Origin of the sequence: Pseudomonas sp. CFII68 (genome assembly GCF_000416195.1) — a bacterium.
GTDB classification, from domain to species: domain Bacteria; phylum Pseudomonadota; class Gammaproteobacteria; order Pseudomonadales; family Pseudomonadaceae; genus Aquipseudomonas; species Aquipseudomonas kilonensis.
In genome coordinates this window covers 54,312-111,173 of sequence record NZ_ATLN01000092.1, presented here as the reverse complement: position 1 = coordinate 111,173, position 56,862 = coordinate 54,312, and the positions used below count along the sequence as shown (strand labels likewise).

The window sequence follows — 56,862 nt, the reverse complement described above, 5'->3', positions numbered from 1 at the left end:
GACTCGTGCTCGGAGAATATTTCATCCTCATCCACCCCGAAAAAAGCGCATATCTTGCGAAGGGTGAACAGTGAGGGAGTCGCCTGCGCCCCCAAGTATTTGTTGAACTGCTGGCGGTTGATATCGAGGGAGCGGCACACCATCGCCACCGATTTATAGTACCCGCAGAGAAGGCGCAAGTTTTGACTGAAGTCTTGCGTCGACTGGGGTGAATTGGAACTCGCCATTTAAAAGTATTCCTAACGCTACCATGGACAACACGTTGGACTAACTGTCGCTTGGATCAGGGTTTCAGAAGCTTGGCATTCATTGCCAATCCGTGATTCACGCGAGCATTGAGCCCGACCATAGCGCCTGGGCGGGGGAATGTTCAACAAATACACACCCCGGCGTTTATAGAGTTGCAAAGATCTCAATGGTTGTAAGTACGCTCGTTGTGCTCGGTCAGATCCAACACCATCCATTAGCGCGCAAACCGGTCACCGCATTGATCACCTTGAGGACGACCCAACTGATGACAAAGCAGTAGACCGTCGTCAGCAACACGCCTTTGATTTGCGCCACGACCTGAGCCCCCATGGTCACGCCTTCGACCAAACCTCCCACCGACGGCACGCAGAACACCCCGCACAGCAGACAGGCCAAGCCTCGGGAACGTACGCCGTGTCACCAAGGCGCCAGCTTCAGTCTCTCCGGCATCTTGCGTATCTGACCGTCTCCGTGACTTCGTGCAATCGGATCCCCATCCTCGTCGAAGGCCTGCACGGCCAGTTCCGCCGCCACCGGGTCCACGTCGACTCGGCAGAAATTGTCATCCTGGGTGAAGCCCCACGCCCTGTAGTGCATGATGCCCTGGGCCGGACTGATGGCAAAGCCATCCTGGGTATTCGCAGCGCGTGAATTGTGGACGTAGCCAGCGGGGTCGCCATCGGCGAAAGCAAACGGCCAATAAAATGCGGAGGAGACGATGGAATAAGCCTTGAGCGCCGCAGCGGGGGCCGAGAACTCCAGTTGCGCCACGCTGGAGCAATGGATGTCGCCGGAGAGGAAGATCACGTTCTGCACGTTCCCGTCCACCATTGTTTGCAGAATCCGCCGGCGTGTGTTGGGAAAGCACGGCCAGGAGTCATCCTTCTCCTTGTGTTCATCGCTGAGCAAGGTGTCCACCCCGTTTGGCAGGAAGACGCTGGAAGATACGATGAACTTCGGCACGTTGCCGCGGGTTTGCTGCATGTGCGTCAGCCACGCGCATACCCGATCCAACTGGCTCGGTTCGTTGGGATCAAGAGAGGGCCGACCCAGTAAGTGATTGTCGGCCAGCCCCGGCAGGTCGGCGAGAAAGCGCTGGGTGCGGGTGTCCAGTACAAAGAACGGATAGCCGGCGCAAACGAAGTCGTAAAACAGGTTCAGGGTGCCCATGCGCTTGAGCGAGGCTGGCACCCCGTACGCCGGATCATTTACATAGCTGTCGGTGAAACGCGGCCCGTGACTCCACTGGTAACTCATGTAGGCACCAATGGCCAGGTTGAAGAGCATCCTTTTACCATTGCTCTGGTGCAGGCGATCCTGCGACCAGTTATCCTCGATTTCATGGTCATCCAGGATCATGTAGGTTGGCACGCGACTCAACAGCTTACGCATGTTCCGGGACCCGAACGCAATGTGGTAGCGCTCCTGAAACTCCGCGTAGGTATCCGCCAGGCCGATTGGCACCAGGCGATTGAACATGTCCGCATAGATCTGATCCCCGGCCATGAGTGACAGGTTGACCGGCCTTGCCTCGTGCTGCTTGAGCATGGGGCGAAAGATGCGGTCGGCTTCCTTGCGCTTCCATAGCAAACCTGGATAACGGCACGAGCCCAGCAGAAAACTGAGTGGGGATGCGGCTTGTCCTGGCGCTGGCTGTGTGGTGAACGTAGCCTCGGCAAACGCTTCGCCCAAACCATTTTCGAGATTCAACTTGTCGGCCCATACGGACGCGTCTGGGAGCTTGGACGCAATCTCCTCGCTGGTTACATTGCTGTCATTGGGATACGCGTCATCCTGATTCAGCGACGCCATGCGCACGGTGTAGGTGGTGGCGGGATTGAGCGTGTAAGGCTGCAGTTTTTTTTCCTCTGCCGCATCTTTCCAGAGGGACTTGTCTACGCCCAGATTCAACGTGCCGGTACGGTCGTATTCGCGGGGCAGGCGAAAATAGAAGATATCGCCCGGCTTTACCTTGCCGTTTTTTCCTACGACACCTAGCACGCCAATGGAGCGGACCTCTTCATCGAGTTCTTTTCGATCGAGGCAATCCGAGGCGGCAATCCACAGCCGGCACGAACGATAGGTAGTGTGTCCCACGATGGGACCGAGTGCGGGCGCGCGAAGCGTACTCATGTAGGGGCATCCTTCCAGGCTGGTTTATGCAACGGTTTCCGTCCACGTCCGAGCGAACCATTGCGAAGCAAGTGCAGAGGGGCATCGAGGACCGAGTTCAGTACCTGATTTCTTGTTTGAGATTGAAAAACACCTCCTTTGGGTGGTCTGGAGGAACAAAGTCCCTGCCTTACGCGGCAGCAAGCCGGGCCGGCCGTTCTGTTGCCGTAAGCAATCGCGTCGGGCGCGTAGCGCTGCATGATCACTGGAACATCGAGCAAGTGGTCATAATGCGCATGGTCAATCAGGAGGACTTTTACGTTCTTCACGTCCGGCAGGTAATCGGCGATACGCTGCTCATTCGCGCGAACAAAGATGGGGACGTTCGGATTGCTGAAGGACGGTGCGAGTAACAGGCCGTTGCCGTGCCAGTTGAGTAGCCAGCCGCCTACGCCGAGGTAGGTGATCTTCGGCTCGGTCAGATTGTGTTCGTTGGCGGTGGGCTCTTTACCACAGTCCTCCCGTGGAGAGCGATCTTCGGCGCAACCCACCAGGCCGGGAGTGAGGTCCTTGGCGCAGCCCGCCAGACACAGCAGCATCAGTGCAATGACCAGACGCATCGCCATCCTCCCTGACATCCCGAACATCAGTGCAGCCATTACACGCTAGTTTATTTTCCGCGGCACCGCTATATCGCGCTGGCTTCTAAAAAGAAATAACGCAATCGATTGAAATAGCGTTATTGCAGAACTCTGGAAAACGCCACAAAGGAGACTAAATTAGTTGACACCCCACCAACAACTGAAACTAGACACCCAAATGACCTAGTGCTAACGTCAGCATTAACCGACCCATTCGGCGCCATAAAGACTTATAGTCTATGAGCGACTCTTGTTCGCGGCATAAAAATAACGAACAGTGTTACGCTCGTGCAACAGTCTATAATCTTGTTTTCATTTCAGAGGGGATCGCAAAACATGCCTATTGTGCTCCCTAAAACCGATCATCTCGCAAACTCGGTCAAGCGAGCCAAGCTTCTGTTGGCATTCGCTACACAAGCCGGAATTCCGATTGCCGACGCTGACTTGAAAGCAGTAATTGGCGCAGAGCAGGCGCTCGATAAGGGGGAATTGACGCTTGACCAAGAAGCGGCATTTTGGACGTCGCTGTCGAAGTTGGCCGTCGCCGTGCGGCCAGTGACCATCGCCAGCCTTCAAGACACGGGGCTGGTTACCGGAAGTTCATTGATCGGTCTGTTTACCAATCGGGCCAGCAAATATGTCGCGTGGGGGTCGATGGCCACCTTATTGATAATACTCTGCGCACAAATTCAGGCGGTACAGCTTTCCTCGCGCATTCAAGGCCTTGATGATCTGGTCGCGAAGAACAAGACCTCCATTGATACCGTGTTGAAACTCTGGGTGGAAAGTCAAAATGCGACACTGGTTATAAAATCACTGGACCCTACAACCAACGTTCCCGTTACAACTGAAGCCAAGGCAAAACAAATCGCCGCCTACTCTGTCTTTGTAGCAGCCTATGAGCAAAATCGCGCAATACAGTCGGAACGCGCTTCCGCCGCCAACTTGCTGAATTTCTCCAGGACATTCTGGATGGTTACATTCTTTGATGAGCCGCCCATTACAACAAGGTCTTCTCCCAAAGATATTGCCCCTCCTATGGAGTCTTCCGAGCGCCCCACATTGTCACTAGGCGAGTCTGTTGATGAATATCGTCCTCGCCAACAGGCCCAAAACCAATACGATATTCTCTATCGCCTGCTCCTGCCAGCGTTGTACGGCTTGCTGGGTAGCTGCGTGTTTGTGTTGCGCTCCGTCAGTTCACAACTGGAGACCTTCACGTTCACCTGGACACGGCGCCTGCTTGGATCAGCGCGATTGGCCCTCGGACCGATCCTGGGCGTCGCGTCTCTGGTGTTGATCGCCCCTTCGAAGACGGACGCCTTGGGCAACTTACCTCAGATTGGGATCGCGCTGATTGCCGGGTACTCGGTAGACTTGGTATTGAATTTCATGGATAGGATCACGGCTGCTTTCGGGCATCCATCTTCAACACAATCGCCATCAGGCAAGCCTTAGGCTCTATACGCAAAAAGATATCGCAAACATCGCATGGAACAAGCCAGTTAAACCATGGCGGCATAGCTTTTCGCGAGCCTGTCGAAGCGCGTCATGATCCTGCGGTTCTCTTTCAGCCAGCCAAACATACGTTCGATGATATGGCATTGTCGGTACTTGGGCCGATCAAACAGTCTTGACAGGTCGGGTCTGGGTTTGCGCTTCATCGAGCGCAGCGGGATGGCGAGTTGCGTTCGATACTGATCGCAATATCGACGCAGTGCTTCAATGCCGTAACCCTCGTCGGTAAGCAACCCATTGCAGCGTTTGCGTGGGCGGCAACGTTATCTTGAGGGAATGCTTACATTATCCAGCAGTTGGGCATTACTGATATACATTTATCCCATTAGCAAAAACACATCCTGACTTTCAGAATTGGGCGATACAGTATATCGACACGACTGTCTCAGATGACGACCTGAACAGCATTACATTAAACCCCAATACATGCATTCATAATGCAGCGATGGAAAACATTGCAGGATTGTTCGGCAGAGTGCTACTAATACTTTGCTGGAGTCCGCACGAACGCGACGATAATTCTGGTAGGTTGCATGCCTATATCGGCCGCAATGCGTCACACGACAGAGATTCGCAGGCAACGGGGTCGACTACACATGAGTTAAAACATGAAAAATCAAGATAAAACCATTCGCAAGCTTGCCACGCAACGAGTTGCCAGTATATTTAACACCCCTATAGATACCTTTAATGAAAGTTCAGTATTTGGACGCGACCTCAAAGCCACTCGCCCTCCTGGTTTATTCAGAAAAAATGAATACGATGTAATCGAAGGTGACATACTGGACGTATGCACCAGAGAAAAATACAAATCGATAATTGCTGGAAAATTAACAATTTACACCGTCGGTGATTATTGCAACCATATGATTGAATGCTACAAAGCAAACCCGAAGGACGTAGTTAAAACTTTAAAAGCAGATTCCCTAGATCCTGACCTAGGTTGAGATTCGAGAGGCCACGATAGACGAGAAACGACTCACACCTCAGCACATAAATTTCAGACAAAAAAAAAGCCACTCATCTGAGTGGCTTTTTTTCTGAATCTTGGAGCGGGAAACGAGACTCGAACTCGCGACCCCGACCTTGGCAAGGTCGTGCTCTACCAACTGAGCTATTCCCGCGTCTTGGTGTGGCGCATTCTATAGATTCAGATTACGCCGTCAACCCCTTGATTCAAAAAAGTTTTATTTCGGCTCTACATCCGTCCGCAGATGCGGCCAGGCGGCGCGTAGGTATTGGACCATCGACCACAGCGTCAGGCCGGCGGAAACCAGCAACAGCGCATAGCCCAACAGCACCCAGAAACTGAAGTCCGAAGGGTTGGCCAGCAGGATCACCAGCGCCAGCATCTGCGCGGCGGTTTTCCATTTGCCGAGGTTCGACACGGCGACCTGGGCGCGGGCGCCCAGCTCGGCCATCCACTCACGCAGCGCCGAGACGACAATTTCGCGGCCGATGATCACCGCCGCTGGCAAGGTGAGCCAGAGGTTGCCGTGTTCCTGTACCAGCAGCACCAAGGCCACTGCGACCATCAGCTTGTCGGCCACCGGGTCGAGGAAGGCACCGAACGGCGTGCTCTGCTCCAGGCGTCGCGCCAGGTAACCATCCAGCCAGTCCGTCGCGGCGGCGAAGGCAAAGACCGAGGCGGAGGCCACGTAGCTCCAGTGGTACGGCAAATAGAACAGCAAAATGAAGATCGGAATGAGCAGGACGCGTAGAACGGTAATCAGATTTGGGATATTCATCGGCACAACTGGCTACAAGGTTGACGGGCATTCTACTCGCTGTGCAGGTTTGCATAAATCGACTCAGCGAGCTTTTTACTGATACCGGGTGCTTTGGCTATCTCCTCGATGCTGGCACGAGACAGTTCCTGCAATCCACCAAAATGTTTCAACAAGTCGCGACGGCGCGTCGGGCCGACGCCTGCCACACCTTCCAGTGTAGACGTACGGCGCGTCTTGCCACGGCGGGCACGGTGTCCGGTGATGGCGAAACGGTGGGCTTCGTCACGGATCTGCTGGATCAGGTGCAACGCTGGCGAATCGCCCTTGAGGGTGAACTCATGGGCAGCGTCGTTCAGGTACAAGGTCTCGAAGCCGGCCTTGCGCGTCGCGCCCTTGGCCACGCCCAGCAGGATCAGGTCGGGGACCATCAGCTCATTGAGCACATCGCGGGCCATGGACAATTGGCCCTTGCCGCCGTCCACTAGCAAGATGTCCGGCAACTTGCCCTCCCCGTCCTTCAGCTTGCCGAAGCGGCGCATCAATGCCTGGTGCATGGCCGCGTAGTCATCACCAGGCGTGACACCTTCGATGTTGTAACGGCGGTAATCGGACTTGATCGGGCCTTCCGGGCCGAACACCACGCAGGACGCCACCGTTGCCTCGCCACTGGAATGGCTGATGTCGTAGCACTCCAGCCGCTGCGGCGGCTCGTCCAGGTTAAGGACATCGGCCAGGGCATCGAACCGCGCCGCCACGTGCTGACGGTTGGCCAGGCGCGCGCCCAGGGCCTGTTCGGCGTTGGTCACGGCCAGTTGCTGCCAACGGGCACGGGTGCCACGAACGCGGTGGCTGATGGTCAGTTCACGACCGCGAAGCTTGTCGATGGCTTCGATCAGGGCCGGGAAATCCTCGTGGACCACGTTGACGATCAACTCGGCAGGCAAGTCGCGTTCCGGACTGCTGATGTAGTACTGGCCCAGAAACGCCGCCATGACCTCGGCCACGTCCTCCTCGATACCCACTTGGGGAAAGAAGTTCTTGCTACCCAGCACACGACCGCCCCGCACGCTGATCAAATGCACGCAGGCGCCGCCCGGATTGATGAACGCGGCGATCACATCGACATCACCGCTGCCCCCTTCCATGCTTTGCTGGTCCTGCACGCGGCGCAGCAGGCCAATCTGGTCGCGCAGCTCGGCAGCCCGTTCGAACTCAAGGTTGACCGCCGCGTCTTCCATGGCTGCCGACAGTTCATCGGTCAGCGCATTGCTGCGGCCTTCCAGGAACATCACCGAGTGACGCACGTCTTCGGCATAGACCTGCGGCTCGACGAATCCCACGCAAGGCGCCTTGCAGCGCTTGATCTGGTATTGCAGGCAGGGCCGGGTGCGGTTCTTGTAGTAGCTGTCTTCACACTGGCGAACGAAAAAGGTCTTCTGCAGCAGGCTGAGGCTCTCACGAATCGCCCCGGCGCTGGGATAAGGACCGAAATAGCGACCCTTGGCCTTTTTGGCACCCCGATGAATGCTCAGGCGCGGAAAGGCCCCGTCGGACAGAAACACATACGGGTAGGATTTGTCGTCGCGCAACAGGATGTTGTACGGCGGGCGCCATTCCTTGATCAGCGTCTGCTCGAGCAGCAGCGCCTCGGTTTCATTGGCGGTGATCGTCGTTTCGATTTGCGCGATGCGCCCCACCAGGGCGGCAGTCTTCGGGGCGAGGCCGGTCTTGCGAAAGTAACTGGCCAGGCGCTTCTTGAGGTTCTTGGCCTTGCCGACATACAGCAGGCGTGCGTCGCCGTCGAACATGCGGTACACGCCGGGGCGACCGCTGCAAGTGGACAGGAACGCGCTTGGATCAAACAAATCAGTCATTTTCAGGCGCTGGCATCGACCATGCCGTGGCGCACCGCCAACAGTGTCAATTCGACGTCACTGCTGATCGAAAGCTTCTCGAAGATACGATAGCGGTAGGTGTTGACGGTTTTTGGCGACAGGCACAGCTTGTCGGAGATGATCTGCACCTTCTGGCAACCGACAATCATCAGGGCAATCTGGATTTCCCGCTCCGACAGCGCATCGAAGGGAGAATCGTTGGTTGGCTGGAACGACTTGATCGCCAATTGCTGGGCGATTTGCGGGCTGATGTAGCGTTGCCCGGCAAAAACCAGACGAATGGCCTGGACCATCTCGTTCAAGCCAGCACCCTTGGTGAGGTAGCCCGCCGCGCCCGCCTGCAACAGCCGGGTGGGAAACGGATCCTCTTCGCACACGGTCACCGCGACCACCTTGATGTCCGGGTGACTGCGCAGCAGCTTGCGCGTGGCCTCAAGGCCGCCGATGCCAGGCATCTTGACGTCCATCAACACCACGTCGGGCTTCAATTCACGCGCCTTGATCAGGGATTCTTCCCCGGATTCAGCTTGGCCAACTACCTGCAGGCCGTCTATGTCAGCCAGCATTCGTGTAATGCCCGTACGGACGAGATCATGGTCATCGACCACTAACACCCTAATCAAGCAGACACCTCACGATTTGGTCTTATTTGGGTTGCACAACACCTTAGCAAAAAGCGTCCGGCAGACCTAGCGCAAAGGGACAGATAAAAGTTACAACACGTCTTTATTGAGATAACGCGCGAGGCTTCAAGCACCGGCGTCTCGCTGCATCCTCAGGAAACACTCGTCCTCGCCCACGACGTGCAGGCCCATGCGTTCGTACAACGCCCTGGCCGGATTATCCTTGAACACCGTCAGGCGCAGCGCCGGGCGACGCTCCACCCCCACCAGGCCCCAAACCTGTCCGATCGTCCAGGTCCCGGCGCCCTGCCCGCGAAACGACGCGTCGATCTGCAGCTCCCGGATATACAACGCCCGGGCGTCACGACTGAGACTGACAAAACCCAGCGCCTGGCCGGCACGACTGATTATCCAGTTCTGACGAATGATCCAGGCCAGATCGAATGCTTCGTCCTGCCAGAGCAAATCATGCCTGAGGTAGTAAGGAAGCATGTTGTCGCAGGTCAGCTGCCGGGCGAAGTCGATGTCCTCGCTCGTTGCGGCACGCCACTCGAAGCTCATGAATACCTCATTAAAGCACTGCCACCGGCACGACTTGCCCGGCCCAGCCGTTGGCGTCGCGACGAGCGATCACTAACAACTCGCCCGTACCCGACGCCGCCGCGAGCAGCGCACCGTCCGAGCCCCAGATGGCGCTGCGGCCAGCCGACTCCCAACCGCCAGTAGCGCCGCCATGATTAGCCATCAGCACAGTCATGGCATGCTGCCGGGCATAGCCTTGCAACAACGTCGTATCGGGCACGTAGCCACCTTCGGTAATCAACACGCCTGCTGCATACAGCGTAGCGCCCTGCCCGGCTGCCGCGGCAGCATGGCTGGCGTGGGAGAAATCGGCACACACCGCCAGCGCGATGCGGTCCTGCCCCATCGTCAGCATCGAGCCGCCATGCCCCGGGGCGAAGGCGACTTCTTCCCCCGGATGCAGATGCTGCTTGCTGTACACCCCGAGGGAGCCATCGGCACCGAGGACCAACGCGCCGATCAACACCGGAGCGTCGGCCGACAGTCGAATGGGCATGCCCACCACCGCTGTCAGGCCAAGCTCGCGGGCCAAGTCGCGCAGCGGTTGCAATACGCCATCCTCCGGCAGGATGGCCAGATCCGCCGCCAGGCCGCGCTCGTAGCCGGTGAGCGACAGCTCAGGAAACACTAGCAACTGCACGCCCTGCTCAGCGGCCGCCTGCATGAAATGCTGATGACGCAGAAGGTTGGCGTGAACGTCCCCCGCGATGGAGATCGACTGGGCGGCGGCGAAGGCTGGAGCGGTCATGAGTCATCCTTGGGAGGCGCTGCAAACCTGAAGTTTGTCATAAAGCCCAGCGGACTCAAGCCGGGGTGAACCATTGCATGCCCTCGATAGAATTTTCTGATTGAACCGGCGCCCCGTCCTCAAGTAAGCTCAGGGCCATTCATCGGAGACAGACCATGTTCAACGCCCTCTCACCGCTTCAAACCGCCAGCGCCCCGCGCTCGGTTGCGGCTGCCCGGGCGAACAGCGTTCAAACTCCGGTCAGCTTTTATTTTGGGTATTGGTTTAGCCACTGGCGCGCCTGATACCCAACCGGCGCCCACTTTAAACGGGTCGCCTTCCAGAGTTTTCCAAACCCCCGGTCGGCCTCCCGACCGGGGGTTTTGTTTTTTCAGGCCCCACACATTTGCAGCACCAGACAACTTGAGGATTGAGCCATGAACTACGCCACTTATTACCGTTACGACAGTTTTTCCGCCTGGCGATTTACCAGCCACCGCTCGGGACAGCCTGCCGCCTCCGATCGGTCACCTACCGGTGGCAAGCCTCAATTGCGGGCCAATCCGGCCAATTGTCGAACACCCCACTAGGACCGGCGCGCGGGAATGAACCCGCTGCCCGTCCAGGAAGCCAAATCATGAATTCGTCCGTCTCCGCTTTGCCGCTGTCCACGCTCAACCCTGCCAACGAAGCCCTGACCCTGCGTCTGCCGAGCTCGTTGCAACTCAAGCACCAATTGCCGCTCAGCACCGCGTTGAGCCATCAAGTGAGCGCCCATCGCCAGGCCATCCGCGCGATCCTCGAGGGTGAGGACTCCCGCCTGCTGGTCATCGTTGGCCCCTGCTCGATCCACGACCCGAAATCCGCCCTCGAATACGCCGCCAACCTGGCTCGCGTGGCCCATGAAGTGAGCGACAGCATGCTGCTGGTCATGCGCGCCTACGTGGAAAAGCCCCGCACGACCGTAGGCTGGAAAGGCCTGGCCTACGATCCTGGCCTGGATGGCAGCGATGACATGGCTGCCGGCCTGACCCTGTCCCGGGAACTGATGCGCGAAATATTGCAACTGGGCTTGCCCGTCGCCACCGAACTGTTGCAACCCATGGCCGCCAGCTACTTCGATGACCTGCTCAGTTGGGTCGCCATCGGTGCACGCACCACCGAATCGCAGATCCATCGGGAAATGGCCAGCGGCCTGGGCATGCCCGTGGGGTTCAAGAACGGCACGGACGGCGGGGTCGGCATTGCCTGCGATGCCATGCGCTCTGCCGCCCATCCCCATCGGCATTTCGGCGTGGATAGCCAGGGGCATCCAGCGATCATCCAGACGCCGGGCAACCCCGACACCCACCTGGTGCTACGCGGCGGCCATCGCGGGCCGAACTACGACCAGCAGAGCGTCACGCAGATACACCACGACCTGACCCGCCTCAAGATACCGGCCAGGATCATGGTGGACTGCAGCCACGCCAACAGCGGCAAAGACCCGCTGCGCCAACCGCAGGTGTTCAACGACGTGCTGGAACAACGGCTGCAAGGGAACCGCGCCCTGATCGGCATGATGCTCGAAAGCCATCTGTTCGAAGGCTGCCAACCGCTGAGCCCATCGATGCGCTACGGCGTCTCGGTCACCGACGGTTGCCTGGGCTGGGAGTCCACCGAGCTATTGCTGCGCGAAGCCCATCGCAAGCTGCGATTGCCAGCCTGAGGTCCGAATGCGCCCTCTTCTGGGATAAATACTGTGGCTTGTCTGGATCATTGTGGTGAGCACTTGCTCCCGTTGGGCTGCGCTGTAGGAGCTGTCGAGTGAAACGAGGCTGCGATCTTTCCATTGCCAATTGAGTCTGGAGCGAAAGATCAAAAGATCGCAGCCTCGCTTCGCTCGACAGCTCCTACAGCGACCAGCGGGAGCAGGCTCTCTCGCCACAGATCTATCGCCCCTCCCAAGTGAACAGCATTATCTTCTCTGGGAGCGCCTCGCTCAGCCTGGCGCACTGGAACGAACCTGGACCGTCACCCACTCGGAACGCTGGCTGACGTCATCCAGGCGCTCGACCTGATAGAACACGTCCACCGACCTGTCGCCTTGATCCTGCCAATACACCGCAGGAATCACAAAAGCGAGCGGTTGGCCCGCCGTGGCCTCGGTGATTTCGCGTTCAAGGACATAAGACGAGTTTCCGTTGCACTGCAACCAGACCAACTCGCCCGCCTCAAGCCCGGGATCATCGACGACAATCGTCACCCCCTCTTGCAAATCGTCGACATCCAGCCACCCGTCGTTCATCTCCCGGATCCTGGGCGCCTTCAACGCAGGACGCAGCAGAGGACCGATGTGCACCGACAAGGGCTCGGCACGGCGCACCGAATGTCCGCGCCTGACGACATAGGCCAAGGCCAGGTTGTGCCCTACATGGGGAGCGATCAGCGAATGATCGACCCAGAGCGATACCTCACGACCGACAGCATGGGCTTCTATCTCCAGCACATCGCGCCAAAGCGCGTTGGAGTCCTTGCTGGCCGTCAGGATCAACCGATCGCCGACCGCCATCCTGGCGTAGGGCCGAATCATCACCCACGTTCCGTCAGGTACCCGACTCGGATCAAGGCTGCCACCGACCGCATCGTTGGCAATGGCAGGCAGCAGTTGCGGTGATACATCGCCGATGTCCAGTTGCAGATGTTGCGAAACCAGGGTGGCCGGCAACTGTTTGCCCGTCACCTGGTAGGAGAGCTCCAGCGAGCCACCGTCCAACTCGGCGATATGCGGTTCGCGCACGACGAACACGACGTCTCGCCCTACTTGCCGCTCCGTGACGAACCCGGCCACTTCATGTCGGTAAGGCTCTCCCTCGTTGTTGAGCCCATGCCAACGCAGCAGCACCTCATCCCCGCACGCCATCATCGGATAAGGCTTGACGGTAACGACGGCCTTGCGCCAAGCGGGGTCGATCACCCCGTCTCTGGCCGCTGCCAGGACCGGTGGCGGCAGCCTTGCTCCTGAGGTTGAACGGGATCGTTGAAGAGAGGGGTAAGTGATCATGTACAGGCTCCAGTCCTTGGATGAAGGCACCGTTTGCATAACGGCGCTCGATGGAGCCATTAAAACCCGTTCGCGCCAAACCCACAGCCAGACAAGACGACAACGGCGGTGGTCCCTGGCGTTCAAAGCTGTAGCTGCAAACGACTCGGGTTATAGGAGACCTCCTACACCTTTAGCCAGCACCGGGCTATTTCCCATTCTTCCCACTTTTTCTATTCCGGTTTCCCCGGTTCAGCGCGGTTTCTTCCTACACCGTCCATTACAGGCCTGGATTAGAGTGAAGTCGCAAATTCATCGTGAACCTCTTCGAAAAAGGTACGAACATGCAACGGAATGCAACCACTCAATTTCCCATCCTGTTGGTCCATGGGTTGTTCGGGTTTGACAGGATCGGCGGTTTCGAACTTTTCCATGGCATCAAACTAACCCTACGCGCAGGCGGTGCCCGGGTGTTCATCCCGTACCTGTCGGCCACCCATTGCAACGAGGCCAGAGGCGAACAACTGCTGGCGCAAATCGATCGGGTCCTGGCCGGCACCGGTGCCGCCCGGGTCAACCTGATCGGCCACAGCCAAGGTGCGCTGGCCGCCCGGTATGCCGCCGCGCTGGCACCCGACAAAGTGGCCTCGGTCACGTCGGTCAGCGGTCCCAACCATGGTTCCGAACTGGCCGACTTCCTGCACAAGGCCCTTACCCCCGGACGCTTGCCGGGGCATGTGGCAAGGGGCGTCGCCACACTGTTCGCCGATTTCATCTCGCTGCTTGACGGGCAGGCGCAGCTATCGCCCACCGCCGTCGCCGCGCTGGCGACGTTGACCACCGAGGGTGTGGGCACCTTCAACGACAAATACCCCCAAGGCCTGCCGAAGCACTGGGGTGGGAACGGCCCGGACCGGGTCAATGGCGTGCGCTACTACTCATGGAGCGGTACGTTGCGCGAGGCTACGGGGCAAGCATCGGAGCCTTTGCAGGGTTTCTGCCGCGCCTTTTCCGACTACTTCATCACCGAAGCCGAGCAGAACGACGGCCTGGTCGGACGCTTCAGTTCGCACCTGGGCAAGGTCATTCGCTCCGACTATCCAATGGACCATATGGAGGCCATCAGCCCAGGAGCCGGCATATCACGCAAGGGTACAGACCCCACAGAGCTTTACCTGCGCCACGCCGAGCGCCTGCGCAAAGCCGGCCTTTGATCGCCGGGTCCAAGGTTTTGACGCAATTTTGACAACAACCCGTCAATGAATCCGGTAGGCTCAACACCTTTAACTACATCGAAAGGAATTTGCCCCATGGCTAAAGCCACTGCCCGCCACATCCTGGTTTCCACCGAAGACAAGTGCAACGAACTCAAGGCCCAGATCGAAGCTGGCGCTGATTTCGCCGAAGTCGCCAAGGCCAACTCCTCCTGCCCGTCCAGCCGTCAGGGCGGCGACCTGGGTTCGTTCGGCCCGGGCCAGATGGTCAAGGAATTCGACACCGTGGTATTCAGCGCACCGATCAATGTGGTCCAGGGCCCGGTCAAGACTCAGTTCGGCTACCACCTGCTGGAAGTCACCAGCCGCCAGGACTGATCCCGGTACAGATACCCTTCACTCAAGGGTGATGTGATTCATTGTGGCGAGGGGATTTATCCCCGCTGTGGGAGCAAGGCTTGCCCGCGATGAACGATAACGCGGCTTAGCTGTTGGACCGTGGCGCGGTCATCGCGGGCAAGCCTTGCTCCCACAGGTCTTGCTCCCACAGATAAATCCCTTCTCCACAAGGGCTGGCGATTCATGCGCCGCTCGCGTACAAATCGTGTCATCGATCACCCGGCTTTAAGGCTGACAATGCGACTGGCGTTCCCTTCCCTGCTATTGACTGCCGTGGTCCTGCTGACAGGCGCCGTCGGCGCCGATGCAGCACCGCAACATGCCCTGACTGTCTATGGCGAACCGGCCAAATACGCCGAAGGCTTCGGCCACTTCGCCTACACCAATCCCCAGGCCCCCAAAGGCGGGACTATGCGCCGCTCGGCCATCGAGATCGGCCACTTCGACCATGTGCTGCCGTATATCGACAAAGGCATCGGCGTCAGCCAGATCGACGGGATGCTGTATTCGCCACTGGCCCAGCGCTCGCTGGATGAGCCCTATACCGTCTACGGCCTGGTGGCGCAGAAGATGGAGCGAGCCGACGATGGCCTGTCGCTGCGCTTCTACCTGAACCCGAAGGCGCGCTTCGCCGATGGCAAACCCATTACCGCCCAGGACGTGCGCTACAGCTTCGAGCTGTTGATGACCCAGGGCAGCCTGCGCTATCGCACCCAGTTCGCGGCGGTCAAGGACGTCGTGGTCGAGGACGAACGCACCGTTCGCTTCAACTTCAAGAACAACGAAAGCCGTACCCTGCCCCTGGACATCGCCACCCTGCCGGTCTTTCCCGAACACTGGTGGAAGACCCGCGACTTCGCCAACGGCGGCGGCTACGAGGCCCCGCTGGGCAGTGGCCCCTACCGGGTGAGCAAGGTCGATTCCGGGCGCAGCATTACCTTCAAGCGCAATGCCGATTGGTGGGGCAAGGACCTGCCGGTCAGTCGTGGGCTCTACAATTTCGACCATTTCAGCATCGAGTATTTTGGCGACACCGACGTCGCCCGCCAGGTGCTGCGCGGCGGCGCCTATGACTACAACCGTGAATTCTCCGCCACCGGCTATGCCATCGGCTATGACGGCCCGGCCCTGCAGGATGGTCGCCTGCAAAAGGCCCACCTGGCCACCCAAGCCCCCCAGACTGCCCAGGGTTTCGTCTTCAACCTGCAAAAACCGCAGTTCCAGGATCGTCGTGTGCGCCAGGCCCTGGCGATGCTCTGGGATTTCGAATGGAGCAATCGCCAGATGATGCGCAACGTCTATGTGCGTCAGCAGAGTTACTTTTCCAACACTGAACTCGCCGCCCGGGAACTGCCCGATGCCGGCGAACGGGCGATTCTCGAGCCTTTGCGCGGGCAGATTCCCGACGAAGTCTTCACCCAAGTCTTCCAGGCCCCGAAAACCGACGGCAGCGGCGTGATCCGCGACAAGCAACTGCAAGCCCTGGCGCTGCTGGAACAGGCCGGCTGGAAACCCGACGGCGACCGCTTGGTGAATGCCGAGGGCGAGCCACTGAGCTTCACGTTCCTGAACAGCCAGAACGGTATCGACCGCCTGCTGCTGCCCTATAAACGAACCCTGGCGCAAATCGGCATCGACATGAGCATCCGCCATATCGACGCGTCCCAGTACGTCAATCGCCTGATGAGCCGTGACTACGACATGATCATCACCGGCTACCCCGTCAGCACATCGCCGGGCATGGAGCTCTACAACTACTTCGGCTCGGCGGCGGCCAACGACCCGGGGGCCAACAACTACATGGCCTTGCAGAACCCGGCGGTGGATGCCCTGATCGACGGCCTGGTCAAGGCCACGACCAAAGCCGACATGCTCCACCACGCCCGTTCACTGGACCGGGTGCTGCAATGGAATTACTACTGGATTCCCAACTATTACCCGCCGGGCAGTTCGACCGTGTGGTGGAACCGCTTCGGCATCCCGAAAGTTCAGGCCAGTAATGACGAAGCCATCGAAAGCTGGTGGGAAGTGAGCACCACACCGTTGACCAACGAGCAGATGCGCGCCGAACGCATCAAGCGCGGCACACCCGGAGGGCCGCATTGATGTGGGCTTATATCGCGCGACGCCTGCTGCTGATCATCCCCACGCTGGTGATTATCCTGCTGGTGAATTTCGTCATCGTGCAGGCCGCGCCCGGCGGACCGGTGGAACAGGCCATCGCCCAGCTGCAAGGCATCGGCGGCGCCAGTGTCGGCGGTTCGGGCAATGCCATGACCGGCAGCTCCCGCGCCAGTCGCGGCCTGGATCCGCAACTGATCAAGGACATCGAGAAACAATACGGCTTCGATAAACCGGCCCACGAACGCCTGTGGCTGATGCTCAGCAGTTACGCTCGCCTGGACTTCGGCAAGAGTTTCTTCCGCGGCGCGACGGTCACCGACCTGATCCTGGAAAAGATGCCGGTGACCATTTCCCTCGGGCTCTGGGCGACGCTGATCACGTACCTGGTGTCGATCCCCCTGGGCATCCGCAAGGCGGTGCGTCACGGCTCGGCATTCGATGTGTGGAGCAGCACGGCGATCATCATTGGCTATGCGATGCCGGCGTTCCTCTTCGCGATGTTCCTGATCGTGGTGTTCGCCGGCGGCACCTCGCTGAACTGGTTTCCGGTGCGCGGGCTGGTGTCGGATAACTTCGAGTCGCTGTCGACGCTGGGCAAGATCGCCGACTACTTCTGGCACCTGGTGCTGCCCGTGACGTCGCTGGTGATCGGCGGCTTCGCCACCCTGACGATCCTGACCAAGAACTCGTTCCTCAATGAAATCACCCGCCAGTACGTGGTCACCGCGCGGGCCAAGGGCATGAGCGAACAACGGGTGCTGTACGGTCACGTGTTCCGCAACGCGATGCTGCTGGTGGTATCGGGCATTCCCCAGGCGTTCATCAGCGTGTTCTTCGCCGGCTCCTTGTTGATCGAGGTGATTTTTTCCCTCGACGGCCTCGGACGCATGAGCTACGAGGCCGCGGTCTCCCGGGATTATCCGGTGGTGTTCGGCTCGTTGTTCATCTTTACGCTGTTCGGCCTGCTGATCAAACTCGTCGGCGACCTCTGCTACACCCTGGTGGACCCGCGCATCGACTTCGCCGCGAGGAACGCCTGATGTTCAAGTTTTCCCCCTTGGGCCGCCGGCGCTTCGAACGTTTCAAGAAAAATCGCCGGGGCTGGTGGTCGCTGTGGCTGTTCATCGGCCTGTTCATCCTGAGCCTGGGCGGCGAGTTGATCGCCAATGACAAGCCGCTGGTGGTCAGCTACCAGGGTTCGCTGTATTTCCCGGTGTTCAAGCGCCATACCGAACAGGAATTTGGTGGGCAGCTGCCGTTCCAGGCCGACTACCGCAGCAGCTACGTGCAGAACCTGATTCACAAGGACGGCGGCTGGCTGTGGTTCCCACCGATCCCGTTCAGCGACGACACACCCAATTACGACCTCAACCAACCGGCCCCGAGCCCACCCTCGACCGTGAACTGGCTGGGCACCGATGACCAGTCCCGGGACGTGCTGGCCCGGGTGATCTTCGGTGCGCGGGTGTCGATCCTGTTCGCCCTGGCCCTGACCGCCATCAGCGCGCTGATCGGTATCGCCGCCGGTGCATTGCAGGGGTATTACGGTGGCTGGGTGGATTTGCTCGGGCAACGCTTGCTGGAAGTCTGGTCCGGGCTGCCGGTGCTCTACCTGCTGATCATCTTGTCCGGCTTCGTGGAGCCGAATTTCTGGTGGTTGCTGGGGATCATGGCGCTGTTTTCCTGGCTGGCCCTGGTGGACGTGGTCCGCGCCGAGTTCCTGCGCGGGCGCAACCTGGAATACGTGAAAGCCGCCCGGGCCCTGGGTTTGTCGGACCGCAAGGTGATCGTGCGGCATATCCTGCCCAACGCGATGAACGCCACCCTGAGCTATCTGCCCTTCATCCTCACCGGGGCGATCTCCACCCTCACCGCCCTGGATTTCCTCGGCTTCGGCATGCCGGCCGGCAGCGCGTCGCTGGGGGAACTGATCGCCCAGGGCAAGCAAAACCTGCAAGCGCCGTGGCTGGGGCTGACGGCGTTTTTCACCCTGGCGCTGATTCTTTCTCTACTGGTGTTTATCGGCGAGGCGTTGCGAGACGCATTCGACCCACGATCATGAAACGGCCATGAAGCAGAACCTTGAGATGAGCGACAACCTGATCGAAATCCGCGACCTGAGCGTGGCCTTCAACGACCAGACGGTGGTGCGCAACCTGTGCCTGGACATCCGCCCCGGCGAGTGCCTGGCCCTGGTCGGCGAGTCCGGCTCCGGCAAGTCAGTGACGGCCCACTCGATCCTGCAATTGCTGCCCGAGACAGAAGCCCGCGCCACCGGCAGCATTCGCTACCGCGGCCAGGAACTGCTGGGCGCCGAGGCCAAGACCCTGCGGGAGTTGCGCGGCAACCGCATCGCGATGATCTTCCAGGAGCCGATGACCTCGCTGAACCCGCTGCACAGCGTCGAGAAGCAGATCGGTGAAACCCTGATGCTGCACCGGGGCCTGGGCGGCAAAGCGGCGCGCCAGCGCATCCTCGAACTGCTGGCCCTGGTGGGTATCCAGAAACCTGCCGAACGCCTCAAGGCCTATCCCCACCAACTGTCGGGCGGCCAGCGGCAACGGGTGATGATCGCCATGGCCCTGGCCTGCGAGCCGGAGCTGTTGATTGCCGACGAACCGACCACGGCGCTGGACGTGACCGTGCAACGCAAGATTTTGCTGTTGCTCAAGTCCTTGCAGCAACGGCTCGGCATGTCCTTGCTGCTGATCAGCCACGACCTCAACCTGGTGCGCAGCATCGCCCAACGGGTATGCGTGATGAAGGCGGGAGAAATCGTCGAACAGGCGCCTTGCGAAACCCTGTTCAGTGCACCGAAACACCCCTACAGCTGCGAGTTGCTGCACGCCGAACCGGAAGGCGAAGCGCTGCCCCGGGACGAGCGCGAAAACGTGTTGCAGGTGCAGGACCTGCGCGTGAGTTTTCCCTTGGGCGGCGGGCTGTTCCGGCGCAAGGAATACTTGCGCGCCGTGGACGGTATCAGCCTGAGCATCCAGCGCGGCAAGACCCTGGGCATCGTCGGCGAATCCGGTTCCGGCAAGTCCACGCTCGGCCAGGCGATCCTGCGGCTGATCGACTCCGAAGGCAGCATCCACTTCCAGGGCCAGGCCCTCGATCAGCTGTCGCACAAGGCACTACGGCCATGGCGCAAGCAGATGCAGGTGGTGTTCCAGGACCCGTTCGGCAGCCTCAGCCCGCGCATGTCGGTGCAGCAGATCATCAGCGAGGGCCTGGAGGTCCACCAGCCTTCCAGCGCCGAACAGTGTGAAGCCCGGGTGATCCAGGCCCTCAAGGAGGTCGGCCTCGACCCTTCGACCCGTCATCGCTACCCCCACGAGTTCTCCGGCGGCCAGCGCCAGCGCATCGCCATTGCCCGGGCCTTGGTGCTCAAGCCAGCGTTGATTTTGCTGGACGAACCCACCTCGGCACTGGACCGCACCGTGCAGAAACAAGTCGTCGCCCTGCTCCGTCAGCTCCAGGAGAAGTACGACTTGACCTACCTGTTCATCAGCCACGACCTGGCGGTGGTCCGCGCCTTGGCCCACGACATGATCGTGATCAAGGACGGCAAAGTGGTCGAGCAAGGCGCCAGTCATGACGTGTTCGACGCGCCCCAGCATCCTTATACGAAGGAGCTGTTGGCGGCGGCGCATCCGGGGTGGGCATAATCGGCGTTATGCAGTTGGACCGCGTCGCGGCCTTCGCGAGCAAGCCCGCTCCCACAGGTGCTCTCGATCGTTCATACGAACACAATCCAATGTGGGAGCGGGCTTGCTCGCGAAGAGGCCCGAACAGAACCCACACATTCTGGAATTATCATGAACCCCACCGAAAGCCTCAAGGATTACAAGCGCGTCCGTACGCTGGCGATCCGTTCGTTGTTCGAAATCATCGAGCAGTCCAGCGAAGGCACGGTGATTGTCGACCGTGACGCGAATATCGTCTGGATGAACGAACGCTACGCCCGCCGCTTCGGCCTGAACTCGGCGCAGGAGGCGATTGGCCGGGCGTGCGAAAGCGTGATTCCCGGCAGCCTGTTGCGTGAAGTGGTGCGCACCGGGCGCCCGATCCTGCTGGACATGCAGGACACGCCCAAGGAACCCCTGGTGGTGATGCGCCTGCCGATCCACGACAGCGCGGGTGCGGTGATCGGTGCCATCGGCTTTGCCTTGTTCGATGAATTGCGCAGCCTGTCGCCGATGCTCAAGCGCTACCTGAGCATGCAGGAAGAACTGGCCTCCACCCGCTCGCTGCTGCGGGCGCGCCAGACCAAGTACAACTTTGCCCATTTCATTGGCACCAGCAACGCCGGCCTTGAGGTCAAGCGCCGTGCCCGGCGCAGCGCCAGCGCCGATTCGCCGGTGCTGCTGCTCGGCGAAACCGGCACCGGCAAGGAACTGCTGGCCCAGGCCATCCACAGCGCTTCGCCGCGCGCCCACAAGGCGTTCGTCAGCATCAACAGCGCGGCGATTCCCGAGTCGCTGCTGGAAGCCGAATTCTTCGGCACCGCCCCGGGGGCCTTTACCGGGGCCGACCGCAAGGGCCGCGCCGGCAAACTGCAGATCGCCCAGGGCGGTACGCTGTTCCTCGACGAGATCGGTGACATGCCGCTGCCGCTGCAAAGCAAACTGCTGCGCGTGCTTCAGGAAAAGGAATACGAACCGGTGGGCTCCAATGAGGTGCTGCAAAGCGACGTGCGCATAATCGCCGCCACCTCCATGGACCTGGAAGCAGCGATCAAGCGCGGAGAGTTCCGCGCCGACCTGTATTACCGCCTCAACGTGTTGCCGATCCAGGTCCCGCCGTTGCGCGAGCGCCTGGAAGACTTGCCGGCCCTGAGCGAAGCGATCCTTGAAGAACTGCGCAGCCAGCATGAACTGAACCACGCCGCCCTCGACCTGCTGCGGCAACACGCCTGGCCGGGCAACATCCGCGAACTGCGCAACGTGCTGGAACGGGCCGCGCTGCTCAGCGATGACCTGGTGCTCACGGCGGCGGACATCCGCGCCGCCATCGGCACGTTCATACCGGTAACCCACACGGCAAGCCCGAGCCTGGAACCGTTGCCGCAAGAAACTTTCAGCGAGGCCCGGGCACGCTTCGACCGGCAGTTGATCGAAACCACCCTCGTGCAATGCGGGGGCAAAGTGGTTGAAGCGGCCGAGCGGTTGGGGTTGGGGAGGTCGACGCTGTACAAGAAAATGGTGGCGTTGGGGATTGCCGAGTCTCAATAGAGAGACTTTATTCTCAAAATATAGACTTGTGATTCTGGAGCGCTTTGCGCTCATCGCGAGCAAGCTCGCTCCCACAGGGGATTGGGGTTCTCCTGAAGTACGCGGACAACTGTGGGAGCGAGCTTGCTCGCGATGAGGCCCGCCCCCCCACAAAAATCTCGAAACAGAGACAAACCTCTCGTTACCGTCCCACAACCCCAAACAATTTCCTTATATTTCAGCCAGTTACACACCTGGCACAAAACTCGCTAAAGCCCCCTCCACAGCTTCACCACAACAATAACAATCCAGGAGACACACCATGAGTGTGATCATTGCCTTGGCAGCCCTCACGCTGCTGATGGTCGCCGCCTACCGTGGCTACAGCGTTATCCTCTTTGCCCCCATCGCCGCCCTCGGCGCCGTCCTGCTCACCGACCCGTCCGCCGTCGCCCCTGCCTTCACCGGGGTGTTCATGGAAAAAATGGTCGGCTTCATCAAACTGTATTTCCCGGTGTTCCTGCTCGGCGCGGTGTTCGGCAAATTGATCGAGCTGTCGGGGTTCTCCCGCTCCATCGTTGCCGCGGCGATTCGCTTGCTGGGGACGCGCCAGGCCATGCTGGTGATCGTGCTGGTCTGTGCCTTGCTGACCTATGGCGGTGTGTCGCTGTTCGTCGTGGTGTTCGCGGTGTACCCGTTCGCCGCCGAGATGTTCCGCCAGAGTAATATCCCCAAGCGCCTGATCCCGGCCACCATCGCCCTCGGCGCGTTCTCGTTCACCATGGACGCCCTGCCCGGCACGCCGCAGATCCAGAACATCATCCCCAGCACATTCTTCAACACAACCGCCTGGGCCGCACCCTGGCTGGGCGTGATCGGTACGATCTTCGTGTTCAGCCTCGGCATGCTGTTCCTGCAACGCCAGCGCAACAAGGCCCAGCGCGTGGGCGAAGGCTACGGCACCGAGTTGCGCAACGAGCCGGAAACCGCCGAAGACATCAAGCTGCCAAACCCCTGGATCGCCGTTTCGCCGCTGCTGGCGGTTGGGCTCATGAACCTGTTGTTCACCCAGTGGATTCCCCAGTGGTATGGCAAGACCCACAGCCTCGCGCTGCCAGGCATGACAGCCCCGGTCACCAGCGACATCGCCAAGCTCACCGCGATCTGGGCGGTGCAGGCGGCGTTGCTGGTGGGCATCATCATGGTCTTGCTGTTCGGTTTCCGGGCCATTCGCAGCAAACTGGCCGAAGGCAGCAAGAGCGCCGTGGGCGGTGCGTTGCTGGCGGCGATGAACACTGCGTCGGAATACGGCTTCGGCGCGGTCATCGCATCCTTGCCGGGTTTCCTGGTGCTGGCCGACTGGCTCAAGAGCATTCCCAACCCACTGGTCAACGAAGCGGTGACCGTCACGCTGTTGGCGGGCATCACCGGCTCCGCCTCGGGCGGCATGAGCATCGCTTTGGCGGCGATGTCTGAAACCTTTATCAGCGCCGCACACGCCGCCAACATTCCTCTGGAAGTGCTGCACCGAGTGGCCGCCATGGCCAGCGGCGGCATGGACACCCTGCCCCACAACGGCGCGGTGATTACCCTGCTGGCGGTGACCGGGCTGACCCACCGCGAAGCCTACAAAGACATTTTCTGCATTACGCTGATCAAGACCCTCGCGGTGTTCTTCGTGATCGGTGTGTTCTACGCCACTGGCATTGTGTGAGGTTCCCATGACAACCCCTCTTTCGGGCAAGACCGCCCTGGTCACCGGTTCTACCAGCGGCATCGGCCTGGGCATTGCCCTGAGCCTGGCCAAGGCCGGGGCCAATCTGATCCTCAACGGCTTTGGCGATGCCTCGGCGGTGATCGCCGAGGTGCAACAGTTCGGCGGCAAGGTCGGTCATCATCCAGCCGATGTCAGCGACCCAGCGCAGATCGCCGACATGCTCGCCTACGCCGAGCGCGAGTTCGGCGGCGTGGACATCCTGGTGAACAACGCCGGAATCCAGCACGTGGCCGCCGTGGAAGATTTCCCGGTGGAGCGCTGGGACTCGATCATTGCCATCAACCTGTCCTCGGTGTTCCACGCCACCCGCCTGAGCCTGCCGGGCATGCGTGCCAAGGGCTGGGGGCGGATTATCAACGTCGCCTCGGTGCACGGCCAGGTCGGCTCGGTGGGCAAGGCGGCGTATGTCGCGGCCAAGCATGGGGTGATTGGTCTGACCAAGGTGGTCGGCCTGGAAACCGCTACCAGCAACGTGACCTGCAACGCCATCTGCCCGGGCTGGGTGCTGACGCCGCTGGTGCAAAAACAGATCGATGATCGCATTGCCACCGGCGTCGATCCGCAACAGGCACAGCATGACCTGCTGGCCGAGAAACAGCCGTCCCTGGAATTCGTCACCCCGCCGCAACTGGGGGAACTGGTGCTGTTCCTGTGCAGCGAAGCCGGCAGCCAGGTGCGCGGCGCGGCGTGGAATATCGATGGTGGGTGGTTGGCTCAATAAACTCCTTGCGATCCCTTGTGGCGAGGGGATTTATCCCCTACTTGTGGGAGCAAGGCTTGCCCGCGATGCCCGCTCCGCGGTTTAACAGCAAAACCGCGTTTTCGTTCATCGCGGGCAAGCCTTGCTCCCACAGGCCTTGCTCCCACAGATAAATCCCCTCGCCACAAGATTGGGTCGCTCTATAGTTTGTGTGTACACAAAAAAACAAGAGGCACCCCATGTCCGACATCCTCTGGCAACCCAGCCCCGAACGCATCGCCCAGTCGCGCATGAACGCCTTTCGCCAGTTCGTCAACGCGCGGCATCACCTGCAACTGCATGACTACCCGGCTCTGCACGCCTGGAGCATCGATCAGCGCGAAGCCTTCTGGCAGGCCATTGTCGACTTCTTCGAGATTCGCTTTCACCAAGCCCCCGACGCGGTATTGGTGGAAGATTCGCAAATGCCCAGCGCCCAGTGGTTCCCTGGCGCCACGCTGAACTTCGCCGAGCACCTGCTGCGCCGCCGCGATGACGCCGTCGCGGTGGTGGCGCTCGACGAAAACGGCGACCAGGAACAACTGACCTGGGCCGAACTCGCCGCCCATGTCGCTGGCCTGCAAACAAGCCTGAAAGCCGCTGGCGTCACCCAGGGCGATCGAGTTGCCGCTTGCCTGCCCAACACCTGGCAGACGCTGGTCGGCATGCTCGCCACCACCAGCCTGGGCGCTATCTGGTCGTGCTCGTCACCGGACTTCGGTACCCAAGGCGTCATCGACCGGTTCGGCCAGATCGAACCCAAGGTGCTGATCACCTGCGCCGGTTATCGCTACGCTGGCAAGGTCATCGACCAGCAGGCCAAGGTCAATGAAATCCTCGAACGGCTACCATCGCTGCAGCAACTGATCGTGTTGCCTTATGCGCAGCCGGACGTGCGCGTCGAGGCATTCAAGACCTCGGCCGCTGTCGCGCTGTGGAACGACTTTTATCAAAGCGGTGGCGAACCGGAATTCGTCAGCGTGCCCTTCGACCACCCGCTGTACATCCTGTACTCCAGCGGCACCACTGGGGTGCCGAAGTGCATCGTCCATGGCACCGGTGGCGTGCTGCTGCAACACGTCAAGGAACATGGCCTGCACGTCGACCTCGGGCCCGAGGATCGGTTGTTCTACTACACGACCTGCGGTTGGATGATGTGGAACTGGCTGGTGTCGGCCCTCGCTGTGGGCAGCACGGTGGTGCTCTACGATGGTTCGCCGTTCCACCCCGGCCCCGAGCGCTTGCTGGATCTGATCGATCAGCAGCGCATCAGCGTCTTCGGCACCAGCCCCAAGTTCCTCGCCGCCCTGGAAAGCGAGGGCCTCAAGCCCCGCCAGACGCACCGTTTGGACAGCCTGAAAACCCTGCTCTCCACCGGTTCGGCGCTGGCGCCCCATAGCTACGATTACGTGTACCGCGACATCAAGGCCGATGTTTGCCTGGCCTCGATGTCCGGCGGCACCGACATTGTGTCCTGCTTCGTCAACGGCAACCCACTGTCGCCGGTGCGCCGGGGCGAGATGCAGGGCAAGAGCCTGGGCATGGCCGTGCAGGTCTGGAACGAGGCCGGCAATCCGGTCATCGGTGAAAAAGGTGAGTTGGTGTGCACCCGGCATTTCCCGGCAATGCCCATTGGTTTGTGGAACGACCCTCGGCAGGAAAAACTCCGCGCCTCCTACTTCGCCCAGTTTCCCGGCGTGTGGGCCCAAGGCGACTACGCCGAGGAACTGCCCCACGGCGGTTTCCTGATCCACGGACGCTCCGACGCCGTGCTCAACCCCGGCGGCGTGCGCATCGGCACGGCGGAAATCTATCGGCAGGTGGAAAAAGTCGAGCAGGTGCTGGACAGCGTCGCCATCGGCCAGCAATGGCAGGGCGATGTCCGGGTGGTGCTGTTCGTGCGCTTGCGCGAGGGTGTGACGCTGGATGAAGCCCTGGAGCATCGGATCCGCCAGGTCATCCGAGCCAACACCACGCCGCGTCATGTGCCGGCGAAGATCCTCGCGGTCAGTGATATTCCGCGAACCATCAGCGGCAAGGTGGTGGAGCTGGCGGTGCGCAATGTGGTGCATGGTGAGGTGGTGAAGAACACCGATGCCTTGGCCAACCCTGGGGCTTTGGAGCAGTTTCGGGATCGGCCGGAGCTGGCGAGCTGACCGTCAGGGCCTCAGACCTGTGGGGAGCAAAAACTTGTGGAGCAAAACACTTATGGGAGCAAAGCTTTGCTCCCACAGGTTTGCCTCCACAGGTTTTGCTTCCACAAGTGTTGTTCCCACAGAAGTACTCAATCCATAAGCCCCCACTCACCCGCCGCCGGATCGACCGGTGGCGCCGCCGCCCCCGACTCGCTATGCAACTTCAACCGCAACCGCAGGTTGTTCGCCGAGTCGGCATTTTTCAGCGCTTCTTCCTCATCGATGGCGCCCTCGACCACCAGGTTGAACAGCGCGTGATCGAAGGTTTGCATCCCCAGTTCCTCTGACTTTTCCATGATGCCCTTGAGCTCGCCGAGCTCGTTGCGCCGTATCAGGTCCGCCACCGTCGGCGAGCCCAGCATGACCTCCACCGCCGCTCGCCGCTGGCCGGTGCGGGTGCGCACCAGGCGCTGGGAGACGAACGCCTTGAGGTTGTTGCCCAGGTCATTGAGCAACTGCGGTCGACGTTCTTCCGGAAAAAAATTGATCACCCGGTCCAGGGCCTGGTTGGCGTTATGGGCATGCAAGGTGGAAATCACCAGGTGCCCGGTGTCGGCAAACGCCAAGGCATGCTCCATGGTTTCCCGGTCGCGGATTTCGCCGATCAGCACCACGTCCGGCGCCTGGCGCAGGGTGTTTTTCAGCGCCGCATGAAAACTGCGGGTGTCGACACCGACTTCCCGTTGATTGATGATGGATTTCTTGTGCCGATGGATATACTCCACCGGGTCTTCGATGGTGATGATATGGCCGCTGCTGTTGCGATTGCGGTAGTCGATCAGTGCCGCCAGGGAGGTCGACTTGCCCGAGCCTGTCGCACCGACGAACAGCATCAACCCCTGTTTCTGCATGATGGTGTCCAATAGCACCCGGGGCAGTTTCAGGTCTTCGAAACGCGGGATGTCCAGCTTGACGTTGCGGATCACCATGGACACGTCATTGCGCTGCTTGAAGATATTGACCCGGAACCGCCCGACGCCGGCCAGGGAGATCGCCAGGTTCATTTCCAACTCCCGATCGAACTCAAGGCGCTGTTCGGCGTCCATGAGAGACTCGGCGAGCCTGGCAATGTCGCCGACCTTGAACGCCTCGTTCCCCAAGGGCTTGATCACGCCCTCGAAACGCGCGCACGGTGGCGCACCCGTGGACATGTAAAGGTCGGAACCATTCTGGCTCGCCAGGATTCGCAACAACGGATCGATTTCCATGGACTGAAACTTCCGCGAGACATCAATGAAACAAGCTGAGCCGAACATGAAACCCTTCAGCCCCACCCGCACTTACCTTCCTCACAGGATAGTAGACCCCGTGGTCCAGACACGACAGCCAGGGATTGTGTGATGAGCGCGACACCCACCGGCAGCGATACACAGCGCCTGGTCAGCCAGGTGGACTGGGGGCAGACCCCGCTGGGCACTGCCCGGAACTGGCCCCAGAGCCTGCGCACCGCCGTGGACATCGTGCTCCATTCGCCCATGCCGATGGCCTTGCTGTGGGGACCGCAGCTGACCCATCTCTACAACGACGCCTTCGCCCGACTGGCCGGTGACAAACATCCCCGGGCGTTCGGCCAGCCGACCCATGCAGCATGGCCCGAACTCAAAGGAACGAGCGAAGGGATTTATCACCGCGTGTTGCAAGGCCAGACGCACACCTGCCGCGATCAACTCTGGCGCGTGCCTTTCGCCGGCCGCCTCTGCGACGTCTGGCTGGACCTGACCTACAGCCCGGTGCGCGACGAAAGCGCCAGCGTCGCCGGCATCCTGGTCACCGCCATCGAGACCAGCGAACGACGCCGCCTGGCCATGGAGTTCGAACGGCGCTCCGAGGCCAGCCTCAAGGCCCAGCACGAAAGCGAAGAACGCCTGCAACTGGCCCTGGCCGCCGCCGACGCACTGGGCACCTGGGATTGGGACATCAGCGAAGACCGCTTTATTGCCGACGCGCATTTCGCCCTGTTGCATGGCGTCGATCCCAGCCTGTCGCGCCAACTGCCCATCAGCGCCTACCTCGAAGGCGTGCACCCCGAGGACCGGGCGATGGTTGCCCGCAGCATCAAGCACTGCATCACCCATGGCACTGAATACGCCGAAGAGTACCGACTGTTGCAGCCCGACGATGAATTACGCTGGGTGTACGTACGCGGCCGTTGCTACAAGGACCGCCACGGCCGGCCCAAGCGTTTTCTTGGCGCGGCCCTGGACCTGACCGAACGCAAGCGCACCGAGCAAGCCCTGCGTCAGAGCCAGACCGAACTGCAGCTGATCATCAATGCCATGCCGATCCTCATCAGCTACGTGGACCGCGAGGAGCGGTTCCGGCTGAACAACAGCGCCTACCTGGACTGGTACGGCATGACCCCGCAGGAGCTCTACGGCAAGACCATCCGCGAAGTGCTCGGCGATGAGGCCTATGCCGCCCGCGCCCAACAGATCGCCGACGCCCTGGCCGGCAAGCCGTGCAGCTTCACCGTGCAGATGGACCATCGCGACGGTCGCCCGCGCCATTCACTGATCAACTACTTGCCTCGCCACGGGGCGGATGGGGCGGTGAACGGCTTCTACATCTTCGTGATCGACGAAACCGAGAGCCGCAAAACCGAGGAAGCCCTGCGCAATCTCAATGAAACACTGGAGGAACGGGTCATCGCCCGGACCCAGCAACTGGCCGAAGCCAACCACCGCCTGCAAAGCGAAATGTTCGAACGCGAGCGCGCCGAAGAAGCCCTGCGTCATGCGCAGAAAATGGAGGCCGTGGGCCAACTCACCGGCGGCATTGCCCATGACTTCAACAACATGCTCACCGGCATCCTCGGCAGCCTCGACCTGATGCAACGCTACATCGCCGCCGGCCGCACCGCCGAGATCGGCCGCTTCACCGAAGCGGCGGTGTCGTCGGCCAACCGTGCCGCGGCCCTGACCCATCGGCTGCTGGCGTTTTCCCGCCGCCAGTCCCTGGACCGCAAACCACTGGACGCCAATGAGCTGGTGTGTTCGCTGGAAGACCTGCTGAGCCGCACCACTGGCGATCACATCGTGCTGCGGCTGCAACTGACCCACGAGCTGTGGTCGGTCAGCACCGATGCCAGCCAGTTGGAAAATGCCCTGCTCAACCTGGTGATCAACGCCCGCGATGCGATGCCCGAGGGCGGCGAATTGATCGTCGAAACCGCCAACGTCTATCTCGACGGCACTGACATCAACAGCCTGGAACCGGTCAAGGCCGGTGACTACGTGATGATTGCCGTCAGCGACAACGGCAGCGGCATGACCCCCGCAGTGCTGGCCAAGGCCTTCGACCCGTTCTTCACCACCAAACCCATCGGCCAGGGCACCGGCCTGGGCTTGTCGATGATCTATGGGTTTGCCCAACAGTCGGGTGGGCACCTCAACCTCGACAGTGTGCCGGGCCAGGGCACGCGGGTGCAGTTGTACCTGCCGCGCCTGCACGTTGCGCCGGCTCAACAACCCGCCACGCCGGAGACGGTCGACGTACCGCCGGCCATCGCCGGGGAAACGGTGTTGCTGGTGGAAGATGAACCCGCCGTGCGCATGCTGGTGCTCGACCTGTTGAAGACCTTGGGCTACACCGCCCTTGAGGCCCAGGACGCCGTGACGGCCCTGCCCTTGCTGGAATCGGACCAGCGCATCGACCTGTTGGTGACCGATGTCGGGCTGCCGGGCATGAATGGCCGGCAACTGGCGGAAATCGCCCGCCAGCACCGCCCGGGGCTGAAAGTGCTGTTCATGACCGGCTACGCGCAGAAAGCCGCCGAACGCCAGGGGTTCCTCGACCCGGGCATGGACATGGTCGCCAAGCCCTTCACCCTCGATCTACTGGCCAACAAGATTCGGACGATGATCAACCATGGCCGCTGACTTGAGGCATAATCGCCGCCCCGTCGCACCGTTCAGGTCACCGCAGCAATGAAAGCCCAAGCCCGCCATATCCTGGTGAAAACCGCCGAAGAAGCCGAACAGCTCAAGCAACGCATCGCCAAGGGCGAAGCCTTCGATGTGCTGGCCAAGAAATACTCCACCTGCCCCTCGGGCAAACGCGGTGGCGACCTGGGTGAAGTAAGGCCGGGGCAGATGGTCGGGGTGATCGATGCGGTGATTTTCAAGAAGCCGCTGCGGGTGGTGCATGGGCCGATCAAGAGCAAGTTCGGCTATCACCTGGTGCAGGTGTTCTACCGGGATTGATCGGTCACTTTGTCAGCGAAGCCTGTCTGTGGAAACAAAGCTTGCCTGTGGGAGCAAAGCTTTGCTCCCACAGGCCAGCTTTGCTCCCACAGGTGTACATCGATTCCCCCGATCAGTCCTTGGGCATCAACGCCCCCGGCACCTGGATCACCCGGCTCGCCAACCGATGCCCCGCCTCGGCCGCTTCCACCGGGCTACCGCCCAGCAAACGACTCGCCAGGTACGCGGCGCTGAAGGAATCCCCCGCCGCCGTGGTGTCCACAACGCGCTCGACCCGCAGGGCGGGCACCTCATAGGACTGGTCGTCGCAACGAATCAGGCAGGCCTCGGCACCGCGCTTGAGCACCACCTCGGGCGTGCCGAGCTGCCCATAGGCGGCGAACACCGCTTCGCTGTCGGCATGACCGAACAATGCCTGTTCGTCTTCCACGGTCAACAGCGCCAGCTCCACGTAAGGCAGCACGCTGCGATACGCCGCCCGCGCCGCCTCGTTCGAGGCCCAGAGCCTTGGCCGGAAATTATTGTCGAACACCACCAGCGCCCCGCGCCGACGGGCTTCGACCAAGGTTTCAATGAGTTTGCCACGCCCCTGCTCGCCGAGCACCGCCAGGGTCACGCCGCTGAAATACAGCACATCGTAATCCAGCAACGCGGCCAGGATCGGCGCGGCGGCCGGAGTGGTAAAGCAATCACGCACCGCCGCCTCGTTGCGCCAGTAGAGGAAGCGCCGCTCACCCGCCGCATCGGTCTGGATGCAATACAGGCCCGGCAAGCGACCGGGCAAGCGCTGGACCCTCTGCAGCCCGATGTTTTCTTCGGCCCAGCGCTCACACATGGCATCGCTGAAACTGTCGTCGCCCAGGGCGGTGACATAATCCACCACGCCGCTGTCGCCCAAGGACCGGGACAGGTACACCGCCGTATTCAGGGTGTCGCCGCCGAAGCTTTGCAGCAGACTGCCGTCGGCGCGTTGTTGCAGTTCGATCATGCATTCGCCGATCAGGGCGATGCGGGGTTTGGGGTTGCTCATGGATGCTCCTGATAATTCAGCGGTGTCTGGCAGGCCGCTATCGCGGGCAAGCCTTGCTCCCACAGGGGATCTTGGGTAAACACCCATTTTGTGTTCACAGTCGATCAATGTGGGAGCAAGGCTTGCCCGCGATAGCCGCAACTCGGTTCAAAGGCTAGAAACAAGTCTCCATGCTCTCGACCACCCGCAACTGCTCATCCACCAGGCACCCCACTCGCCACTTGTCGAACGTCAGGCACGGATGTGAAGTACCGAACGAGATGATGTCCCCGACCCGCAACTCAACCTCCGCCGCTACCGTCATGAACGCATGCTGGTCCATCACCGCCGTCACCTTGCAGCCACTCACATCGTCACCCGCCACCGCGTCCGATCCGGGCTGGTAGCGCTTGAGCGGCACCGGCAATCCGGCGTCGTAGGCCACGTCGCGCTTGCCCAGGGCGATCACCGCGAAGCCCGGCTCCGGCAGCGACTGCACGTGGGCCCAGACTTCCATGGCGGGGAGCAGGCCTTCGTGCAGGTCGCTGCGGCGCTCCAGTACGCAGCACTGGGCCTCTTTGTAGATGCCATGGTCATGGGCCACGTAGCTGCCGGGGCGCAGCACGCTAAGGAAACGCCCGTGGGCATTCTGGGCTTCGAAAGATTCGGCGATCAGGTCGTACCAGGCCGACCCCGAGGCGGTGATGATCGGTTTGTCGATGGCAAAGGCACCGTTGTCCTGCAACTGCACCGCCAGCCGTACCAACGATGCCGCGAATGCACGGATGCCGCTGATGGCGTGGTCACCGTGGATCACCCCTTCGTAGCCTTCGATACCGGTCAACGCCAGCGCCGGTTGACCCCGGATCGCCTCGGCCAGGGCCAACACCTCAGCCTCGGTCCGGCAGCCACACCGACCACCGACCACGCCGTACTCGATCATCACATTGAGCCGCACGCCGCGAGAGGCGAAGTAATCGCCCAGGTCAGCGACGCTGTCCGGATGATCGACCAGGCAGTGGAATTCGAACGCCGGGTCGGCGAGCAAATCGGCGATCAGCGCCAGGTTCGGCGTGCCCACCAATTGGTTGGCCATCAACACCCGGCGCACGCCATGGGCGTAAGCGGCACGGGTCTGCACGGCGCTGGCAAGGGTCAGGCCCCAGGCGCCGGCCTCCAGTTGCCGGCGAAACAGCGCGGGGGTCATGCTGGTCTTGCCGTGGGGCGCCAGTTCGGCACCGCTGCGGGTGACGAAATCTTGCATCCAGCGGATGTTGTGCTCCAGGGCCGCGCGGTGCAGCACCAATGCCGGCAGGCTGACGTCCCGTAGCAGGTGGGCGCCGACGGTGGCGGCGCCCTTCTCGACGCCGGCATTAAGGATGGCAGAAGACATGTTCGAACTCCTCGCACACGACCGCTAGCAGCCGTTGCTGTCTATTCATTGATACGACGGGCCAGGTGGTTGGCGCTTTCGATCAGCACCCGGCGGTAGTCGGCGTAATTGTTCTTGGCGTCGGCCCGTGGGGCGACGATGCACAGGGTGGCGATGGCCACGCCATTCGGGTCTTTGACCGGTGCGGCGAAGCAGTGGGTGAAGGTGTCGGCGACGCTGTCGAAGGAGAAAAACCCATCAAGGCCGGCCTGGCGGATTTCCTTGAGGAATTGCTCCAGGGGCAGGCGCTCGCCGTCCGGCAGGATGAAGTCATCGGGGTCGATCAGGTCGACGATCTGCTGGTCACTCAGATGCGCCAGCAGCAGGCGTCCGGACGCCGTCCACGGGATCGGCGCGTTTTCACCGATGTCCGATGAAATGCGGAAATGCCGCTCGCCTTCCTTCATCAGCGCGACGGTGTATTTGCGCCCGTTGAGCAGGCACATCTGCGCCGTTTCCCGGGTCTGGCGCACGATCTCCTGCAAGGCCTGGTCAGCCTCGCGGCTCAGGTCGAAATGCCGCAGGTGCGCCTGCCCGAGAAAGTACAACTGGCGGCCCAGGTAGACATGGCCTTCCTTGCCCACCGGCTCGAGGATGCGCCGCTCCAGCAGCGACGCCACCAGTTCATAGACCGTGGACTTGGGGCTGCCGATGCCGCTGGCAATATCGTTCGGGCGCAGCGGCTGGCCGATTTCCTTGAGGAAATCGAGGATATCGAACGCCCGATCCAGTCCCCGGGCCCGGCGTTTGATGGTGTCTTCGGTCATGTCTTTGGTTCCCATTCAGTTGGCCGGGAGTTTAACCAGACTGCTGCGCCGCCTGATAGATCGCTATCGCGGGCAAGCCATGCTCCCACAGAAGAATGCGTTCCCTTGTGGGAGCAAGGCTTGCCCGCGATGAGCCCCCGTGGTTCAGGCCTTTTTCTTGTAGGCGACGCAATCGATCTCGACCTTGCAATCGACCATCATGCTCGCCTGCACGCAGGCCCTGGCCGGGGCGTGTTCCGGGCTGAAGTACTCGCCGAAGACCTTGTTGAAACTCCAGAAATCCCGCGGGTCTTCCAGCCACACGCCGCAGCGCACCACATCTTCCAGGCCGTATCCGGCCTCCTCGAGAATGGCGACCAGGTTCCTCATGGTCTGGTGAGTCTGCTCGACGATCCCGCCGACAATGATCTCGCCGTTCACCGCCGGCACCTGGCCAGACACGTGCAGCCAGCCATCGGCTTCCACGGCGCGGGCAAATGGCCGAGGCTGACCTCCACCTGCGGTGCTGCCGGTGCCGTAGCGCGTAATGCTCATGGGTTATCTCCTTCTTGAATCGATTGAAAGCTGAATGGATTAAAAACGCGTGTTCTTGAGAAATTCCGCCAGGCGTGGCGACTGTGGCCGTTCGAACAATTCCTTCGGCGGCCCCTGTTCTTCGATGCGGCCCTGGTTCATGAACACGATCTTGTCGGAGACCTCGAAGGCGAAGCGCATTTCGTGGGTCACCAGCAGCATGGTCATGCCGTCTTCGGCCAGGCCCTTGATCACGTTCAGCACCTCGCCGACCAATTCCGGGTCCAGGGCCGAGGTCACTTCGTCGAACAGCATCAGGCTGGGGTTCATGGCAATGGCCCGGGCAATCGCCACGCGTTGCTGCTGGCCGCCGGACAACTGGCCGGGAAAGTGATCGCGCCGCTCCAACAAGCCAACCCGCTCCAGCCATTTCTCGGCCAGGGCCACCGCCTCGTCCTTGGCCAGCTTTTTCACTTTGAGCAGGCCCAGGGTGACGTTCTGCAACGCGGTCAAATGCGGGAACAGGTTGAATTGCTGGAAGGCCATGCCGGTCATGGCCCGGTGCCGGGCGATGACTTTCTCGGCGTGGCGCACACGCTTGCCGTCGATGTCGTCGTAACCGATGGACTCGCCATCGAGCATGATCTGCCCGCCCTGGAACTCTTCCAGCATGTTGACGCAGCGCAGCAGCGTGGTCTTGCCCGAACCGCTGGAGCCGATCAGCGTAACCACGTTGCCGCGCTGCATGCTCAGGTCCACGCCCTTGAGCACTTCCAGCGGGCCGTATTGTTTGCGCAGGCCGCGAATGTCCAGCAGCGGCTGGGTGTTGGATAAGTTCGTATTGGAGAAATTCGAGACGTCAGTCATGGCAAGGCCACCCGCTTTTCAATGTGTCGCCCGAGCAACTCAATGGCGTAATTGATGATGAAAAAGAGAAACCCGGCGAACAGGTAAAACTCCAGGGTCATGAAGGTCCGGGCGATGATCTGCTGGGTGCTGAGCAGCAGTTCGGCAACGCCGATCACCGACAGCAGGGTCGAGGCCTTGACGATCTCGGTGGAGGAATTGACCCAGGTCGGCAAGATCTGCCGCAACGCCTGGGGCAACAGCACATAACCCAGCGCTTGGAAAAAGGTCAGGCCAATGGCCTGGCTCGCTTCCATCTGACCACGGGGCAATGCCTGCAAGGCCCCGCGCACGATCTCGGCGACGTGGGAGCCACAGAACAGCGTCAGCCCCAGGACACCGGCCTGGAACGCGCCGATCTGCCAGCCCAGGGCCGGGGCCATGTAGAAGCAGGCCAGCACCAGCACGAACACCGGCGTGCCGCGAATCAGGTCGACGTAGAAGCGAAACGGCGCGCGCATCCAGGTCCGGCCATAGGTCAGCACCAGCCCGGCGACCAGGCCGATCAGCGTGCCCAACACAATCGCCAGCAGCGAACACTGCACACTGGTCAGGAAGCCGGCCCACAGGGTGTCGCGGGCAACCCATAACTCATGCAACCAACTGGGTGATTCGTACATGGGAGACTCCTAACGGCGGATCGCCAGGCGCTGCTCGAAATACCGCAGCACCATGGCAATGAGGTAACAGGCCGCGACATACAGGGCCGTGGTCACCAGCCAGGTTTCGATCACCCGGTAGCTCTCCACGTTGATCTTGCGGGCGTAATAGGTCAGCTCCGGCACGGCAATCGCCGCCGCCAGGGAGGTGTCCTTGAACAGCGAAATGAAGTTGTTCGACAAGGCCGGCAACACGTTGCGCAGCATCACCGGCACGGTGACGTAGGCCTTCACCTGCCACTCGCCCAGGCCGATGGCCAGCCCGGCTTCACGCTGTCCCTTGTGAATGCTCAACAACCCGCCGCGAAACACTTCGGTCAGGTAGGCCCCGGCGTACAGCGAGAGGGTGATGACGAACGACGGCAGCTTGTCCAGGCGGATGCCCAGGCTCGGCAAGGCGAAGTAGATCAACAGGATCAACACCAGGATCGGCGTATTGCGGATCACCGTGACATACACCGACGCCAGCACCCGCAAGACCCGATGTTTGCTCAGCAGCGCGAACGCCATCGCCAGGCCGATCACGCAACCGATGGCGATCGACACCAGCGCCAGGGAAAGCCCCAGGCCCAGCCCCGCCAGCAGGGTGTCGAAATCGCGCCAGACGGCGGCAAAGTTCAACTGATAATTCATGGTCGGCAGTACCTTCGACGGAGCGCCCGCAAGTGGCGCCCCGGGCTCACAGGGTCATTTGAATTCAACAGGAAAACCGATCGCTGGCGACGGCAGCTCGACACCGAACCACTGCTTGAACGACGCCGCATAGGTGGGGAACTCCACGCCGGTCATGGCTTCATGCAAGGTGGTGTTGACGAAGTTCAGCCAGTCCTGGTCGCCGCGCTTGACCGCACAGGCGTAGGTTTGCGGGCTCCAGGCATAGGCCGGGCTGCGGTAGCGGCCAGGGTTCTGCACCATCAGGTATTTGACCGAGGACTGGTCGGTGGCGGCGGCATCGGCGCGGCCGGAGTTCACCGCCTGGTACATCAGGTCGACGCTGTCGTACTGGTCGACCTTGGCCTTGGGCAGCGCCTGGTGCACCAGTTCCTCGGCGTAGACGTTCTGCAGCACCGCCACGGTGACGCCGTCGCCGGCGGCCTTGAGGTCTTCGATTTCCTTGTACTTGCTGTTGGCCGGCAGCAGCAGGCCCACCCCTTCGCGGTAGTACGGCAAGGTGAACGCCACTTGCTGGGCGCGGCTGGCGGTGACGGTGATGAACTGGCAGCTCATGTCGACCTTGTCGGTCAACAGGTTGGGAATGCGCGCATCGGAAGACTGCACCACGAACTCGACTTTCTCCGGGTCGTTGAACAGGCCCTTGGCGACCATCCGCGCGATATCGATATCAAAGCCCTGCAACTTGCCATCCGCTCCCTGGAAGTGCCACGGCGCATTGGTACTGCCCGTGCCCACGATCAATTTCCCCCGCTGCAGCACGCTGTCCAGCTTGCTGTCGGCCGCCTGAGCGACCCCCATGGCAGCCGTCGTGGCCGCGAAGAGAAAAACACACGCTTTGAACAAGGAAGGTCGGCGTTGCATGGCAAGCACTCCAGAATGAGTTTATTCCGCTATACCGGAACATGGTATGTAACAACGGAATAGACAGCAGAAAGTGTGCCACAGGCTTGCAGCGCGCGGGTGAGGAAAATGGAAAGTTAAGGAAATCATAGGGATAGAAAACAAGAAGATTGATGGCGTCCCACAGGCCGCACCGCTATTGCTACCGTTGACCACGGCTTGCGGGTAGCAAGGACCCAACCCGGTGCAACTGCACCGAAACGAAACGAAACGGGCGAGCGCAACGCAGAAGTGGAACTGCGAATAAGTACCTGTGGGAGCGGGCTTGCTCGCGAAGGCGGCGTGTCAGTCAACCAAGAAGTTGAATGTTCCGGCCTCTTCGCGAGCAAGCCCGCTCCCACAATGGTTCGGCGGCGTACCTGGGCTATTTGCGCTTGTAGCTCTTGCTGCCGCCGGGCGTGAGGCAATAGACCCCGCCCCGAGGCCCGACGCAGTAATTGCCACTGCCGCACTGGCAACCCTCGGATGATTTGAGCAGCGATTGCGGCCGGGCCTCGTTCCGAAGCCCCAGCACAGCGGAACAGGACTTCTTCGAAGCACTGATGGAACCGTCGTTGCACAGGAAGGTATCGCCGTCACACCCGGCAATCCCGCCCTTGCGTCCGGAACACGGTTGATTGGCGGCAAGGGCTGAAGTACACAGCGCCAACACCAGGGTCGTGACGCAGATGCGAAGTAAAGCAGACGTTCCGTGACAGAGATTCATGACAGCTTCCAGGCTGATAGATGGCCCTATGCTAGCACCGGATAATCTACCGCACCTAACGCCCGCAAAACCTCACCCTGGACAACATCCGCAAATCCCCCTCGCGGTAATAGTCATCACTCCAACTGTCATCCACTGCCAGTGGCTTGACCTGCTTGAGGGCGAGTTTTTTCGCGAAGTAGCGAAAGCGGTAATGTTCATAGAAACGCAGCAACTCCAGCCCGTAGCGGTCGGCCAGGTCGGTGTTGCCCTGGATGATCAGGTAATTCTCGTCGTTGCCGCTGCTGGCGGCGGCGCTCAGGTTGTGGCTGCCGCTGAGGATGGTCGGCGTGTCGCTGGTGAAGTCGGTGACGATGGCTTTGGTGTGCACCAGCAGGTTGCCCTTCTGGCCTTTCATGTTTTCCCGCAACCAGCCTTCCAGGCCGGTGTTGAGCAGCGCGGTGGCGGCGAATTCGGCGGTGCGGTCGGCGTGAAAGCCGGTGATGCGACTCTTGGTGTTTTGCAGGCCGTAGCGCAACACGTCGTCATTGGGGGCGCCGAGCAAGGCGTCGAGGATGCGCTCGGGCAACACAAAGGCGGTGACGAACAACAGGTCCTTTCGCGCACCCTTGATGATGTCGACGAAGCGATCCAGGTCGCCCTCCCCGGTGCGCGGCGAGAATCCGGCGAACAATGCCTCCTGCGGATCCATGGCATTGTTGTCGGTCAGCCACTGGCGAGTGGCACCGACGTCCTGGGGTTCGGCCCAGATCTGCTCGAACACCTGGAAGTAGCTGCCGCTCACCCGAGGGTCGTCCAGCACATGGACCACGTTGGCCTGGCGGTAGACACCGTTGGCGGTGAAGTTGGTGCTGCCGCATAGCACGGCTTCGGGTTGCAATGAGCCGCTGACATCTACCTTGCTCAGCACAATGAACTTGTTATGAAAAATGTTGTGGGTGACCCGCCCGCGCTTGTTGGCCGCCGGCATTTTTTCGAGGCTGGCTTCGTTACGCGCCGTGGTGTCGTCGCCCGGCTCGGCGTGGTACAGCACTCGTACTTGGGCGCCGCGAGCGTGAGCGGCAGTCACCGCATCGACGATCACCGGCAGTTCGTATTCATAAATGGCGACATCCAGCGCCCAGTTGGCATCCAGTGCCCGATCGATAAAACCGGTCAGGCGCCCCAGCAGGCCATTTTCCAGCCAGCGACGCGGGGCGTCGGGCCAGTCATCGATGGACAGGTGCTTGTTGGCGCCGATCAGCGCGTCCACTTCAGGAAACTTGCGCTGGAACGCCTGGCTGGCGGCCACGGCACGGTTGAAGATCACCCGCTGGTTGGCCGGCTGTCCGTCGTCGCTGGTGACGGTGACGGCCAGGGATTCGCCCAACTGCGGTGCTTCGGGGCTGCCGTAGGCCAGGTGCACGCGGTAGTGCATGGTCACGCCGGGGTTGACCGCGTAGTCGGCCCAGCGAAATTTCTGCAACGGTGCCTTGTCGCTGGGGGTGGCGTGGAACTGGGGAAAGGTGTGGGCCTTGTCGGGGAAGGTCAGGCTGTTGAACAGGAACAGCCAGGGCTTGTCACCCTGCTGCTTCTCGATGGCAAAGCCCAGCAGCCCTTTACGCCGGGATTCCGCCAGGTCCATGGCGAGCAGCACGCCGTTGGTGCCGGCATAGGCCTTGACCCGAAAATCGTCCTGGGCGTTGGTGACGAGTACGCGCATGGTTCACTCCTGTGAGGGGCTGCCTGAGCATAGTGCAGAGATGCGGGTCAGGTGGTCATATCCGGGACCGAGGTGATGCCTTCGCGAGCAAGCCCGCTCCCACATGGGTTTTGCGTTATTTGCCGGTAATCATCGGCAGGTTCAGCCCCTGTTCCTTGGCGCAATCAATGGCGATCTGGTAACCGGCATCGGCATGACGCATCACGCCCGTGGCCGGGTCGTTGTGCAGCACGCGGGCAATGCGCTCGGCCGCTTCGTCGGTACCGTCGCAGACGATCACCATGCCCGAGTGCTGTGAGAAGCCCATGCCGACGCCGCCACCGTGGTGCAGCGACACCCAGGTCGCGCCGCTGGCGGTGTTGAGCAAGGCATTGAGCAGTGGCCAATCGGAGACCGCATCGGAGCCGTCCTGCATGGACTCGGTTTCACGGTTCGGGCTGGCTACGGAACCAGAGTCGAGGTGGTCGCGACCGATGACGATCGGCGCCGACAACTCGCCGCTACGGACCATTTCGTTGAAGGCCAGGCCCAGCTTGGCGCGTTGGCCCAGGCCAACCCAGCAGATACGAGCCGGCAAGCCCTGGAAGCTGATGCGTTCGCGGGCCATGTCCAGCCAGTTGTGCAGGTGGGCGTCGTCGGGGATCAGTTCCTTGACCTTGGCGTCGGTCTTGTAGATGTCCTGCGGGTCGCCGGACAGCGCAGCCCAGCGGAACGGGCCGATGCCGCGGCAGAACAGCGGACGGATATACGCCGGGACGAAGCCTGGGAAGTCGAAGGCATTTTCGACGCCCTCTTCCTGGGCCATCTGGCGGATGTTGTTGCCGTAGTCGAAGGTCGGCACGCCCATTTTCTGGAAGGCCAGCATGGCTTTGACGTGGACGGCCATCGATTGCTTGGCGGCCTTCACCACGGCGGCGGGTTCGGTCTTGGCGCGGGCACGGTATTGGTCCCAGGTCCAGCCGGCCGGCAAGTAGCCGTTGAGTGGGTCGTGGGCGCTGGTCTGGTCGGTGACCATGTCCGGGCGCACACCACGACGGACCATTTCCGGCAGGATCTCGGCAGCGTTCCCACACAGCGCGATGGAAATCGCCTTGCCTTCGGCGGTGTATTTCTCGATGCGCGCCAGGGCATCGTCGAGGTCCTTGGCTTGCTCGTCGACGTAGCGGGTTTTCAGGCGGAAATCGATGCTCACCTGTTGGCACTCGATGTTCAGCGAGCACGCACCGGCCAGGGTCGCGGCCAAGGGTTGCGCACCGCCCATGCCGCCCAGGCCGGCGGTCAGGACCCAACGGCCCTTGAGGTTGGAGTCGTAGTGCTGGCGACCGGCCTCGACGAAGGTTTCATAAGTGCCTTGCACGATGCCCTGGCTGCCGATGTAGATCCAGCTGCCGGCGGTCATCTGGCCGTACATGGCCAGGCCTTTGGCGTCGAGTTCGTTGAAGTGCTCCCAACTGGCCCAGTGCGGTACCAGGTTGGAGTTGGCGATCAGTACGCGAGGGGCGTTACTGTGGGTCTTGAACACGCCCACCGGCTTGCCGGATTGCACCAGCAGGGTTTCGTCGTCGTTCAGGTTGGTGAGGCTTTCGACGATCTTGTCGTAGCACTCCCAGTTGCGCGCCGCGCGGCCAATGCCACCGTAGACCACCAGTTCCTTGGGGTTCTCGGCCACTTCCGGGTCGAGGTTGTTCATCAACATGCGCAGCGGCGCTTCAGTCAGCCAGCTCTTGGCGGTCAGCGTGTTACCGCGAGGGGCACGGATTTCAACGTCACGGTATTTTTCGGGTTTGCGGGTAGCGTCGGTCACAGCAAAAACTCCTCAGCGATCAATCCAGACCAGCCCGGGCAGTGGGCAGCGATTCAGCGGACGTTGCGTTGAATATCGGTGACTCATACGCATACGTCTTTACTTGTATGTACAAGCATATGCAATCAAGCGGCCAACTTGTTAGAGGTGGTGTTCAGAAACAGTTGGGCAATTGGCTGAAAGCCTTGTGATTTAAGGGCTGCTGAGCGGCATGAAATTTTTCAAGAGGGTTTTCGAGGGGGAAATTGGAGGGTCACAGACGCGTGGTGTTGCGCCACGCTGGGGCATTCGGTAACAAGTTGGTGCACAGAAGAAACAGCAGGCAGGCACCTTGTGGCGAGGGGGATTTATCTGTGGGAGCAAGGCTTGCCCGCGATGCCGGCGACTCGATTTTCTGGCGGACCGCATCGCCCTCGTCGCGGGCAAGCCTTGCTCCCACAAGGTACTTAATAAGCTGAAATTAGTGAGCCGTCAGCTCGATCACGCAGCATTGGCCGTGAGTGGAGACATCCACCAACCCGGTGTTACCGCTCAGTTGCAAGCAGTCGTAGAGGCCCAAGTCCACGGCGGACTCACCGATCCTGATAGCCAGTCCCGGAGCGGCACTGAACACCAGCACCGTTTGCGCGTCACTGAAAAACCGCTGTAGACCGCCCAACCACTGCAACCGCGCGCGGTAACGCTGCGGCGCGTAGATCAGGTTGAAGTCGCGAATCGGTCCGCCCAGCAGTGTGCAAAACACATGGCTCTCGCCGCTGAAGGCAAAGGGGTCCAGCGGATGCAGAGCCCGCGTGGCCTGGCCATCGACGTTCAGCGTCATGCCATCACCCTGCAAGACACTGATGACCCGCTCGTAACCGGCGAAGGTGGAAAAACCGCCCGACTCACCGATATCGGCAATCGACAGGCGCCAGCCGAAACCTTCCAGGCCGGCGCCGGCATCGCGAGTGATTTCCTCAGTGCTGCCGCCACCGTTTTTCCACGGCATGCGTGGGTAGTCTGCCGCGCGCAAAACCTTCAAATGGCTCATTTATGAAAGCGCCCTTCCAGACTGTGACGGGAGCCTGGATGGATCAGGCGTGCGGCGGTCACCGGCTGGCGTCCGGACCAGGTACGGCGACGGATCAACAGGCACGGCTCGCCCTTTTCGATCTGCAGCAACTTGCATTCGCTCGGCTCGGCCAGGATCGCCTCGACCACATGCTCGCCTTCGGTCAGCGGCGCGACCTGGTTGAGATAGGCGTAGGGCGTTTGCACGGTGAAGTCCTGCTTGAGGTATTCAGGCGCCACCAGTGCGTTGACGAAGCGGTCCTCGATTTGCACGGGGATGTCGTTCTCGAAATGCACGATCAGCGAATGGAACACCTTCTGGCCTTCGCGCATGTCCAGGGCCAGGGCCCGCTCGGAACCGGCCGCCTCTTCTTCCAGAGTGATGACCTTGCAGGAGTGGCGATGACCACGGGAGGCGATTTCGTCGGCGATGTTGTGCACTTCGAACAACGCGGACTGGCTCTTGGGCTCGGCCACGAAGGTGCCGACACCCTGCATGCGTACCAACAGGCCGTCGGCGGTCATTTCCCGCAGCGCACGGTTGATGGTCATGCGACTGAAGCCCAGTTGGCTGACCAGTTCGCTTTCCGACGGCACGCGATAATGCGGCGGCCAGTTTCCACTGTCGATCTGCTGGGTGATCATTTGTTTGACGCGGGCGTACAGGGGTGCCGGACTGTCACCCATGTTTGCGGCCAGCGGCGGTTTGGCAGGCGGAGTCGACACGGCGGTTCCTTGTTCTGCGGATAAGAATGCTAGCTTGCCGGAGTTTACCGGCCAGGCAAACGTCTGTATATGTATATACAAATTACGCACGATGAGGTTGAACCATGTCCGCCTTCTTTGCCGAATGCGCGCTGCTGCCTAGTGGATGGGCCCATGATGTACGTCTTGAGGTCGATGCCGAAGGCGTCCTGACCCATGTCCAGGCCGGTTCCCACGCAGACGGCGCCGAACGGCTGGGCGGTCCGCTGTTGCCGGGTATGCCGAACCTGCACTCCCACGCCTTCCAACGGGCCATGGCCGGGCTGGCGGAAGTGGCGGGCAATCCCAACGACAGTTTCTGGACCTGGCGCGACTTGATGTACCGCCTCGTCGGAAAAATCAGTCCCGACCAACTCGGCATCATCGCCCGCCAGCTGTACATCGAAATGCTCAAGGCCGGCTACACTTCGGTCGCCGAATTCCATTACGTGCACCATGATATCGACGGCACGCCCTACGCCGACCCGGCGGAACTGGCCTTGCGCATCAGCCACGCCGCCAGCGCCGCTGGCATCGGCCTGACGCTGCTGCCGGTGCTCTACAGCCACTCCGGTTTTGGCGGCCAGGCGCCCAATGACGGGCAACGCCGGTTCATCAACAGCACCGAAAACTACTTGAAGCTTCAGTCACGCCTGCAGCCGATCCTGGCCGGGCAGCCGTCCCAGGCGCTGGGTCTGTGCTTCCACTCGCTGCGTGCCGTAACGCCCGGGCAGATCCAGGATGTGCTGGCCGCCAGTGACCGCGAGTGCCCGGTGCACATTCACATTGCCGAGCAGCAAAAGGAAGTCGATGACTGCCTGAGCTGGAGCGGTGCCCGCCCGCTGCAATGGCTGTACGAAAACACCGAAGTCGACCAGCGCTGGTGCCTGGTCCACGCCACCCACGCCAACGCCCAGGAAGTCAGCCTCATGGCCAGGAGCCGGGCGATTGCCGGCCTGTGCCTGACCACCGAAGCCAACCTGGGGGACGGGATTTTCCCGGCCGTGGATTTCCTCGCCCAGGGCGGGCGCCTGGGGATCGGCTCTGACAGCCATGTGTCATTGAGCGTGGTCGAAGAATTGCGTTGGCTGGAATATGGCCAGCGCCTGCGGGATCAACGGCGCAACCGCTTGTATCGAGCGGATCAGCCGATGGTCGGCCGCACCTTGTTTGACGCGGCGCTGGAAGGCGGTGCCCAGGCCCTGGGGCAACCGATCGGAGCCCTTGAAATCGGCAAGCGTGCCGACTGGCTGGTGCTCGATGGCAACGACCCGTACCTGGCCACGGCCCAGGGTGACGGGATCCTCAATCGCTGGCTGTTTGCCGGCGGCGATCGCCAGGTACGGGATGTGTGGGTCAAGGGCAAGCGCGTGATTGAAAACGGCCGTCATCCTGACGAACGCGAGGCCGCTGCGGCGTTCACCCAGGTACTAAGGGAATTGCTACGCTGAAATGTCGATTCATCATTGTCCTGCAACGACGCTCTATTACACATAAGTCAACATCCAACAATCCACCATAGGGATTTGGTCTTGCCAAAGGCGGACCAAATCCCTTCCTCCAGCCTGCAGCCCATCCGTTCGCCCCAAAGCCCTCCAATTGTTGAACCCCGTGCTCTGCCAAATGCATTCGAATTAACTTAACCGAACCATTAATAGAGTCTGCCTCAAGTAAACTCCAGAATCGCAACAATTAATAACAACAAAAATTAGACATTCCGCGCTCAAAATTTACACTATCGCCGCGACCTGTTGGCAGTCCCTAAAAAAACCAATCATTACGACTCCAGACACCTATTAAAAATTCACGCTGACCAAAACGCGGAAAAATATATGACAAAAAAAGACATCCAGAACATGCTTTCCCTACGCAAGCATGTCGAGGGAGGTTTTTTCTCTCAAACATTTGATTCTGCTATTAACGTAAATTTTGACCGAGCCGGGCTGAGTATTGAACGCGGCCTTGCGAGCGTCATTTATTACCTGCTGACTGATGACAGCCCTATCGGTTATCTTCACACCAACTTATCGCCCATCATTCATTTCTACCACAGCGGCTCACCAATAACATACCGCTACATCCATATGAATGGAGATACTGAAGAACATATACTCGGCCCGGATCTGGTACAGGGGCATTCATTGCAACTTTATGCGCCCGCCGACATTTGGAAATGCAGTGAGCTTCAGCTGGGTGGTGAATACGGTTTGATCAGTGAAGTCACAGTGCCCGCTTGGAACGACCTGGATTCCCGGCTCGGTCAAAGAAACGAGCTGCTGAAAGCCTTTCCTCAACATGCGGCCTGGATTGAAAAATATAGCATTCCATGAGGATCTGGCATCCTTCGTTAAAAACACAAAAAACCCAACCAGTTTTTTGCCCACATCTCAACCACTCTCCAACAATTAAGCCCAAATCCAATGGCGCAGACGAGCCCGCACACTCCATGCTAATCCTAAACAGAATAAAAAGAACCACTTACACTAAAGCGTTGAGTTTCTATAACGACGTTGTCACCCAGTCTGGCCTCAGATCGGCCAGAGCCAGAGTACTCCTTGTATGTCCTGGCTACGAGTCAACCTTCCCGATGATCGAAAGCATTTCCCGTCATTTTGATCTGTGCGGAATCATAATAAAAAATTCCACAAAAAGAACGGCAGGCTCTCTCAAGGCATTATTAACAACTCAAGACTATCCAGTTTTGGACATCTCAAAGCAGGATATAAAACTTGCTTCACAAGAAACCATAGATAAATTACACACCGCAATTGGCGACAACAACTGCATAGTTTTGGACCATGGAGGCTATTTCGCCTTAAACGAAAAAATTCTGCGAGCACTAGGCCCCGATGTTATTTCCGGAATTGCGGAATATGCGTTAAATGGCGAACAAAGGTATATTTCACTCAACATTAATGACCGCCCAATCATTTCAGTGGGCAGACTTGCCTTGAAAAGGGAAAGTGACCATGCATCGGCTGACAGCATACTGCTTGCTGCCGAACTATACCTACAAAACGGTGGTGTCATGCTCTTCAATCAAGACACCAAAGTGGGTGTGATTGGCCACGGGACTCTTGGCAGCCGAATAACACACCAGCTCCAGGCAAGGCACGCAGAAAAACCATTGGTATACGATACAGACTCTGGCCGAACGACCGGAATCCCTGAAGAAAATATCGCACACCGCATTGATGAGCTTTATGCTAAATGCGATGTTATATTTTGCGCCACAGGCAACCATGCCATCAAAGCCAGTGACTTCGAAAAAGTCAGGGACGGCACAATCATATTTACAGTTACATCACCCGATGACGAGCTCAATCTTGAAGCACTGTTACGCGAAGGAATCATTTCGCTTCAAGAACAGCACGAGAGCAGTCAAACCTATATATACATCGTACGTTCGACTGGCCACAAAATAATTCTCCCGTTTAATGGAGAATCACCCAACACATTGATTGATTTCGGCACTGCCGACCCATCCATACATCAGCCTTGCGCAGCTCATATCATTGCTGGAAACAGATTATCCCAAAATAATCTCCGCTATTCTTGCGGCGTACAGGATCTTAACAAAGAGGATGAGTCGCTCGCTTTCGATATTTGGCAACAGCACTACCGGATGCCCCCCACGGAAAGTGCGCTCCCGTTCAAGCCCCCCCAAAAAAACAAGTTGGAGGAGCTCCCCTGCTGCTGACACTCCCTCAAGCCCACCGACTAATTCGAAGTCCTGGCCATCTGTCGATCCGACGCGCGCCAGATCAAGCGTGTGGTGTCGTAGCCCTGCTGGCGCGCGATGCTCAGCAGTTCCTCACGCACGACGCTATTGACGGTCGGGGTACGGGACAGCAGCCACATGTAGCGACGGCTTGGGTCGCCGACGATGGCGGTCTTGTAGTCATCGCTGACGTACAACACCCAGTATTGCCCTTTCGCCACACCCGGCACGATCCGTGAAAACCAGTTGTCGAACTCGACCCAGAGCTTGTCGGTCTTGCCCGGCACCTGCGGCGAGGCGGTGCCCCTGGCTTCTTCCCACTGCCAGTCCGAGGTCAGGCAGCGATTGAGCACACCCACGTTGCCGTCTGGCTTGAGGGTGTAGTGGGCTTCCGATTGCGCGCAATTGCGCTGGAAATACATGGGCAGGCGGGCCAACTCATACCAGGTCCCTTGGTAGCGCTTGAGATTGACGCTGTTGACCGTCTTGGGTGCCAGCGGATCTTCGCCAGAAGTGGCACAGCCAGCCAAAACCAGGCCAGCCAAAAGCACAAAAACTAACCGCATCATTATTTTTCTCCCGCAGGCCTCTGGCCTCGGTTTACTTCAGGCCTTGGCCGGAAAACATCAACACTTTGTCACCGGCGTACTGCACGCTGATAAAGCTTTTCTGGTCGCCCCAGGTGCAGCTGGACATGCCGAGCGCGCCTGAACAATCGGTCGGTTTCCCCAGTAACGTTTCGACTTCGGACTTGGGCATGCCAGCCGACAGTTTCGAATAGTTTTCCTGGTTGACCTTGCTGCATGCAGTCAACACGACGCACATAAACAACAGGGCGATAGATCGCAGCGACATGGAGTAACTCCTGGAACGAAGGGTGGTGGCAGGGTGCCAACCTGATCCTTAGAAGAGAAAACCCCTATCTGGTTCCCTGACGCCCCCAGTATTTATTGGCTGTGCAGAGGTGTTTCACCGGTGAAACAACCAGTTTGTGACGCCGTCGTACCTTTCGTCGGGATTGGGCCCGTGGCGCCTGATGGGCTGGGCTTCTGCGCCGATAAGAAGTAACAGCGCAAAACCCTGCGTTATGGCAAGTTGACAGCCCGTCCTGACCCGTCCCTTCGCGGTAGTGCTCCTAATGACCAGAAACATGAAATTCAGCCATAAAATCCTGCTGGCTGCCGCCCTCGTGGTGGCCGTCGCATTCGCCTGTTTCATCCTGTTCAACGACTACCGTCAACGCCAGAGCCTGCACGCCAGCACCGAGACCTCCATGCAGGAACTCGGCAGCCTGACCAGCCGCAACATCCAGACGTGGGTCGACGGCCGCATCCAATTGCTGCAATCGCTGGCCCAGCAGATCGCCGTGGACGGCAACAGTGCCGACAGCCTCAAGCGCGCCGTGGGCCTGCCGGCCTACACCGGCAATTTCCAGCTCAGTTATTTTGGTGGCACCGACGGCGTGATGTTCTCGGTACCGGCCGGCAATCGCGCCGCCGACTACGACCCGCGCGCCCGTGGCTGGTACAAGGCCGCCAACAGCGCACAGCAAACCATCGTCACCGAACCCTACATCGCCGCCTCGTCGGGCAAGCTGGTGATCACCGTCGCCACCCCGGTGCAGCACCAGAACCAGATGATCGGCGTGGCCGGTGCGGACATCGACCTGTCCAGCATCAGCGCCATTATCAATTCGCTGAACTTCGGCGGCCACGGCCACGCGTTCATCGTCAGTGCAGACGGCAAGATCCTGATCCACCCCGACAGCAAGCGCGTGCTCAAGACCCTGGCCGAGGCCTACCCTAACGGCGCGCCGCAAATCAGCCCGGGCGTGAAGGAAGTCGACCTCGACGGCAAGACCCAATTCATCTCCTTTACCCGCGTCAGCGGCGTGCCGGGCGCCGATTGGTACGTGGCATTGGTGCTCGACAAGGACACCGCGCTGGCGATGCTCAGCGAGTTCCGTACTTCGGCGCTGATTGCCATGGTCATCGCCGTGGTGTTCATCATCGCCCTGCTCGGCATGTTGATCCGCGTGCTGATGCAACCGCTGCTGACCATGGGGCGCGCCATGCATGACATCGCTGAAGGCGAAGGCGACCTGACTCGGCGACTGGTCATCCACGGCCAGGACGAATTCGGTGCGCTGGGGACTTCGTTCAACCGCTTTGTCGAACGCATTCATACCTCGATCCGTGAAGTGGCCTCGGCCACTGGCCAGGTCAACGAAGTCGCCCTGCGCGTGGTCAGCGCGTCCAACTCGTCGATGTTCAACTCCGACCAACAAGCGTCGCGCACCAGCAGCGTGGCCGCCGCCATCAACCAGCTCGGCGCCGCCGCCCAGGAAATCGCCCAGAACGCCGCCCTCGCTTCGCAACACTCCAGCGATGCGCGCAACCTGGCCGAAGACGGCCAACAAGTGGTGGATAAAACCATCGCGGCCATGCAGCAGTTGTCGGCCAAGATCAGCGATTCGTGCGGCAACATCGAAACCTTGAACAGCAACACGGTGAACATCGGCCAGATTCTTGAGGTGATCACCAGTATTTCCCAGCAGACCAACCTGCTCGCCCTCAACGCCGCCATCGAAGCGGCCCGTGCCGGTGAAGCCGGACGCGGCTTCGCGGTGGTGGCCGATGAAGTGCGCAACCTGGCCCACCGCACCCAGGATTCGGCGCAGCAAGTGCAGAAGATGATCGAAGAGCTGCAAGTCGGCGCCCGGGAAGCGGTACTGACCATGACCGACAGCCAGCGCCAGAGCGAAAGCAGCGTCGGCATCGCCAACCAGGCCGGCGAACGCCTGGGCAGCGTGACCCAGCGTATTGGTGAGATCGACGGCATGAACCAATCCGTGGCCACCGCCACCGAAGAACAGACCGCCGTGGTGGAGTCGATCAACGTCGACATCACCGAGATCAACACCCTGAACCAGGAAGGCGTGGAAAACCTGCAAGCCACCTTGCGGGCCTGTGCCGACCTTGAGCAGCAGGCGGCGCGGTTGAAGCAGTTGGTGGGTAGCTTCCGGATCTAGTGCTCTCAAGGGCCCTTTCGCGAGCAAGCCCGCTCCCACAGTTGACCGAGTTCCGTCAGGTAAACGCGATCAACTGTGGGAGCGGGCTTGCTCGCGAAGACGGCATCAGCCGCGCAGAACACTCAGAACCTGGACCCAGGCCTGTTCAAGAATTCCACTTCCTCAGCCGTGGACTCGCGCCCCAACACCGCATTGCGATGGGGAAAGCGCCCAAACCGGGCAATGATCTTCTGATGCCGTTCGGCATAATCCAGGTTGTCCTCAAACACCGCCCGCTGCGCCTCCGGCTGTTCTCGCACCAAGTCGATAAACCGTGACACGGCCTCGTTCTGCACCGCGAGGTTTTCGCAGTGTTCGAGTACGAGATAGATGAATACCCGCTGGATCGGTTTGAGTTGCTGGTCAAAACCCGCCGCCATGCCCTGGGCCACCAGCGCTTGGGCACGCAGGTCACCGGAAAAGGCCTTGGGGGTGTCGCGGAAGATCATTCGCGGGAGTTGGTCGAGTAGCAGCACCAGGGCCAGCCAACCTTCCGGGCGTTGCGCCCAGTCGGTCAATCCGCCGGCCAGTGCCAGCTCGACCTGATCGCCAAAACGCTCGTTGGCCTGGCGATCATGGCGTTTGCCGAACCACAGCTTGCCTCTGTCAGCCGATATCTCGTCCGGTGTCTTGGCTGAACCAAACCACCAGTCGAGCAACGGCTGCCAGGGCTCGGCCATGATTTATTCCTTGTGGTAGGCCGTGGCGCGCGCCACTTCTTCCTTCGAGCCGAGGAACACCGCTACGCGCTGGTGCAGGCCTTCGGGCTTGATATCGAGGATGCGCTGGTGGCCGTCGGTGGAAGCGCCGCCCGCCTGTTCCACCAGGAACGACATCGGGTTGGCTTCGTACATCAGGCGCAGTTTGCCTGGCTTGGACGGCTCACGGCTGTCGCGCGGGTACATGAACAGACCGCCACGGGTCAGGATGCGGTGCACATCGGCAACCATCGCGGCAACCCAGCGCATGTTGTAGTTCTTTTTCAGCGGGCCTTCTTCGCCCGCCAGCAACTCTTCGACGTAGCGTTTTACCGGGGCTTCCCAGTGACGCTGGTTGGACATGTTGATGGCGAATTCCTGGGTGGTTTCAGGAATGGTGATGTCTTCGTGGGTCAGTACGAAGCTGCCCATTTCGCGGTCCAGGGTGAAGCCCTTGACGCCGTCACCCAGGGTCAGCACCAGCATGGTCTGAGGGCCGTAGATGGCGTAACCGGCAGCGACCTGCTCGGTGCCTGGCTGCAGGAAGGCCTTTTCATTCAAGGCTTCGTTCTGGCTCAGGTATTCATTCGGGCAACGCAGTACCGAGAAGATGGTGCCAACCGGTGCGTTGATGTCGATGTTCGACGAACCGTCCAGTGGGTCAAACACCAGCAGGTAGGCACCCTTGGGGTATTTGCCCGGGATCTGGTAGGCATTGTCCATTTCCTCGGACGCCATGCCGGCCAGGTGACCGCCCCATTCGTTGGCTTCGAGCAGGATTTCGTTGGACAGCACGTCGAGCTTCTTCTGCACTTCGCCCTGCACGTTTTCGGTGCCCATGCTGCCCAGGACACCACCCAGCGCGCCTTTGGAGACGGCGTGGCTGATTTCCTTGCACGCACGCGCCACCACTTCGATCAAAAAGCGCAGATCGGCAGGGGTGTTGTTGCTGCGGGTCTGCTCAATCAAATAGCGACTCAAGGTAACGCGGGACATGGACGGCTCCGAAGAATAGGGGACGGAAAAACCAGCGCAGTTTAGCGCGAGTCGGGACTTAATTCCTCCTATGAGACGGGATATGGAGGATTGAGTTCATATCCGAGCCTGCCAACCTGCGTAGGAGCTGTCGAGCGCAACGAGGCTGCGATCTTTTGATCTTGATTTTTCACTCAAGATTCAAGTGTCTGGGGAAAGATCGCAGCCTCGTTGCACTCGACAGCTCCTACACATTGCATATTTATGCAAAACAGCATTTGTCTTCTGCGAAAAGAACAAGCACTATGCGCGTTATGCAAAAACGCAACGTTTCTACCGTATTAAGAGCATTGCTCGATCAGCACGGGATCTCCCCCACGGAGCTTCACCGGCGTACCGGCGTGCCTCAGTCCACCCTCTCGCGGATCCTCAGCGGCAAGATCGTCGACCCTTCGGATAAACACATCTCGAAGATCGCCGAATACTTCGCCGTGAGCACCGACCAGTTGCGCGGGCGCGCGGACGTTGTGCCCGCTGGCAATGCCCGCCGCGATGAGCCGCATTCCGAACTCAAGGACATAAGCCTGTGGGACGACGAAACACCCGTCGAAGAAGACGAAGTGTCGGTCCCTTTTCTGCGCGAGGTTGAATTGGCTGCTGGATCAGGAAGATTCGTCATCGAGGAAAGCGAGCGCTCCAGTTTGCGCTTCGGCAAGCGCAGCCTGCGTCACAACGGTGTGCAGTTCGACCAGGCCAAGTGCGTGACGGTGCGCGGCAACAGCATGTTGCCGGTGCTGCGCGACGGCGCCACGGTCGGAGTGAATGCGGGCAAATGCGGGATCGGCGACATTGTCGACGGTGACCTCTACGCCATCAACCACAACGGCCAATTGCGGGTGAAGCAGCTTTATCGCCTGCCCACCGGCATCCGCCTGCGCAGCTTCAACCGCGATGAACATCCGGACGAGGACTACACCTTCCAGGAAATGCAGGATGAGCAAATCGTCATCCTCGGCCACGTCTTCTGGTGGGGCATGTACGCCCGCTAACCCCTCCGCTGTCAGATAAAACCCGCCGCCGTGCGGGTTTTTTTCGCCTCCTGAAAACCCGTAGCCCCTGTGTTTACGAGGGTTTCATGCGCTGGCGCATTTTCCGCGCATAAATAAATGCATTTGCGCATTGACTGTATATGCATCCATGCATATTCTGTGTCCAAGCCGCTCGACAAAGCGGCTGGCAACGAAGCTCTTTAGTTCCACCAACAGGCAGCGATGAACCGGCCTTAACGGTTCAGAGGGTTGGCAACTGACCCGGGTGTGCAGCGTAAAGCACCAGAAGCAGTTATCCGGCGGGCAGGGACCGCGGTCGGAGGAACAATTTGAATGGATCCGTACCGCGCCAGTCGCGCCGAAAGATCAACTTCCTTCTGGCCATTGGTCAAGGAAGGCGAAGGAGCGCATTACTGAAAAGCCCGGTTCATTGCCGGGCTTTTTGGAATGCCTATCTGAAGCAGGCAGATCGAAGAGTGCCGGAGTACCGGCAATCAATAAGGATATGAGCATGAAAAAATACGCACGTGTTGTGGACGGCAAAGTCGACAACATCTACGAAACCGTCAACCCGATCTCTGAGGAGTTCCCAGCAGACCAACTTTGGATTGACGTTACTGGCAGGTCCAACGCTGAGGTCGATTATGACTACAACGCAGTCAACACTGATGGGCTCTGGTCGTTCAACTCCGGTTTCCCTTGGCCACAGACTGCACTTGCGGAGCAGATGCGTATTGAAAAAAGCAGGCGACTCGACAGCGTCATGACCCAAGTGGCGTCTTCGGGATTGCAATTCAAAGTCGATCTGGGCGTCGCTACCGCCGCCGAGCAGGCTTACTTGATTGCCTTCAAGGAGTATTGCATCGCCTTCACTCAGGTTAACAAACAGCCCGCTTTTCCACTGAGCATTGTTTGGCCAGAGTTGCCCTGAACGGAGTGTCTTCTTGAAAAGCCCGGCGCAGTGCCGGGCTTTTGCACTGCCTTTCAACACTCATCCATCACCCCCCCAGGAAACGAGACATGACAAACGAGCAACAAGCGTTGCTGGACATGTCGATCTGACTGGTCATGGTGCTCGCTCTGGTGGGTGGAGGGGGTCGGCGAGATGTGTCGCGCCGCCAACGGGAGGGCTTTCGATGCTGAAAGATTTCAGATGCGGTCACTGCAAAAAACTTCTGGCCCGCATGGGCGAGAACACCGAACTCCAGATCAAGCGTTCCCGGTGCGGGACGTTGAATCATGTGAAGGCCGTTGAGCCTCGAGTGATCGCTGGTGAGCGAACAGCGTGCGGAATAGGCCCTGCACTTCGTACTCAATGACATCCATCGAGGTAAGAAAAATGAAATTGCTCAAAAAAATCCTGCTGGCGGCTGCGTTTTTGTCGTCCTTCGTATCCCTGAACGGTTGGGCTGATACGGCGATGTCGTGGAACCTGGCCCGGGACATGTACCTGATGACCGAAGCGGCACCGGTCGGTTCGCCCTGGTCGTTCATGCAAAACAAATCGGGGGTGAACGCCTCGGCCAACTACACGCTCTTTCCGTCGTTCCAGGCCGGGGGCTGTAATGGCAAGCCAACCACCTGCTGGCGCGACGATGCGACGGGCGCTTGGATTTCCATTCCAAATGAAAGCTTCACCTTCACTGGCTCGGGCACCAGTTTCGTGTTCAAGCAGGGCGATGTGGCCACGCATCCTGGTACCAACAGTCAGAGCATCTTCCGTTGGGCCAGTCCTGTCACCGGCAATATCAACGTGCTGGGGCGGGTCAATGACCTGCATAACGCTTGCGGGGATGGTGTTGGCTGGTCGCTGAACCTGGGCGACACCGTGCTCCAGTCCGGGAGCCTGGCAAACGGCGGCAGCACCACGTTCGTGCTGAACAGCGTCGCAGTCACGCCGACATCTTCGCTTTATCTGGTCATCGACAGAAAGGCTAACAACTCTTGCGATGCGACCAGCGTGGACATGCTGATTACTCGGTAAAAACCTATTTATCTAAAGGAAATAAACTCATGAAAAAATTCTTCAGCGTGCTGATTGCAGCCGTCCTGGCTACCCAGACCCTCCATGCGTTTGCTGAAACCTCCCCCGTCGGTTCCTGGCAATTCGCTTACTACCACGTTCCGGGCGGTGGTTTTTATGCCAACCAAACGATCTGTTTCAAAGCAGACAATACCTGGTACTCGAGTTCGCAGGCTGGCTGGAAGGGCGCATGGTTTCAGAACGGCGACGATCTCCAATGGAATGGGAGTGTGCCAATGCCGGGTGCAGGGAGCGCCAACAATCTCGCGACCATTGCCATGGGTAAGTTAGCTGTCGCTGGTTCGATGTCGGGTAACTACGCGGAATGGGCCGCACCCAGTGCGCTACCGCTGTCTTGGGACAGGCACTACACCTACACCATGACTTACAAAGGCGCGACCTGCGCTGCGCCAAAGTGACGTCAGCCGCCAATTGCCTGACAAACGTTTGAACGCCGTCTCTAGCGACTTAATGGGTTGCATCGACCCACATCTCATTCAACTTCAAACAACTTACCCGCCCAATCTTAATCACCCCAGGAAACGAGACATGACAAACGAGCAACAAGCGTTGCTGGACATGCCGATCTGGCTGGTCATCGTGCTCGCCCTGGTGGGCGGGGTGTCCGGCGAGATGTGGCGCGCAGACAAGGAGGGCGCCCGTGGCTGGTCGTTATTGCGGCGCCTGGCCTTGCGCTCCGGTGCCTGCGTGGTCTGCGGCGTATCGGCAACCATGCTTTTGTATGCCCTCGGCATGTCGATCTGGAGCGCCTGCGCTTTGGGTTGCCTGACCGCCATGGCCGGTGCCGATGTGGCGATCGGTCTTTACGAGCGCTGGGTCGCCAAGCGGCTCGGCGTCTGCGAAGTGCCGCCGCGGGACATTCCTCCCGACCAGCCGTGAATCGACAGCGCTGATCCATACCAAAGGAGGCGATCAATGCCTGCCCTTATCGAAAAACCGTCGCAGCTATTCTCGGCCATTGCCCAGACGCTGCGCGCCATTTATCCCGCCTTGAAAGTCGGCAGCCCCCAGGATTTCGATGGCACCGACGATCAACCCTGGGTGCTGATTGCCCTTGAGCGTGATGCGCCCGGTAACCGCGCCAATGACGGGCGTATCGCCCATGTCCTGACGGTTTCCTTGCAAGTGGTCATGGCCGTTCCAGGATGGGATGCCTGCGATCTGGCCGGGGAGCTGAAACACCTGGTCATGGACAACCGCTGGGGGCTGTCGGGCGATCAATGCGACCTGCCCACGGAGCTCGATGGCCTGCCATCCACGTTCATTAACCCGGCACGGGCTTACACAGCCTGGACCCTTTCCTTCAACCAAACCCTGTACCTCGGCCCGACGCTGCTGGAGGACCCGCTGGGCATCCCGAAGTTTGCCCGTACCTGGGAAGTGTCGAACATCGACGACCCGGACCAATACACCGCACTCGAGGGCTGAGCCATGTTTGATGCGCTGTTACGGATGCATCTGGGGCCGATCATCGAG

Annotated in this window: 55 protein-coding genes, 1 tRNA gene and 2 pseudogenes (2 of these 58 running past the window's edge); 28 read left to right on the top strand and 30 right to left on the bottom strand. The window is 60.1% G+C overall.

Translation table 11 applies throughout. The features are described from left to right. From CFII68_RS12175 to CFII68_RS12185, 4 genes and pseudogenes are all read right to left on the bottom strand, one after another. On the bottom strand, window positions 1–227 hold the 5' end (the start) of the coding sequence (locus CFII68_RS12175; RefSeq protein WP_018608079.1) for a helix-turn-helix transcriptional regulator. The gene continues 601 nt to the left of window position 1, outside the view; the window shows 227 of its 828 coding nt (coding positions 1–227); its start codon is at window positions 225–227; the stop codon falls past the left edge of the window. Window positions 228–412: 185 nt separating this feature from the next. Further along, window positions 413–633, bottom strand: a pseudogene (locus CFII68_RS26860) (ammonia channel protein); the annotation flags it as partial. Window positions 634–666: 33 nt separating this feature from the next. Beyond that, window positions 667–2,382, bottom strand: a complete 1,716-nt coding sequence (locus CFII68_RS12180; RefSeq protein ID WP_018608075.1) for an alkaline phosphatase D family protein — start codon at window positions 2,380–2,382, stop codon at window positions 667–669. Next, window positions 2,379–2,981, bottom strand: a complete 603-nt coding sequence (locus tag CFII68_RS12185; RefSeq protein WP_018608074.1) for a hypothetical protein — start codon at window positions 2,979–2,981, stop codon at window positions 2,379–2,381. The genes CFII68_RS12180 and CFII68_RS12185 overlap by 4 nt, the downstream gene beginning before the upstream one ends. Before the next feature lie 357 nt (window positions 2,982–3,338). Here CFII68_RS12185 and CFII68_RS12190 point away from each other — a divergent pair, with 357 nt between their 5' ends. Further along, on the top strand, window positions 3,339–4,460 hold the full coding sequence (locus tag CFII68_RS12190) for a hypothetical protein (protein WP_018608072.1): 1,122 nt from the start codon (window positions 3,339–3,341) through the stop codon (window positions 4,458–4,460). A 47-nt stretch (window positions 4,461–4,507) separates the two neighbouring features. On the opposite strand, the pseudogene CFII68_RS0126030 reads toward CFII68_RS12190, so the two are convergent. Continuing rightward, window positions 4,508–4,783 (bottom strand): annotated as a pseudogene (locus tag CFII68_RS0126030) (transposase); the annotation flags it as partial. A gap of 345 nt (window positions 4,784–5,128) precedes the next feature. Between CFII68_RS0126030 and CFII68_RS26855 the strand changes: the two are divergent. Further along, complete coding sequence (locus tag CFII68_RS26855; RefSeq protein WP_074849649.1) at window positions 5,129–5,467, top strand: hypothetical protein; 339 nt, start codon at window positions 5,129–5,131, stop codon at window positions 5,465–5,467. A 101-nt stretch (window positions 5,468–5,568) separates the two neighbouring features. Here the strand turns inward: CFII68_RS26855 and CFII68_RS12195 are convergent. The 6 genes from CFII68_RS12195 to CFII68_RS12220 all read right to left on the bottom strand — a co-directional run bounded on the left by CFII68_RS12195 (window position 5,569) and on the right by CFII68_RS12220 (window position 10,098). Continuing rightward, window positions 5,569–5,644, bottom strand: a tRNA-Gly gene (locus tag CFII68_RS12195). A 63-nt stretch (window positions 5,645–5,707) separates the two neighbouring features. Next, entirely contained in the window at window positions 5,708–6,268 is a 561-nt protein-coding gene (gene pgsA / locus CFII68_RS12200; RefSeq protein ID WP_018608070.1) for a CDP-diacylglycerol--glycerol-3-phosphate 3-phosphatidyltransferase, read from the bottom strand. Window positions 6,269–6,300: 32 nt separating this feature from the next. Then, a complete protein-coding gene (gene uvrC / locus CFII68_RS12205) occupies window positions 6,301–8,124 on the bottom strand; it encodes an excinuclease ABC subunit UvrC (RefSeq protein WP_018608068.1) in 1,824 nt (607 codons plus the stop codon). A gap of 2 nt (window positions 8,125–8,126) precedes the next feature. Further along, entirely contained in the window at window positions 8,127–8,768 is a 642-nt protein-coding gene (uvrY, locus tag CFII68_RS12210) for a UvrY/SirA/GacA family response regulator transcription factor (protein ID WP_003200277.1), read from the bottom strand. A gap of 126 nt (window positions 8,769–8,894) precedes the next feature. Further along, a complete protein-coding gene (locus CFII68_RS12215) occupies window positions 8,895–9,329 on the bottom strand; it encodes an N-acetyltransferase (protein ID WP_018608064.1) in 435 nt (144 codons plus the stop codon). A gap of 10 nt (window positions 9,330–9,339) precedes the next feature. Beyond that, complete coding sequence (locus tag CFII68_RS12220) at window positions 9,340–10,098, bottom strand: carbon-nitrogen hydrolase family protein (RefSeq protein ID WP_018608062.1); 759 nt, start codon at window positions 10,096–10,098, stop codon at window positions 9,340–9,342. A 416-nt stretch (window positions 10,099–10,514) separates the two neighbouring features. On the opposite strand from CFII68_RS12220, the gene CFII68_RS27710 reads away from it, so the two are divergent. Next, a complete protein-coding gene (locus CFII68_RS27710) occupies window positions 10,515–10,667 on the top strand; it encodes a hypothetical protein (RefSeq protein WP_003200270.1) in 153 nt (50 codons plus the stop codon). Window positions 10,668–10,714: 47 nt separating this feature from the next. Beyond that, entirely contained in the window at window positions 10,715–11,785 is a 1,071-nt protein-coding gene (locus CFII68_RS12225) for a 3-deoxy-7-phosphoheptulonate synthase (RefSeq protein WP_018608060.1), read from the top strand. A 273-nt stretch (window positions 11,786–12,058) separates the two neighbouring features. Here the strand turns inward: CFII68_RS12225 and CFII68_RS12230 are convergent, their stop codons facing one another. Then, window positions 12,059–13,033, bottom strand: coding sequence for a hypothetical protein (locus tag CFII68_RS12230; protein ID WP_018608058.1), 975 nt, complete (start codon window positions 13,031–13,033; stop codon window positions 12,059–12,061). A 410-nt stretch (window positions 13,034–13,443) separates the two neighbouring features. Here CFII68_RS12230 and CFII68_RS12235 point away from each other — a divergent pair, with 410 nt between their 5' ends. The 10 genes from CFII68_RS12235 (at window position 13,444) to CFII68_RS12285 (ending at window position 26,721) form a co-directional block, all read left to right on the top strand. After that, on the top strand, window positions 13,444–14,313 hold the full coding sequence (locus tag CFII68_RS12235; protein WP_018608056.1) for a triacylglycerol lipase: 870 nt from the start codon (window positions 13,444–13,446) through the stop codon (window positions 14,311–14,313). 96 nt (window positions 14,314–14,409) lie between these two features. Beyond that, window positions 14,410–14,691: a peptidylprolyl isomerase gene (locus CFII68_RS12240; protein ID WP_003200262.1), complete on the top strand. Its 282-nt coding sequence runs from the start codon at window positions 14,410–14,412 to the stop codon at window positions 14,689–14,691. A gap of 258 nt (window positions 14,692–14,949) precedes the next feature. After that, complete coding sequence (locus CFII68_RS12245; RefSeq protein ID WP_018608053.1) at window positions 14,950–16,818, top strand: extracellular solute-binding protein; 1,869 nt, start codon at window positions 14,950–14,952, stop codon at window positions 16,816–16,818. After that, window positions 16,818–17,876, top strand: coding sequence for a microcin C ABC transporter permease YejB (locus CFII68_RS12250; protein ID WP_018608051.1), 1,059 nt, complete (start codon window positions 16,818–16,820; stop codon window positions 17,874–17,876). Before CFII68_RS12245 ends, CFII68_RS12250 begins: the two co-directional genes overlap by 1 nt. After that, window positions 17,876–18,898 carry an ABC transporter permease gene (locus CFII68_RS12255; protein ID WP_018608049.1) on the top strand — a complete coding sequence of 341 codons (1,023 nt, stop codon included), beginning with the start codon at window positions 17,876–17,878 and terminating at the stop codon, window positions 18,896–18,898. The genes CFII68_RS12250 and CFII68_RS12255 overlap by 1 nt, the downstream gene beginning before the upstream one ends. 25 nt (window positions 18,899–18,923) lie before the next feature. Beyond that, window positions 18,924–20,504 carry an ABC transporter ATP-binding protein gene (locus CFII68_RS12260; RefSeq protein ID WP_018608047.1) on the top strand — a complete coding sequence of 527 codons (1,581 nt, stop codon included), beginning with the start codon at window positions 18,924–18,926 and terminating at the stop codon, window positions 20,502–20,504. 150 nt (window positions 20,505–20,654) lie between these two features. Further along, window positions 20,655–22,070 (top strand): sigma-54-dependent Fis family transcriptional regulator, encoded by a 1,416-nt coding sequence (locus tag CFII68_RS12265; RefSeq protein ID WP_018608046.1) that lies wholly within the window; start codon window positions 20,655–20,657, stop codon window positions 22,068–22,070. Window positions 22,071–22,371: 301 nt separating this feature from the next. Then, window positions 22,372–23,763 (top strand): GntP family permease, encoded by a 1,392-nt coding sequence (locus tag CFII68_RS12270; protein ID WP_018608044.1) that lies wholly within the window; start codon window positions 22,372–22,374, stop codon window positions 23,761–23,763. Window positions 23,764–23,770: 7 nt separating this feature from the next. Further along, window positions 23,771–24,547, top strand: coding sequence for a 3-hydroxybutyrate dehydrogenase (locus CFII68_RS12275; protein WP_018608042.1), 777 nt, complete (start codon window positions 23,771–23,773; stop codon window positions 24,545–24,547). A gap of 218 nt (window positions 24,548–24,765) precedes the next feature. Beyond that, entirely contained in the window at window positions 24,766–26,721 is a 1,956-nt protein-coding gene (locus tag CFII68_RS12285) for an acetoacetate--CoA ligase (protein WP_018608038.1), read from the top strand. Between the two features lie 128 nt (window positions 26,722–26,849). Here the strand turns inward: CFII68_RS12285 and CFII68_RS12290 are convergent, their stop codons facing one another. Beyond that, entirely contained in the window at window positions 26,850–27,968 is a 1,119-nt protein-coding gene (locus tag CFII68_RS12290) for a PilT/PilU family type 4a pilus ATPase (protein WP_033062680.1), read from the bottom strand. 132 nt (window positions 27,969–28,100) lie between these two features. Between CFII68_RS12290 and CFII68_RS12295 the strand changes: the two genes are divergently transcribed. Together CFII68_RS12295 and CFII68_RS12300 are read left to right on the top strand one after the other, a co-directional pair. Beyond that, window positions 28,101–30,638: a PAS domain-containing sensor histidine kinase gene (locus CFII68_RS12295; RefSeq protein ID WP_018608034.1), complete on the top strand. Its 2,538-nt coding sequence runs from the start codon at window positions 28,101–28,103 to the stop codon at window positions 30,636–30,638. A gap of 48 nt (window positions 30,639–30,686) precedes the next feature. Further along, window positions 30,687–30,962 (top strand): peptidylprolyl isomerase, encoded by a 276-nt coding sequence (locus CFII68_RS12300; protein ID WP_003182808.1) that lies wholly within the window; start codon window positions 30,687–30,689, stop codon window positions 30,960–30,962. A gap of 112 nt (window positions 30,963–31,074) precedes the next feature. On the opposite strand, the gene CFII68_RS12305 is transcribed toward CFII68_RS12300, so the two are convergent. The 13 genes from CFII68_RS12305 to hutC all read right to left on the bottom strand — a co-directional run bounded on the left by CFII68_RS12305 (window position 31,075) and on the right by hutC (window position 43,772). Next, window positions 31,075–31,992 carry a sugar kinase gene (locus CFII68_RS12305; RefSeq protein WP_018608031.1) on the bottom strand — a complete coding sequence of 306 codons (918 nt, stop codon included), beginning with the start codon at window positions 31,990–31,992 and terminating at the stop codon, window positions 31,075–31,077. Window positions 31,993–32,146: 154 nt separating this feature from the next. Then, a complete protein-coding gene (locus CFII68_RS12310; protein WP_018608029.1) occupies window positions 32,147–33,364 on the bottom strand; it encodes an amino acid deaminase in 1,218 nt (405 codons plus the stop codon). A gap of 41 nt (window positions 33,365–33,405) precedes the next feature. Beyond that, window positions 33,406–34,170: an IclR family transcriptional regulator gene (locus CFII68_RS12315; RefSeq protein ID WP_018608027.1), complete on the bottom strand. Its 765-nt coding sequence runs from the start codon at window positions 34,168–34,170 to the stop codon at window positions 33,406–33,408. 144 nt (window positions 34,171–34,314) lie between these two features. Continuing rightward, a complete protein-coding gene (locus tag CFII68_RS12320; RefSeq protein WP_018608024.1) occupies window positions 34,315–34,704 on the bottom strand; it encodes a RidA family protein in 390 nt (129 codons plus the stop codon). Window positions 34,705–34,743: 39 nt separating this feature from the next. After that, window positions 34,744–35,550, bottom strand: a complete 807-nt coding sequence (locus CFII68_RS12325; protein WP_018608022.1) for an amino acid ABC transporter ATP-binding protein — start codon at window positions 35,548–35,550, stop codon at window positions 34,744–34,746. Further along, window positions 35,547–36,209 carry an amino acid ABC transporter permease gene (locus CFII68_RS12330; protein ID WP_014338686.1) on the bottom strand — a complete coding sequence of 221 codons (663 nt, stop codon included), beginning with the start codon at window positions 36,207–36,209 and terminating at the stop codon, window positions 35,547–35,549. Before CFII68_RS12330 ends, CFII68_RS12325 begins: the two co-directional genes overlap by 4 nt. Window positions 36,210–36,218: 9 nt before the next feature. Next, entirely contained in the window at window positions 36,219–36,881 is a 663-nt protein-coding gene (locus CFII68_RS12335) for an amino acid ABC transporter permease (RefSeq protein WP_018608019.1), read from the bottom strand. Window positions 36,882–36,935: 54 nt separating this feature from the next. Beyond that, the gene (locus CFII68_RS12340) at window positions 36,936–37,784 is read right to left on the bottom strand and encodes a transporter substrate-binding domain-containing protein (RefSeq protein ID WP_003200222.1); all 849 of its coding nucleotides are present in this window, start codon (window positions 37,782–37,784) and stop codon (window positions 36,936–36,938) included. A 403-nt stretch (window positions 37,785–38,187) separates the two neighbouring features. Then, window positions 38,188–38,529 carry a hypothetical protein gene (locus tag CFII68_RS26845; protein ID WP_018608017.1) on the bottom strand — a complete coding sequence of 114 codons (342 nt, stop codon included), beginning with the start codon at window positions 38,527–38,529 and terminating at the stop codon, window positions 38,188–38,190. Between the two features lie 55 nt (window positions 38,530–38,584). Then, window positions 38,585–40,231: a phospholipase D-like domain-containing protein gene (locus CFII68_RS12345; protein ID WP_018608015.1), complete on the bottom strand. Its 1,647-nt coding sequence runs from the start codon at window positions 40,229–40,231 to the stop codon at window positions 38,585–38,587. Between the two features lie 115 nt (window positions 40,232–40,346). Then, complete coding sequence (gene hutU / locus CFII68_RS12350) at window positions 40,347–42,035, bottom strand: urocanate hydratase (RefSeq protein ID WP_018608013.1); 1,689 nt, start codon at window positions 42,033–42,035, stop codon at window positions 40,347–40,349. 460 nt (window positions 42,036–42,495) lie between these two features. Then, a complete protein-coding gene (locus tag CFII68_RS12355) occupies window positions 42,496–43,065 on the bottom strand; it encodes a HutD family protein (RefSeq protein ID WP_018608012.1) in 570 nt (189 codons plus the stop codon). Then, window positions 43,062–43,772: a histidine utilization repressor gene (gene hutC, locus CFII68_RS12360; protein ID WP_172681130.1), complete on the bottom strand. Its 711-nt coding sequence runs from the start codon at window positions 43,770–43,772 to the stop codon at window positions 43,062–43,064. Before hutC ends, CFII68_RS12355 begins: the two co-directional genes overlap by 4 nt. Window positions 43,773–43,915: 143 nt before the next feature. On the opposite strand from hutC, the gene CFII68_RS12365 reads away from it, so the two are divergent. The 3 genes from CFII68_RS12365 (at window position 43,916) to CFII68_RS12375 (ending at window position 47,529) form a co-directional block, all read left to right on the top strand. Next, complete coding sequence (locus tag CFII68_RS12365; RefSeq protein WP_018608008.1) at window positions 43,916–45,280, top strand: formimidoylglutamate deiminase; 1,365 nt, start codon at window positions 43,916–43,918, stop codon at window positions 45,278–45,280. Between the two features lie 381 nt (window positions 45,281–45,661). Beyond that, on the top strand, window positions 45,662–46,159 hold the full coding sequence (locus CFII68_RS12370; RefSeq protein WP_018608007.1) for a cupin domain-containing protein: 498 nt from the start codon (window positions 45,662–45,664) through the stop codon (window positions 46,157–46,159). 257 nt (window positions 46,160–46,416) lie between these two features. Beyond that, the gene (locus CFII68_RS12375; RefSeq protein ID WP_156886097.1) at window positions 46,417–47,529 is read left to right on the top strand and encodes an NAD(P)-dependent oxidoreductase; all 1,113 of its coding nucleotides are present in this window, start codon (window positions 46,417–46,419) and stop codon (window positions 47,527–47,529) included. Between the two features lie 20 nt (window positions 47,530–47,549). On the opposite strand, the gene CFII68_RS12380 is transcribed toward CFII68_RS12375, so the two are convergent. Together CFII68_RS12380 and CFII68_RS12385 are read right to left on the bottom strand one after the other, a co-directional pair. Beyond that, window positions 47,550–48,119 carry a lipocalin family protein gene (locus tag CFII68_RS12380; protein WP_018608005.1) on the bottom strand — a complete coding sequence of 190 codons (570 nt, stop codon included), beginning with the start codon at window positions 48,117–48,119 and terminating at the stop codon, window positions 47,550–47,552. 31 nt (window positions 48,120–48,150) lie between these two features. After that, the gene (locus tag CFII68_RS12385; RefSeq protein ID WP_018608002.1) at window positions 48,151–48,405 is read right to left on the bottom strand and encodes a lipoprotein; all 255 of its coding nucleotides are present in this window, start codon (window positions 48,403–48,405) and stop codon (window positions 48,151–48,153) included. Window positions 48,406–48,688: 283 nt separating this feature from the next. Here CFII68_RS12385 and CFII68_RS12395 point away from each other — a divergent pair, with 283 nt between their 5' ends. Next, the gene (locus tag CFII68_RS12395; RefSeq protein ID WP_024618631.1) at window positions 48,689–50,581 is read left to right on the top strand and encodes a methyl-accepting chemotaxis protein; all 1,893 of its coding nucleotides are present in this window, start codon (window positions 48,689–48,691) and stop codon (window positions 50,579–50,581) included. A gap of 122 nt (window positions 50,582–50,703) precedes the next feature. Here the strand turns inward: CFII68_RS12395 and CFII68_RS12400 are convergent, their stop codons facing one another. Further along, complete coding sequence (locus CFII68_RS12400) at window positions 50,704–51,300, bottom strand: DUF924 family protein (RefSeq protein ID WP_018607995.1); 597 nt, start codon at window positions 51,298–51,300, stop codon at window positions 50,704–50,706. A 3-nt stretch (window positions 51,301–51,303) separates the two neighbouring features. Continuing rightward, window positions 51,304–52,314 (bottom strand): class 1 fructose-bisphosphatase, encoded by a 1,011-nt coding sequence (locus CFII68_RS12405; protein WP_018607993.1) that lies wholly within the window; start codon window positions 52,312–52,314, stop codon window positions 51,304–51,306. A gap of 293 nt (window positions 52,315–52,607) precedes the next feature. On the opposite strand from CFII68_RS12405, the gene CFII68_RS12410 reads away from it, so the two are divergent. The 8 genes from CFII68_RS12410 to CFII68_RS12440 form a co-directional block, all read left to right on the top strand. Then, window positions 52,608–53,342: an XRE family transcriptional regulator gene (locus tag CFII68_RS12410; protein ID WP_003198297.1), complete on the top strand. Its 735-nt coding sequence runs from the start codon at window positions 52,608–52,610 to the stop codon at window positions 53,340–53,342. Window positions 53,343–53,853: 511 nt separating this feature from the next. After that, entirely contained in the window at window positions 53,854–54,273 is a 420-nt protein-coding gene (locus CFII68_RS12415; protein ID WP_018607989.1) for a tail fiber assembly protein, read from the top strand. A gap of 205 nt (window positions 54,274–54,478) precedes the next feature. Then, complete coding sequence (locus CFII68_RS26840) at window positions 54,479–54,661, top strand: Com family DNA-binding transcriptional regulator (protein ID WP_018607986.1); 183 nt, start codon at window positions 54,479–54,481, stop codon at window positions 54,659–54,661. Between the two features lie 20 nt (window positions 54,662–54,681). Beyond that, window positions 54,682–55,326, top strand: a complete 645-nt coding sequence (locus CFII68_RS12420) for a hypothetical protein (RefSeq protein WP_018607984.1) — start codon at window positions 54,682–54,684, stop codon at window positions 55,324–55,326. Between the two features lie 29 nt (window positions 55,327–55,355). Beyond that, window positions 55,356–55,784: a hypothetical protein gene (locus tag CFII68_RS12425; RefSeq protein WP_018607982.1), complete on the top strand. Its 429-nt coding sequence runs from the start codon at window positions 55,356–55,358 to the stop codon at window positions 55,782–55,784. Between the two features lie 130 nt (window positions 55,785–55,914). After that, complete coding sequence (locus CFII68_RS12430) at window positions 55,915–56,265, top strand: phage holin family protein (protein WP_018607980.1); 351 nt, start codon at window positions 55,915–55,917, stop codon at window positions 56,263–56,265. A gap of 36 nt (window positions 56,266–56,301) precedes the next feature. Then, window positions 56,302–56,814, top strand: coding sequence for a hypothetical protein (locus CFII68_RS12435; RefSeq protein ID WP_014336815.1), 513 nt, complete (start codon window positions 56,302–56,304; stop codon window positions 56,812–56,814). Window positions 56,815–56,817: 3 nt separating this feature from the next. After that, a protein-coding gene (locus CFII68_RS12440; RefSeq protein ID WP_018607978.1) for a phage baseplate assembly protein V crosses the window boundary here: on the top strand, window positions 56,818–56,862 show its 5' portion. Its footprint extends 567 nt past the window's final position; the window shows 45 of its 612 coding nt (coding positions 1–45); the start codon lies at window positions 56,818–56,820; the stop codon falls past the right edge of the window.

Coding starts and splice junctions, on each gene's coding strand:
- CFII68_RS12335 (WP_018608019.1), bottom strand. CDS start 36,881: ATGAATTATCAGTTGAACTTTGCCGCCGTCTGGCGCGATTTCGACACC.
- CFII68_RS12295 (WP_018608034.1), top strand. CDS start 28,101: ATGAGCGCGACACCCACCGGCAGCGATACACAGCGCCTGGTCAGCCAG.
- CFII68_RS12190 (WP_018608072.1), top strand. CDS start 3,339: ATGCCTATTGTGCTCCCTAAAACCGATCATCTCGCAAACTCGGTCAAG.
- CFII68_RS12250 (WP_018608051.1), top strand. CDS start 16,818: ATGTGGGCTTATATCGCGCGACGCCTGCTGCTGATCATCCCCACGCTG.
- CFII68_RS12345 (WP_018608015.1), bottom strand. CDS start 40,231: ATGCGCGTACTCGTCACCAACGCCCAGGACGATTTTCGGGTCAAGGCC.
- CFII68_RS12380 (WP_018608005.1), bottom strand. CDS start 48,119: ATGATGCGGTTAGTTTTTGTGCTTTTGGCTGGCCTGGTTTTGGCTGGC.
- CFII68_RS12330 (WP_014338686.1), bottom strand. CDS start 36,209: ATGTACGAATCACCCAGTTGGTTGCATGAGTTATGGGTTGCCCGCGAC.
- CFII68_RS12220 (WP_018608062.1), bottom strand. CDS start 10,098: ATGACCGCTCCAGCCTTCGCCGCCGCCCAGTCGATCTCCATCGCGGGG.
- CFII68_RS26845 (WP_018608017.1), bottom strand. CDS start 38,529: ATGAATCTCTGTCACGGAACGTCTGCTTTACTTCGCATCTGCGTCACG.
- CFII68_RS12235 (WP_018608056.1), top strand. CDS start 13,444: ATGCAACGGAATGCAACCACTCAATTTCCCATCCTGTTGGTCCATGGG.
- CFII68_RS12430 (WP_018607980.1), top strand. CDS start 55,915: ATGACAAACGAGCAACAAGCGTTGCTGGACATGCCGATCTGGCTGGTC.
- CFII68_RS12400 (WP_018607995.1), bottom strand. CDS start 51,300: ATGGCCGAGCCCTGGCAGCCGTTGCTCGACTGGTGGTTTGGTTCAGCC.
- CFII68_RS12435 (WP_014336815.1), top strand. CDS start 56,302: ATGCCTGCCCTTATCGAAAAACCGTCGCAGCTATTCTCGGCCATTGCC.
- hutC (WP_172681130.1), bottom strand. CDS start 43,772: ATGGGTGACAGTCCGGCACCCCTGTACGCCCGCGTCAAACAAATGATC.
- CFII68_RS12420 (WP_018607984.1), top strand. CDS start 54,682: ATGAAATTGCTCAAAAAAATCCTGCTGGCGGCTGCGTTTTTGTCGTCC.
- CFII68_RS12240 (WP_003200262.1), top strand. CDS start 14,410: ATGGCTAAAGCCACTGCCCGCCACATCCTGGTTTCCACCGAAGACAAG.
- CFII68_RS12310 (WP_018608029.1), bottom strand. CDS start 33,364: ATGTCTTCTGCCATCCTTAATGCCGGCGTCGAGAAGGGCGCCGCCACC.
- CFII68_RS12225 (WP_018608060.1), top strand. CDS start 10,715: ATGAATTCGTCCGTCTCCGCTTTGCCGCTGTCCACGCTCAACCCTGCC.
- CFII68_RS27710 (WP_003200270.1), top strand. CDS start 10,515: ATGAACTACGCCACTTATTACCGTTACGACAGTTTTTCCGCCTGGCGA.
- CFII68_RS26840 (WP_018607986.1), top strand. CDS start 54,479: ATGCTGAAAGATTTCAGATGCGGTCACTGCAAAAAACTTCTGGCCCGC.
- CFII68_RS12255 (WP_018608049.1), top strand. CDS start 17,876: ATGTTCAAGTTTTCCCCCTTGGGCCGCCGGCGCTTCGAACGTTTCAAG.
- CFII68_RS26855 (WP_074849649.1), top strand. CDS start 5,129: ATGAAAAATCAAGATAAAACCATTCGCAAGCTTGCCACGCAACGAGTT.
- CFII68_RS12375 (WP_156886097.1), top strand. CDS start 46,417: ATGATCGAAAGCATTTCCCGTCATTTTGATCTGTGCGGAATCATAATA.
- CFII68_RS12265 (WP_018608046.1), top strand. CDS start 20,655: ATGAACCCCACCGAAAGCCTCAAGGATTACAAGCGCGTCCGTACGCTG.
- CFII68_RS12300 (WP_003182808.1), top strand. CDS start 30,687: ATGAAAGCCCAAGCCCGCCATATCCTGGTGAAAACCGCCGAAGAAGCC.
- CFII68_RS12315 (WP_018608027.1), bottom strand. CDS start 34,170: ATGACCGAAGACACCATCAAACGCCGGGCCCGGGGACTGGATCGGGCG.
- CFII68_RS12185 (WP_018608074.1), bottom strand. CDS start 2,981: ATGCGTCTGGTCATTGCACTGATGCTGCTGTGTCTGGCGGGCTGCGCC.
- CFII68_RS12340 (WP_003200222.1), bottom strand. CDS start 37,784: ATGCAACGCCGACCTTCCTTGTTCAAAGCGTGTGTTTTTCTCTTCGCG.
- CFII68_RS12425 (WP_018607982.1), top strand. CDS start 55,356: ATGAAAAAATTCTTCAGCGTGCTGATTGCAGCCGTCCTGGCTACCCAG.
- CFII68_RS12370 (WP_018608007.1), top strand. CDS start 45,662: ATGACAAAAAAAGACATCCAGAACATGCTTTCCCTACGCAAGCATGTC.
- CFII68_RS12405 (WP_018607993.1), bottom strand. CDS start 52,314: ATGTCCCGCGTTACCTTGAGTCGCTATTTGATTGAGCAGACCCGCAGC.
- CFII68_RS12215 (WP_018608064.1), bottom strand. CDS start 9,329: ATGAGCTTCGAGTGGCGTGCCGCAACGAGCGAGGACATCGACTTCGCC.
- CFII68_RS12260 (WP_018608047.1), top strand. CDS start 18,924: ATGAGCGACAACCTGATCGAAATCCGCGACCTGAGCGTGGCCTTCAAC.
- CFII68_RS12415 (WP_018607989.1), top strand. CDS start 53,854: ATGAAAAAATACGCACGTGTTGTGGACGGCAAAGTCGACAACATCTAC.
- CFII68_RS12385 (WP_018608002.1), bottom strand. CDS start 48,405: ATGTCGCTGCGATCTATCGCCCTGTTGTTTATGTGCGTCGTGTTGACT.
- CFII68_RS12355 (WP_018608012.1), bottom strand. CDS start 43,065: ATGAGCCATTTGAAGGTTTTGCGCGCGGCAGACTACCCACGCATGCCG.
- CFII68_RS12410 (WP_003198297.1), top strand. CDS start 52,608: ATGCAAAAACGCAACGTTTCTACCGTATTAAGAGCATTGCTCGATCAG.
- uvrC (WP_018608068.1), bottom strand. CDS start 8,124: ATGACTGATTTGTTTGATCCAAGCGCGTTCCTGTCCACTTGCAGCGGT.
- CFII68_RS12320 (WP_018608024.1), bottom strand. CDS start 34,704: ATGAGCATTACGCGCTACGGCACCGGCAGCACCGCAGGTGGAGGTCAG.
- CFII68_RS12365 (WP_018608008.1), top strand. CDS start 43,916: ATGTCCGCCTTCTTTGCCGAATGCGCGCTGCTGCCTAGTGGATGGGCC.
- CFII68_RS12275 (WP_018608042.1), top strand. CDS start 23,771: ATGACAACCCCTCTTTCGGGCAAGACCGCCCTGGTCACCGGTTCTACC.
- CFII68_RS12325 (WP_018608022.1), bottom strand. CDS start 35,550: ATGACTGACGTCTCGAATTTCTCCAATACGAACTTATCCAACACCCAG.
- CFII68_RS12290 (WP_033062680.1), bottom strand. CDS start 27,968: ATGGAAATCGATCCGTTGTTGCGAATCCTGGCGAGCCAGAATGGTTCC.
- CFII68_RS12245 (WP_018608053.1), top strand. CDS start 14,950: ATGCGACTGGCGTTCCCTTCCCTGCTATTGACTGCCGTGGTCCTGCTG.
- pgsA (WP_018608070.1), bottom strand. CDS start 6,268: ATGAATATCCCAAATCTGATTACCGTTCTACGCGTCCTGCTCATTCCG.
- CFII68_RS12180 (WP_018608075.1), bottom strand. CDS start 2,382: ATGAGTACGCTTCGCGCGCCCGCACTCGGTCCCATCGTGGGACACACT.
- CFII68_RS12395 (WP_024618631.1), top strand. CDS start 48,689: ATGACCAGAAACATGAAATTCAGCCATAAAATCCTGCTGGCTGCCGCC.
- CFII68_RS12270 (WP_018608044.1), top strand. CDS start 22,372: ATGAGTGTGATCATTGCCTTGGCAGCCCTCACGCTGCTGATGGTCGCC.
- CFII68_RS12285 (WP_018608038.1), top strand. CDS start 24,766: ATGTCCGACATCCTCTGGCAACCCAGCCCCGAACGCATCGCCCAGTCG.
- CFII68_RS12305 (WP_018608031.1), bottom strand. CDS start 31,992: ATGAGCAACCCCAAACCCCGCATCGCCCTGATCGGCGAATGCATGATC.